The 57,671-nt window shown below is 35.0% G+C and carries 54 protein-coding genes and 1 tRNA gene (1 of these 55 running past the window's edge); 14 read left to right on the top strand and 41 right to left on the bottom strand.

Translation table 11 applies throughout. The features are described from left to right. The 6 genes from EHC72_RS08785 to EHC72_RS08760 form a co-directional block, all read right to left on the bottom strand. Positions 1 to 1,459, bottom strand: the 5' portion of a protein-coding gene (locus EHC72_RS08785; RefSeq protein WP_131537312.1) for a GAF domain-containing protein. 944 nt of this gene lie to the left of the window's left edge; the window shows 1,459 of its 2,403 coding nt (coding positions 1-1,459); the start codon lies at positions 1,457 to 1,459; the stop codon falls past the left edge of the window. Positions 1,460 to 1,611: 152 nt separating this feature from the next. Further along, complete coding sequence (locus EHC72_RS08780) at positions 1,612 to 5,217, bottom strand: BamA/TamA family outer membrane protein (RefSeq protein WP_131537311.1); 3,606 nt, start codon at positions 5,215 to 5,217, stop codon at positions 1,612 to 1,614. A gap of 168 nt (positions 5,218 to 5,385) precedes the next feature. Beyond that, a complete protein-coding gene (locus EHC72_RS23075) occupies positions 5,386 to 5,511 on the bottom strand; it encodes a GIY-YIG nuclease family protein (RefSeq protein ID WP_233167074.1) in 126 nt (41 codons plus the stop codon). Positions 5,512 to 5,687: 176 nt separating this feature from the next. Next, the gene (locus EHC72_RS08770; RefSeq protein WP_165585795.1) at positions 5,688 to 6,548 is read right to left on the bottom strand and encodes an SdiA-regulated domain-containing protein; all 861 of its coding nucleotides are present in this window, start codon (positions 6,546 to 6,548) and stop codon (positions 5,688 to 5,690) included. Positions 6,549 to 6,591: 43 nt separating this feature from the next. Next, a complete protein-coding gene (gene ppk1 / locus EHC72_RS08765; RefSeq protein WP_131537309.1) occupies positions 6,592 to 8,640 on the bottom strand; it encodes a polyphosphate kinase 1 in 2,049 nt (682 codons plus the stop codon). A 5-nt stretch (positions 8,641 to 8,645) separates the two neighbouring features. Then, entirely contained in the window at positions 8,646 to 9,875 is a 1,230-nt protein-coding gene (locus tag EHC72_RS08760) for a Pycsar system effector family protein (protein ID WP_131537308.1), read from the bottom strand. A gap of 413 nt (positions 9,876 to 10,288) precedes the next feature. On the opposite strand from EHC72_RS08760, the gene EHC72_RS08755 reads away from it, so the two are divergent. After that, positions 10,289 to 10,362 (top strand) — tRNA-Ile (locus EHC72_RS08755). Between the two features lie 274 nt (positions 10,363 to 10,636). Here the strand turns inward: EHC72_RS08755 and EHC72_RS08750 are convergent. Both EHC72_RS08750 and EHC72_RS08745 read right to left on the bottom strand, forming a co-directional pair. Continuing rightward, on the bottom strand, positions 10,637 to 11,167 hold the full coding sequence (locus tag EHC72_RS08750) for a hypothetical protein (RefSeq protein WP_131537307.1): 531 nt from the start codon (positions 11,165 to 11,167) through the stop codon (positions 10,637 to 10,639). Between the two features lie 20 nt (positions 11,168 to 11,187). Beyond that, positions 11,188 to 12,645 carry a SprT family zinc-dependent metalloprotease gene (locus EHC72_RS08745; protein WP_131537306.1) on the bottom strand — a complete coding sequence of 486 codons (1,458 nt, stop codon included), beginning with the start codon at positions 12,643 to 12,645 and terminating at the stop codon, positions 11,188 to 11,190. A gap of 446 nt (positions 12,646 to 13,091) precedes the next feature. On the opposite strand from EHC72_RS08745, the gene EHC72_RS08740 reads away from it, so the two are divergent. The 3 genes from EHC72_RS08740 to EHC72_RS08730 all read left to right on the top strand — a co-directional run bounded on the left by EHC72_RS08740 (position 13,092) and on the right by EHC72_RS08730 (position 14,758). Further along, positions 13,092 to 13,565: a DinB family protein gene (locus EHC72_RS08740; RefSeq protein ID WP_131537305.1), complete on the top strand. Its 474-nt coding sequence runs from the start codon at positions 13,092 to 13,094 to the stop codon at positions 13,563 to 13,565. A gap of 229 nt (positions 13,566 to 13,794) precedes the next feature. Beyond that, on the top strand, positions 13,795 to 14,352 hold the full coding sequence (locus EHC72_RS08735) for an RNA polymerase sigma factor (RefSeq protein WP_131537304.1): 558 nt from the start codon (positions 13,795 to 13,797) through the stop codon (positions 14,350 to 14,352). Then, positions 14,345 to 14,758 carry a hypothetical protein gene (locus EHC72_RS08730; RefSeq protein ID WP_131537303.1) on the top strand — a complete coding sequence of 138 codons (414 nt, stop codon included), beginning with the start codon at positions 14,345 to 14,347 and terminating at the stop codon, positions 14,756 to 14,758. The genes EHC72_RS08735 and EHC72_RS08730 overlap by 8 nt, the downstream gene beginning before the upstream one ends. Positions 14,759 to 14,857: 99 nt before the next feature. Here EHC72_RS08730 and EHC72_RS08725 read toward each other — a convergent pair whose 3' ends face one another. After that, positions 14,858 to 15,769, bottom strand: a complete 912-nt coding sequence (locus EHC72_RS08725; protein WP_131537302.1) for an alpha/beta hydrolase family protein — start codon at positions 15,767 to 15,769, stop codon at positions 14,858 to 14,860. Positions 15,770 to 15,920: 151 nt separating this feature from the next. After that, complete coding sequence (locus EHC72_RS08720) at positions 15,921 to 16,280, bottom strand: DUF6249 domain-containing protein (RefSeq protein WP_131537301.1); 360 nt, start codon at positions 16,278 to 16,280, stop codon at positions 15,921 to 15,923. A 190-nt stretch (positions 16,281 to 16,470) separates the two neighbouring features. Here EHC72_RS08720 and EHC72_RS08715 point away from each other — a divergent pair, with 190 nt between their 5' ends. The 5 genes from EHC72_RS08715 to EHC72_RS08695 all read left to right on the top strand — a co-directional run bounded on the left by EHC72_RS08715 (position 16,471) and on the right by EHC72_RS08695 (position 20,098). Next, positions 16,471 to 17,208, top strand: coding sequence for a CPBP family intramembrane glutamic endopeptidase (locus tag EHC72_RS08715; RefSeq protein ID WP_131537300.1), 738 nt, complete (start codon positions 16,471 to 16,473; stop codon positions 17,206 to 17,208). A 56-nt stretch (positions 17,209 to 17,264) separates the two neighbouring features. After that, positions 17,265 to 18,434 carry a sensor histidine kinase gene (locus tag EHC72_RS08710; protein WP_131537299.1) on the top strand — a complete coding sequence of 390 codons (1,170 nt, stop codon included), beginning with the start codon at positions 17,265 to 17,267 and terminating at the stop codon, positions 18,432 to 18,434. Then, the gene (locus EHC72_RS08705) at positions 18,434 to 19,141 is read left to right on the top strand and encodes a LytR/AlgR family response regulator transcription factor (RefSeq protein ID WP_131537298.1); all 708 of its coding nucleotides are present in this window, start codon (positions 18,434 to 18,436) and stop codon (positions 19,139 to 19,141) included. Before EHC72_RS08710 ends, EHC72_RS08705 begins: the two co-directional genes overlap by 1 nt. Positions 19,142 to 19,152: 11 nt before the next feature. Then, positions 19,153 to 19,656, top strand: a complete 504-nt coding sequence (locus EHC72_RS08700) for a hypothetical protein (protein ID WP_131537297.1) — start codon at positions 19,153 to 19,155, stop codon at positions 19,654 to 19,656. A 241-nt stretch (positions 19,657 to 19,897) separates the two neighbouring features. After that, on the top strand, positions 19,898 to 20,098 hold the full coding sequence (locus EHC72_RS08695) for a hypothetical protein (RefSeq protein WP_131537296.1): 201 nt from the start codon (positions 19,898 to 19,900) through the stop codon (positions 20,096 to 20,098). Positions 20,099 to 20,151: 53 nt separating this feature from the next. Here EHC72_RS08695 and EHC72_RS08690 read toward each other — a convergent pair whose 3' ends face one another. From EHC72_RS08690 to EHC72_RS08640, 11 genes are all read right to left on the bottom strand, one after another. After that, positions 20,152 to 20,511, bottom strand: coding sequence for a hypothetical protein (locus tag EHC72_RS08690; protein ID WP_131537295.1), 360 nt, complete (start codon positions 20,509 to 20,511; stop codon positions 20,152 to 20,154). A 191-nt stretch (positions 20,512 to 20,702) separates the two neighbouring features. Continuing rightward, entirely contained in the window at positions 20,703 to 22,139 is a 1,437-nt protein-coding gene (locus tag EHC72_RS08685; RefSeq protein ID WP_131537294.1) for a TolC family protein, read from the bottom strand. After that, positions 22,126 to 25,302 carry an efflux RND transporter permease subunit gene (locus tag EHC72_RS08680; RefSeq protein ID WP_131537293.1) on the bottom strand — a complete coding sequence of 1,059 codons (3,177 nt, stop codon included), beginning with the start codon at positions 25,300 to 25,302 and terminating at the stop codon, positions 22,126 to 22,128. The genes EHC72_RS08685 and EHC72_RS08680 overlap by 14 nt, the downstream gene beginning before the upstream one ends. 21 nt (positions 25,303 to 25,323) lie before the next feature. Beyond that, on the bottom strand, positions 25,324 to 26,406 hold the full coding sequence (locus EHC72_RS08675; protein WP_131537292.1) for an efflux RND transporter periplasmic adaptor subunit: 1,083 nt from the start codon (positions 26,404 to 26,406) through the stop codon (positions 25,324 to 25,326). Positions 26,407 to 26,734: 328 nt separating this feature from the next. Next, on the bottom strand, positions 26,735 to 29,119 hold the full coding sequence (locus tag EHC72_RS08670) for an outer membrane beta-barrel family protein (RefSeq protein WP_131537291.1): 2,385 nt from the start codon (positions 29,117 to 29,119) through the stop codon (positions 26,735 to 26,737). 60 nt (positions 29,120 to 29,179) lie between these two features. Next, complete coding sequence (locus EHC72_RS08665) at positions 29,180 to 29,368, bottom strand: KOW motif-containing protein (RefSeq protein ID WP_246029405.1); 189 nt, start codon at positions 29,366 to 29,368, stop codon at positions 29,180 to 29,182. Positions 29,369 to 29,533: 165 nt separating this feature from the next. Continuing rightward, the gene (locus tag EHC72_RS08660) at positions 29,534 to 30,325 is read right to left on the bottom strand and encodes a DUF4249 domain-containing protein (protein ID WP_165585794.1); all 792 of its coding nucleotides are present in this window, start codon (positions 30,323 to 30,325) and stop codon (positions 29,534 to 29,536) included. A 4-nt stretch (positions 30,326 to 30,329) separates the two neighbouring features. Further along, positions 30,330 to 32,978 carry a TonB-dependent receptor gene (locus EHC72_RS08655; RefSeq protein ID WP_131537288.1) on the bottom strand — a complete coding sequence of 883 codons (2,649 nt, stop codon included), beginning with the start codon at positions 32,976 to 32,978 and terminating at the stop codon, positions 30,330 to 30,332. A 187-nt stretch (positions 32,979 to 33,165) separates the two neighbouring features. Then, complete coding sequence (locus tag EHC72_RS08650; RefSeq protein ID WP_131537287.1) at positions 33,166 to 34,158, bottom strand: FecR family protein; 993 nt, start codon at positions 34,156 to 34,158, stop codon at positions 33,166 to 33,168. A gap of 74 nt (positions 34,159 to 34,232) precedes the next feature. Continuing rightward, the gene (locus EHC72_RS08645) at positions 34,233 to 34,841 is read right to left on the bottom strand and encodes an RNA polymerase sigma factor (RefSeq protein ID WP_131537286.1); all 609 of its coding nucleotides are present in this window, start codon (positions 34,839 to 34,841) and stop codon (positions 34,233 to 34,235) included. 95 nt (positions 34,842 to 34,936) lie between these two features. Further along, complete coding sequence (locus EHC72_RS08640) at positions 34,937 to 35,809, bottom strand: DMT family transporter (RefSeq protein ID WP_131537285.1); 873 nt, start codon at positions 35,807 to 35,809, stop codon at positions 34,937 to 34,939. Between the two features lie 106 nt (positions 35,810 to 35,915). Here EHC72_RS08640 and EHC72_RS08635 point away from each other — a divergent pair, with 106 nt between their 5' ends. Continuing rightward, positions 35,916 to 37,337 carry an aminotransferase-like domain-containing protein gene (locus EHC72_RS08635; RefSeq protein WP_131537284.1) on the top strand — a complete coding sequence of 474 codons (1,422 nt, stop codon included), beginning with the start codon at positions 35,916 to 35,918 and terminating at the stop codon, positions 37,335 to 37,337. A gap of 22 nt (positions 37,338 to 37,359) precedes the next feature. Here the strand turns inward: EHC72_RS08635 and EHC72_RS08630 are convergent, their stop codons facing one another. From EHC72_RS08630 to EHC72_RS08590, 9 genes are read right to left on the bottom strand one after another with little or no spacing between them, the layout of a single operon-like run. Continuing rightward, entirely contained in the window at positions 37,360 to 38,553 is a 1,194-nt protein-coding gene (locus tag EHC72_RS08630) for an ABC transporter permease (protein ID WP_131537283.1), read from the bottom strand. Further along, entirely contained in the window at positions 38,522 to 39,706 is a 1,185-nt protein-coding gene (locus EHC72_RS08625; protein WP_131537282.1) for an ABC transporter permease, read from the bottom strand. The genes EHC72_RS08630 and EHC72_RS08625 overlap by 32 nt, the downstream gene beginning before the upstream one ends. Continuing rightward, positions 39,706 to 40,695 carry an HlyD family secretion protein gene (locus EHC72_RS08620; protein WP_131537281.1) on the bottom strand — a complete coding sequence of 330 codons (990 nt, stop codon included), beginning with the start codon at positions 40,693 to 40,695 and terminating at the stop codon, positions 39,706 to 39,708. Before EHC72_RS08620 ends, EHC72_RS08625 begins: the two co-directional genes overlap by 1 nt. Then, positions 40,696 to 42,156, bottom strand: coding sequence for a TolC family protein (locus EHC72_RS08615; RefSeq protein WP_131537280.1), 1,461 nt, complete (start codon positions 42,154 to 42,156; stop codon positions 40,696 to 40,698). It abuts the gene before it with no gap. A 17-nt stretch (positions 42,157 to 42,173) separates the two neighbouring features. Further along, positions 42,174 to 42,920 (bottom strand): succinate dehydrogenase/fumarate reductase iron-sulfur subunit, encoded by a 747-nt coding sequence (locus EHC72_RS08610; protein ID WP_131537279.1) that lies wholly within the window; start codon positions 42,918 to 42,920, stop codon positions 42,174 to 42,176. An 11-nt stretch (positions 42,921 to 42,931) separates the two neighbouring features. Further along, positions 42,932 to 44,848 carry a fumarate reductase/succinate dehydrogenase flavoprotein subunit gene (locus EHC72_RS08605; RefSeq protein ID WP_131537278.1) on the bottom strand — a complete coding sequence of 639 codons (1,917 nt, stop codon included), beginning with the start codon at positions 44,846 to 44,848 and terminating at the stop codon, positions 42,932 to 42,934. Then, positions 44,839 to 45,519, bottom strand: coding sequence for a succinate dehydrogenase cytochrome b subunit (locus tag EHC72_RS08600; protein WP_131537277.1), 681 nt, complete (start codon positions 45,517 to 45,519; stop codon positions 44,839 to 44,841). Before EHC72_RS08600 ends, EHC72_RS08605 begins: the two co-directional genes overlap by 10 nt. A 10-nt stretch (positions 45,520 to 45,529) precedes the next feature. After that, positions 45,530 to 46,960 (bottom strand): anion permease, encoded by a 1,431-nt coding sequence (locus tag EHC72_RS08595; RefSeq protein ID WP_131537276.1) that lies wholly within the window; start codon positions 46,958 to 46,960, stop codon positions 45,530 to 45,532. A gap of 42 nt (positions 46,961 to 47,002) precedes the next feature. Next, positions 47,003 to 48,112, bottom strand: coding sequence for a porin (locus tag EHC72_RS08590; protein WP_131537275.1), 1,110 nt, complete (start codon positions 48,110 to 48,112; stop codon positions 47,003 to 47,005). A gap of 901 nt (positions 48,113 to 49,013) precedes the next feature. On the opposite strand from EHC72_RS08590, the gene EHC72_RS08585 reads away from it, so the two are divergent. Genes EHC72_RS08585 through EHC72_RS08575 form a run of 3 tightly spaced genes read left to right on the top strand, consistent with a single transcriptional unit; the run spans position 49,014 to position 50,303 of the window. Beyond that, positions 49,014 to 49,343, top strand: a complete 330-nt coding sequence (locus EHC72_RS08585; RefSeq protein WP_131537274.1) for an ArsR/SmtB family transcription factor — start codon at positions 49,014 to 49,016, stop codon at positions 49,341 to 49,343. A gap of 57 nt (positions 49,344 to 49,400) precedes the next feature. Next, positions 49,401 to 49,868, top strand: coding sequence for a DUF6428 family protein (locus EHC72_RS08580; protein ID WP_131537273.1), 468 nt, complete (start codon positions 49,401 to 49,403; stop codon positions 49,866 to 49,868). A gap of 15 nt (positions 49,869 to 49,883) precedes the next feature. Continuing rightward, the gene (locus EHC72_RS08575; RefSeq protein WP_131537272.1) at positions 49,884 to 50,303 is read left to right on the top strand and encodes an arsenate reductase ArsC; all 420 of its coding nucleotides are present in this window, start codon (positions 49,884 to 49,886) and stop codon (positions 50,301 to 50,303) included. 203 nt (positions 50,304 to 50,506) lie between these two features. On the opposite strand, the gene EHC72_RS23195 is transcribed toward EHC72_RS08575, so the two are convergent. The 5 genes from EHC72_RS23195 to EHC72_RS08560 form a co-directional block, all read right to left on the bottom strand. Continuing rightward, positions 50,507 to 50,635, bottom strand: a complete 129-nt coding sequence (locus EHC72_RS23195) for a hypothetical protein (RefSeq protein ID WP_262711063.1) — start codon at positions 50,633 to 50,635, stop codon at positions 50,507 to 50,509. A 6-nt stretch (positions 50,636 to 50,641) separates the two neighbouring features. Beyond that, entirely contained in the window at positions 50,642 to 50,797 is a 156-nt protein-coding gene (locus tag EHC72_RS22660; RefSeq protein ID WP_165585793.1) for a hypothetical protein, read from the bottom strand. 12 nt (positions 50,798 to 50,809) lie between these two features. Beyond that, on the bottom strand, positions 50,810 to 51,070 hold the full coding sequence (locus EHC72_RS08570) for a hypothetical protein (RefSeq protein ID WP_131537271.1): 261 nt from the start codon (positions 51,068 to 51,070) through the stop codon (positions 50,810 to 50,812). 307 nt (positions 51,071 to 51,377) lie between these two features. Further along, positions 51,378 to 51,710, bottom strand: coding sequence for a hypothetical protein (locus tag EHC72_RS08565; RefSeq protein ID WP_131537270.1), 333 nt, complete (start codon positions 51,708 to 51,710; stop codon positions 51,378 to 51,380). A 163-nt stretch (positions 51,711 to 51,873) separates the two neighbouring features. Beyond that, positions 51,874 to 52,146, bottom strand: a complete 273-nt coding sequence (locus EHC72_RS08560) for an NTF2 fold immunity protein (protein WP_165585792.1) — start codon at positions 52,144 to 52,146, stop codon at positions 51,874 to 51,876. Between the two features lie 287 nt (positions 52,147 to 52,433). Between EHC72_RS08560 and EHC72_RS08555 the strand changes: the two genes are divergently transcribed. Next, positions 52,434 to 52,616: a hypothetical protein gene (locus tag EHC72_RS08555; protein WP_131537268.1), complete on the top strand. Its 183-nt coding sequence runs from the start codon at positions 52,434 to 52,436 to the stop codon at positions 52,614 to 52,616. Between the two features lie 118 nt (positions 52,617 to 52,734). On the opposite strand, the gene EHC72_RS08550 is transcribed toward EHC72_RS08555, so the two are convergent. The 6 genes from EHC72_RS08550 to EHC72_RS08525 form a co-directional block, all read right to left on the bottom strand. Beyond that, a complete protein-coding gene (locus tag EHC72_RS08550) occupies positions 52,735 to 53,175 on the bottom strand; it encodes a tetratricopeptide repeat protein (RefSeq protein ID WP_131537267.1) in 441 nt (146 codons plus the stop codon). Between the two features lie 14 nt (positions 53,176 to 53,189). Beyond that, a complete protein-coding gene (locus EHC72_RS08545; RefSeq protein ID WP_131537266.1) occupies positions 53,190 to 53,831 on the bottom strand; it encodes a hypothetical protein in 642 nt (213 codons plus the stop codon). Positions 53,832 to 53,876: 45 nt separating this feature from the next. Then, positions 53,877 to 54,482, bottom strand: a complete 606-nt coding sequence (locus EHC72_RS08540) for a hypothetical protein (RefSeq protein ID WP_131537265.1) — start codon at positions 54,480 to 54,482, stop codon at positions 53,877 to 53,879. Then, entirely contained in the window at positions 54,472 to 55,350 is an 879-nt protein-coding gene (locus tag EHC72_RS08535; protein WP_246029404.1) for an RHS repeat domain-containing protein, read from the bottom strand. The genes EHC72_RS08540 and EHC72_RS08535 overlap by 11 nt, the downstream gene beginning before the upstream one ends. A gap of 488 nt (positions 55,351 to 55,838) precedes the next feature. Next, positions 55,839 to 56,270 (bottom strand): hypothetical protein, encoded by a 432-nt coding sequence (locus tag EHC72_RS08530; RefSeq protein ID WP_131537264.1) that lies wholly within the window; start codon positions 56,268 to 56,270, stop codon positions 55,839 to 55,841. Between the two features lie 6 nt (positions 56,271 to 56,276). Next, positions 56,277 to 57,671 (bottom strand): RHS repeat-associated core domain-containing protein (locus EHC72_RS08525; protein WP_317126344.1); only part of this gene is annotated, 1,395 nt, incomplete at its 5' end.

Genomic DNA, 57,671 nt, shown 5'->3' with positions numbered 1-57,671 from the left:
TTAAGCTGCCAAGCTGCACGTCCATATCATCTTTTAAAGCCTTATTTCTTTCTATTGTAGAGTTACGAATATCAATAGCTCCAAAAAGCGGATACATGTGCTTAAAGGTGACTGTTTCTATCTCTTTTAATTTATGATAGCTTTCTTTTTGTTGCAAAAACTGCCAAACGGCTTCATTAAATTTCCATTGTACTGAAGGTTGCAAAGCTGTAAACTTATCCATCAATACTTCATCCATTTTAGAGTTAAATTCTTCAATACTATATTGAAATAATTGACCAATTAATGGGATTGCCGGACGCAGACGAGATAATAGCTTATCATCGACTACAATTTCCTTTTTAGAATAAATCTCCAACACACCAGCAAGCTGCGTATTATAATAAACTGGTAGAATAGACCAAGAGTTTACTCCGGCTTCTTTTAAAACCCTTAAAAACGGATCTTTTTTAATCTGGTCATCATTAATTGATGTTACAAATATTGATCGTGGATTTTCTTTATACTGATCAACTAGCGAATAAAAAACTTCTTCTTCCAAATTGGCTGCCTTTGCTGAGTTAATCAGCATACTTTGCGAGAAATCTTTATTGTTAAAAACCAGTTTGTCATTTACAGTTAAAAATGGCATTAAACCAAACTCTAATTGGCCATTACCACCCAAAGTTTTTAAAGCATGAATTACGTGAGTATAAGCTTCTTTTTGATAATTATGATTAACTAATGCATCTCTAATACCATCAATTGCATGCTGTAAGGTAACATCTGTAATAGAAATTACGGTGAAACCTTCGAAGCTTACATTTTTTAAAGGAAGTTTTTTAATCAGGTATTCTAATTCATTACCTTCTTGAAAGCTTTGAGAAAGTTCTTCAAAATTAAGTTCTGGTAAATCACCTTTGTAAAAAATATCTACAAATTGCACATCTGTATGAATGTTATAATACTGGGTTAAACCTGTATCGGTATTAACGTGAGCATATATAATTTCATTTTTAAGTACAGAATTAAAGTTGTAGAAACGATCCAGAATTAAGTTATAAATAAATTTTAACTGTTTCTTTTCTACTGGCTCATCGTCTTTTTTAACTTTATTTTTGGGATCGTGGTCTTTAAAAAAATTATAAAAAGCGTTGGTACTAAAAAATATTTCATCGGGCACGGGGGTACTTAATGCCCAAAACATATCATTTTCATTCGCCATTAACGGCGTAAGGATCGTAAAAATTAATTCAAGTGTATCTTTATATTTCGATAACTGTTGCGCATCAATATTACCCATTAATGCATCTTCTTTCTCAATTTTTTCTAGTAAAAATCTATAAAATTCTGATTTTACAGATTTCTCGGTAACTAACCTGCCTTTTAAATAAGCCACAAGAGGACCAAATGACAGGCTTGATTTGACCTGGCAACCAATACATTCATTTTTATGTATTTTAATTACATTGGTATTCATTGTATGTTTTTATTATATATTTTATTTAATTAGCGCTATGTATTTAATAACTAATCAATTGCAAAGATATGAATTGAAAAAGTTACACAAAGTCTTCTTAAGGTAATACTATTTACGAAAAAATCATGTTTAGCGTTTTTTTACAATTGTTGTTAATACCTAAAGTTCATGGATACGTAAGGATACCAGCCATCAACCGAGTGCCCCATTACAAAGCTGAAAACGGCTAATGAAGCGGGTGCAAAATACACTCCCCCTCCTACGCCATGGTGCCAAACTGTTGATGGTTCATCGCGTTTCCAAACTCGCCCTACATCGTAAAAACCAAGTAAACCTACCTGCCCTGGCAATACATAACTAACTAAATCGCCGAGTTTTGCCCTTAACTCCAAATTGTTGTAAAAACTTTGCTCGCCTGCAAATCTATATTGGCGATAACCCAATAAGTTACCTTGCCCACCTAAATATTGTGCTTGATAAAATGCAGGCTTTCCAAGCGTTAGTCCTCCACCAAAACGATCGGCAAGTATAAAATTCTTTCTACCATCCAGGTTTTTATATAGCGCAACGCTAGCCGTGAACTGCCCAAATGAATTTGAGTTTTTATTTACCCCTTTATAACCTACCAACTTAAAATCTACATAGCTTCCTAAAGTTGGCAACAAATCATTATCACGTGTGTTGTTGGTGAAGTTTACAATTGCACCTGCAAACATTTTCTCATTTTTTACCGTTAAGCTGTCGGAAGAATGCAGTTGAGAACCATTTTCTATAAAACGACCATTGTTACCATCTTTATTGTATTTATAGTATTGATATGATGGGCCAATGCTGAATGTTGATTTAGGTCTGCGCCATCTTAAGGCAGCATCAACCTGGTAAAGGTTAAACCTTGCACGATAATAATGCACATCATCAGCCCGTTCGTCGAAATAAGTTTCATTACCAAGTCCGAAAAAGTTTTGGAGGTAATTTGGGGCGTTTGCACTCCCTTTTAAAACAAAATCGGCCTTACCAATTGCTTTTAACCATTCACCTTTGTAATCAAATTTAAAGGCAGCTGTTTGAAAAGAATGCAAAAACGAAATGGTTTGCGAATTTCCATAAGGCATTTTTCTAAAGCCAGGGTTTGTTTGCTTATAAATTAAGCCCAATAATAATCCATCATCACTATTATAACCTGCATTAAGTAATATTGAATTTCTGCGATACATATCTTTAGCAATGTAACTTACGTTTGAGGTATCGTTTGATAACGTTTTGGTGATTTTATTAGCATCCTCTCCTTTAAATTCTGCTTTACCCTTTCTATCGTAAAGATTCACTTTGCTATTGCTATTTTCAAAATCATAAACCTTTTTACCTTTTCCGCCTATAATCCTAATTTTAATATTTGATGTTTTATTATTTAAAATCAAGCTATCATTACCATTATGAAGATAAACGCGAAGTTCTTTAGTAACTTTTGGATCGAAAACACGGTTAAATAGCTCTCTTTTTATATTTCCTTCTTTAGAAATTTTATTGATTTTTACGGCTAAACCTTTATTCTCTGTATCATTTATTTGCACCAGCTCATTCTTATCAGATACTTCAATATCAACAATACGATTAAAGAAATGATAATAATCGTTCATCAATTTTGGCAATGTTGCTCTACGCTCCTTCAATTCGGCTAATATTGCATCGTGGTGCAACGAATAAACTGGATCGGGAAGTTTCCTTAAAGCTTTTTCAAAAATCTCATCTGTATAATAGCTGCAAAATTCTTTTACAATTTTGTTCCATTCATCTTCATCAATATTTGCTGTCCAACGGCTACTTAACTCTCTTCCTTCCCACAAAAACCAATCGATATTTTTAATATTTCTTTCATAGCCCTGCATCATTGGTAATAACGAAGATGTTTGAGCATAACGCTGGAGAAAACCATCTGATCTAAAAAATACCTGATCGCGATCTCTAGGTACGGGAATATAATGTTTACCGCCACTTTTTTGAGTGTCTTTCCAACGCCATTGGTCATCATGCCTATCCCAATCGCCAAGTAAAACATCAAATGCTCTAGCTTTTACCCAAGCAGCTCCATCAAAAGTATTGTCATTATCATCATTCAGCTTTTTATACATTTTTGCCGAATTATCCGAATCACCTAAGGGCTCTCTTTCTTCCAATAGGCAAACGGTATTAGCAAATGCAGGGGCAAATTCGCCCAAATTATCATCAGGAGAAACCATTCCTATTAAGGGTTTGGTGTGAGGAATACCTGCGGCTTTGGCTAAATCGGGCACTACTAAAGCAGAGAATGGGTGTTGTGCCGACATATTATCACGGATAACATCTTTGGCAAAGGTTTCTCTCAATTGTGCTGGCAATAGTACTTCCGGATATTTTTCTACACTTCTTAAAACCCATTCTTTACCATTTTTATCTTCTAAGCGTAAAGAACGAGATTGATTGCCACCACCGCGTTTTGTTGCCTTTAAGCCGCCAGCTATTTCAGAGATTCTAATTACTGGCATTTTGGTTTTTACAGCATATTCTTTACGATAGTTATCACCAAATAGGAAACGATGGAAACGCCCTACGCTGTCATACTCGGGTTTGATGCTTACCAAAACACTATCGGCTGTTATTGGTTTTGCCTTTAATCTTTCTTTTAATGTAATTTTTTCAAAAGGTTTTGTATAGCTATAAACTCTTTGCACACCCGTATCTGCGTAAACATAATATTCGTATCGCATGTCATTATTCATCAGCTGATCTGCAACAACATACCCTTGCTTCATTTCATGAAACAAAGAGTTTTTCCCTTTTTTATTTGGCGAAATTTTGGATCCTGAGCCACTCACAATTTGCAATTGCTTGCTTTTAATTAACTGTAAACCATGCTCATGGCCAGCCACATAGGTTACATTTGGATAATCACCAAAAACATCGGTTACCGATTTAATCATATCTTTATATGCAGGATGATTTAAATCTTCAGGGCTTAACAAAGTGGAACGTAACAATGGATAAACCGACCCAAGCACTGGCATTGGAATATATAAATTCTTATTTAGCGATGTTAACGGAAAAATATGGTTTCTTAAGTTAAAATAACCACCATGTGGGCCGTAACTTTGAAATGGATGGTGGGATGCCAAAAGAATAACTTTTCCTTTATTTTGCTGAAGTAGTTCTTCCATTCTGATAAGCACTTCATCTTTAGTATTACAATCGCACTCTGCAATTGGATTTTTTTTATTGTAAGGAAAAAGCCACCATTCGCTATCATAAGCAATAATGGTTAAATGATCTGTTAAATTTATAGCAACGGGATCTGGGCAGCCATTATCAGGAATCAGCTTTAATAATGGATCATTTTGCAATTGTAAAAATTCACCTTGTGCTTTAATTTTGGCTAAACCTTTTGGTCCAGATTTATCCCAATCGTGATTTCCAGGAATAAAATACACCGCAGCGCCCATTGCCCGCATAGGTTCAAACTGCGATTTTAAAATCTTTTTGGTATCTTCTTCTTCAATGCTGCCAGGCAAACCCATTCCTGTGGGATAAATATTATCACCTAAATATAAAACTGTAGTTTTATTTGGGATAATCTGCTTAGCTGCATTTTTCAAATCCTGTGTTTGTCCAGAGTTCATTTCCCCGGCATCACCAAAAAGGATTACACGGTATTTAACCTCCTTTTGGGCAAAGGCAATTAAATTAAGCAGTAACAATGTTGTAATCAGGGTAAATTTCTTAATCATATTGGGCGTTTAGGGATTCAATTCTTTATCGTTCAAAATTCTGGCTTAAATCTAACCACTGTATATTTAAGTGATTTATTAAGTCTATTTTCATTTGTCTACTTCCACCTTTTATTCGTTTCTCCTCAGCAATGGCTTCTTCAATGCGAAGAAAAAACATAGAATAAACTAATTTATGGCACTTAATTTAGAACTAAAACTTTTAGGATAGTGATTGTTTTTATGCTGCCACATCCTACTCTTTAAATTTGAGGTTACTCCTGTGTATAATACAGAATGGTAAACATTTGTCATGATGTAAACGCAACCCCCTCTTTTTATGGTTTATATTTTATTCTTAATTCGTTTTAAATACCCTAGTCTTTATGGGGCACAAAACAACCTCTTTATTTTTTTACTTTCTATCCTTTTATTGCTTTAAGATTGCTTTGTTCCTCGCAATGACGGTAAAGGTTAGTATTTCTTAAGTTTTATTTTTTGTATTTAAACATTAATATATTTCCAGCCGCCAGTGTTCCGCCTTCATTAGAAATGTACAAATTATTATCCTTATCAAAAGTAATTCCTTCTGGTTGGTTAAATAAATCTCCATCTAAAGGCTGACTAGATTTAACCTTAAAATCTGCATCGGTAATTAAAATCATTTTATTTATTGATGAAAGAATATACCACTCGCCAGTAACAGGATTTTTAGCGAGTGCCGAAGGGCGAAATTTCACTTTAGAATTACCAGAAACCGCAGCAATATCTTTAAAAGACAGAGTAAATTCATCGCTTTTAGTTAAAGATCCATCATCAGCAATTTTAAAAGAGTATACAATCGTTTCTTTATTTTTTAATTGAGCTTTATTTTCTTTGGTTAAAATATAAAGCATACCAGTTTTTTCATCAGCAAATAGGCCTTCATACTCAGCCTTTGGTACAACATCTTTTGTTTTAACTACATTTGCTGCTTCGGGTTTATTAATTTCTGAAATTGGGAAAGTATGCAGTTCTCCGTTACTTTTTAATACAATAATCAGATTTTTATAAATGGTTAAATCTTCATAATCACCTTTAGCACCAAACTTAGTATACTTAGCTTCTTTATCACTCAAACCTAAACGAAATAAATCCCCATCTTCATCCTGAATTGCAAAAACCTCTTTTGGATCGCCATTATGAAATACAATACCGGATATTTCGAAAAGGTTTTGAGGCATATTGTACTTAACAGGATTTTTGAGATCATAGCTGAAATCTGTTTTTACAGAAACTGCTGTTGTATCTTTAGCATTATCTTCTTTATGCTCACCATTTACACAGGAAACCGTTAAAAATCCAAATCCCATGGCTAGGCATGTTAATAATATAATATTTTTGCTATTTTTCATATTAGGTATTCTGTTTTAATCTTAAAAATTGATAGATTTCATACTGAGACTGAATTGGTTTATTTCCTTCTACAATTGGCACATTATTCATCTCTGCATCAATAGTAACCGCCTGAACATTATCTTGTTTTTGGAGATTGATTATTTCTAATAACTCTGCCTTAATATTTTCATCATATATTGGGAAACACACCTCAATTCTTCTATAAATATTGCGGTTCATCCAATCTGCCGAGCCCAAATACATATCTTGCTTGCCCAAATTATTGAATATAAAAACCCGGCCATGTTCCAGGTAACGATCTACAATACGAATTACCTTAATGTTACTGCTTAAACCAGGAACCCCAGGAACGAGGCGGCAAATGCTCCGCACAATCATAGTAATTTTCACGCCTGCTTCTGATGCATCGTAGAGTTTACTAATTAAAGTTTTCTCTTCGAGGTTATTCATCTTTATGGTAATGGCAGCTTCTTTTCCTTCTTTTGCGTGCTTAATTTCACGATCAATTAGTTGCAAAAAAGCACTTTGCAAATTAAATTGCGCAACCAGCAAATGTTCAAAATTAATTAAGTGTGGCGAGCTAGGTTTTTCTCTCTTTGCTAAAAAGATAAACAGAAGTTCAACTTCGCGTAGCATTGCTTTGTTGGCGGTCATTAAAACATGATCGGTGTAAAATGCTGCCGTACTCTCATTAAAATTTCCCGTTGCAAATAAGCCCGTATAATCAGTACGATCACCAATTTTACGTTTAACAAGTGCAACCTTCGCATGTACTTTTAAGGCAGTAACGCTATAAATAATATCTACACCAGCCTCTTTCATTTTTTTTGCCCATTTAATGTTATTGGCTTCATCAAACCTGGCTTTAAGCTCTACTAAAACCGCTACTTTTTTACCATTTTTTGCAGCACTAATTAGAGCATTAACAATTTTAGAATCGCTGGCTACACGGTACAGAGTAATATAAATTTCGCAAACGGTGGGATCAATTGCCGCTTCATTAAAAAACCTTAAAACCGGATCGTAACTTTGATATGGTGTATGAAAAATAAGATCTCTTTTATGGATTTCCTCTGTTAAGGTACCGTTGGTAATTTCATTATAATTTTTTGGCCATAGCGGATTAGATAATGCGCCAGAGCTTATAGGGAAAGCCATGAAATCTTTAAGGTTGTGGTATCGCCCACCCGCTACCATATTGGCTTTTTTCAAATTAAAAAGCTTTTTAATTAGCTCTAATCCTCTTTCGGAAATGCCTGGCTCATGCAAAAAACGAGTAGCTAAACCAGCATCACGCTTTAAAAGCTGGGCTTCTATTTGTTCTGATAATTCACCCGAATATTCATCAGTAAGATCAATCTCAGCATCTCTGGTTATCTTAAAACTAAAACATCCTGTAATTTCGGATAATGGGAAAACCAAATTTAAATGCGTTCTTATAATGTCATCTAAAAAAACAATCGAAGTTTCTTCGCCATGTACCACCTTATAAAAACGCGGCAGCTGGCTGGATGGAATATTTAAAATTACGCCTTTGTCTTTACCATCCTTTTTTAGCGTAACTAAAAAATAAAGTTCGTTGTTGGAAGGGAAAAAATCTGTTTTCTTATTAATGTAAACGGGTTGTAGAAATGCTAAAACCTGACTTTGAAAGTATCTGGTAAGTTCCTTTTTTATCTCCTCTGGTATCACGGAAGCGTAAACGAGGTTAATTTTATTCTCTTTTAATGCTGGAATAATATCTTCTTGCAGGGTTTTACCATAACGTTGTTGCTGCGTTAAAATAAGCGTGTTTGCCGTATTTAATAAGTCTTGCTCAATTTGAATATCGTTATCACTGTTATTACTCAACTTCTCTAAAGCCAGTAAAACGGGCATCCTAACCCGGTAAAATTCATCCAGATTAGAAGAAAATATTGATAAAAACTTAATCCTTTCTAAAAGCGGCACATTTTTACGTTCGGCTTCCATCAAAATCCGTTCGTTAAACTTTAACCAGCTTAAATCTCTGTTAAAAAAAGAAGTGGTATTTTGTATTTCTACCATAGAATTTAGTCTTTACCAAAAAGTAAAAAAGCAACCATAAATGATAATACCGATACAATTAAACCAAACATAAAAATGTTATATGCTAAGCGAATCAGTTTATATTTTCGCCCAAGTACAACCCCTTGAGAGTATACATCGCGGATGAGTGTGCCATATAAAAAATCTTTATCATTCATTACCTTAACCATTCCTTCGGTATAGTTTTGTAAAGACATTTTGTAAAAATTGCCAAAGAATAAAAGATTTACGCTTTTTTTATCCAAATCTTCTGGTGTAAAAACTCCAGCTGGAATAGATGGGCGTGTTGAAAGGATGGAAACAACAACGCAGGATAAACTCACCATTAGCAAAATAAAGGTTGGTATCATTAAAAAATTACTGCTATCGAGTTTCCTTAAGAGTAAACTCACTACTAAAGATAAAATAATGGAATTTACCGTAATTAGGATGTGTGCCTTATTATCGGCCATATCGCTCAACCTTTGATTGTTTGCTGAAGTAATTCTAAACATCGTTTCAATTCCTTTTTCAGGTCGATCTTTCTTATTACTCTTAGTTTCCTTTTCGATAATAGTCATTGGTTTTTCGTCGACATTTGGAACGACTTCTGCTTCCTTTTCATCTTTATCTTCAAGCGCTTCTGCCAATCTTGATTTGAGTTTATCTATATTTTTTAGCTTTTGATCGCCCAGCAATAAATTTGCATAATCTGTATGATAATGATGAGATTCCATAAACTGGATATCTCTTTTTCTCCATTCTAACTTACTTATGTCTGCTTTATGGATCAGCTCGACCTCTTTATGCATCAGTTTAGCTTTTTTCCTAAAATCTTCTAATCCCAAATGAAAAAGATCGGCATCGCATAATATTTTATCAAGTTGATTAACTGGTTTTTGAGGGATTTTTGTACTCAAAATCGCTGCACTCACTAAATCTATAACCTGTTGCTCTACATTATGCATTGTTAGGTAATGTGCTGCAAGCTCTGCCCCTTTCTGTTCATGATGTAAGGCATCCTCAAAGTAACCCGTATCATGAAACCACGCCGCAACTATGACCACAAAATAATCCTGCTCATTTAATTGATAGTGATTAGCAATTTGTTTTGCCGCATGTACAACATCTTCTGTGTGTTGCAAATTGTGGTAAACTAATCTAGGATCGTGATGTGTATTAAAATAATGAGTAACATGTTGTTCTACATCCTCCTGCAGTTTAATATAATTCATTTCTTTGTTTGGGTATATAAATAGGTTCTAGGTAATTAAAAGCTTGTTAGGCTCTTTTAAATGCTATATTTTAAGTATAAGCAAATAATAAATATAAAAATAAGCTAATTTTCAGATTTATTGCACTCCGCTGCATTAACAATAATAATGCCTGTTGAAACAAAATGTTTTATTCATTATTACTATACAAATTTAAAACAATGATTAAAACCCTGCCTTGACCTTTGGTAAGAAATAAATGCATGATTTTGAAATAAAAAAAAGTATAAATAGAGATTGCCGAGTTTTAATTAAAAATTATGTAATTGAAAATGAGTGAATATTATTATTTTTTGAAATTTAAAGACAAAACTTTTTCCAAAATTGAATTCAAATTTGTAACATTGCACTCGCAAAAAACAAATGTTTTTTCCGGGCCTATAGCTCAGCTGGTTAGAGTAGAAGACTCATAATCTTTTGGTCCCTGGTTCGAGCCCAGGTGGGCCCACTGCTTAAAAGGCCGCTTTCTGAAAAGATAAGCGGCTTTTTTCGTTTATAAAAATAAAAGTTGGTTGGAAAAAATCACTTTTTACACTCTCCTCTACAACAGCGGCGGCGATTAAAAAAAATCAGTTTGCAGAATAAATGATAAGGTGTTTATAGTTTATAAATGCTAGCGAGCGCAAATAATAAAGCCACATGAAAATTTTCGTGTGGCTTTGTTTTAAATAATCTTTAACTCTTTTATAATTTCTTAATGAGATTAATAAGTTATGTAGTCTTTACTTTAAATTAAGTATTTTAATTACAACTGGATTTAAAAGTAATATTTCATTAGATTTTTTATTTTTTGGAATCATAGAAGTTAATGAACTTTGAGCAATATCTAAGGCTGATTCAATACTCATAAGAGGTTCACCTCGTGTTTCGTATCTTCTTTTTGCACTTGGTGAAGTATTTGAAATTAAAATTGGAATAATAATATTTAATTTTTTACGCGTTTTTAGTAAAGAACTATAGTCAATACTATAAAGATCTTTATAACTTGGGAATAGCTTGTACATTAAACTATCACTTACTATTAATTGATCAACCTTTATTTTATTTTCTTTTGATTTAATAATTTTTAACTTAAAAGTAAAAGAATATAGTGCAACACTATCTTCTAAGACCTCTCTAGACTTATCTCTCATCAGTATTTTGTACACTTTCTTTTGCCAATCTGGGATTGTTTCTGATTGTTGGGTTTGCGCAATTGAAATAATTGGGAAAAGCCCTAATAAAAATACAAACAGAATATTAAATGTTTTCATAAGTATTATTGATTATGGTTTTATTCAAGACATTTTGTACCTGTTGCTCCTGGATTATTAGGATCATATGGATTTCTTTCCTGACTATTAATTTTGCTCTCAGCCGGAAGTGCCTGGACAATCCCTGATTTTGCTATAATTTCAGCCCTATTAGGATCAAAGCCTGGATTGAATGCTAATATTGTATTTTTTATTCCTGTCACAAATCTCTGATACCCCATACTTATATGTGCTTCGTCCTGTACTAATAATCGACCACCATTTACCTCTACCCCAAGAAATTGCCTATCAAACTCCGCCTTCCCTAAATCGCTCAATTTTTGAGCAAAATATGCATGCAAAGCTTCGTGATATAAAGTTGCGAGTATAAACTCTTGCGTTGAATTATTTAATACATCAGGATTAATACCAATTTCATGAAAACCTACTCCTGATTCAGGAGTCGTATTTCCTCTCATGTAATGTCCATCTATGTTGGTTCCAGCCAACGCAGGATCTGCTACAAAATTAAGGTTTTTTAAATCATTAGTATTAAAAGCATTTTTTATCAAATTGGCAATATCACTATTCAATGTTTTCATCTTTTGCACAAGTGCCTTTGCGCAAGGGTAATTTTCGAACTCGTCAGTTATTTCAGGAACAGTTGTAGTCACGGGTGTCTGGCCTATTGGTCGAATGGGATCAGGTATAACACCGCCACTACCATCTGGCGAAATTTGTACCCCAGGGCAAAACTGTCCATAGACATACCCTTTAATGTAAATTGAACATATTGGTGGTGAATCCTCAACTGAGATGCAACTTGTGGCATAAACAGGGATTGTCATAGTGTAACAGCTGTTCCCAGGCGCTTCCACTTGAATTCTGCCGTTACCAAAATTACTCATGTTAATTTTTTCTCTCAGACTAGGATTCATTGTTTCTTTATATCCAGCGTATGTTCCAGACCTAATACCTTGTACAGCTTTCCCAGCATCAAATGACCATCCATTTATGAAATTACCTTTTGTGTTATAAAAATAAATATAACCAGTAAATTGATCTGTTTGGGTGTAATGTACAGGTTCATTTGAAATACTAGACATATAATAACCATCAGTTATTTTATCCGTTTTAGCATCTTTCAATATTAACAACTTAAACCTACTCGTCGATTGATAGTTGTTTTTATCGCCCTTATTTAAAAAGCCGTTCGTCATAAAGGCATTATCAGTAGGGGTTAACTCAACCTCATACACGATTTTATCTTTTAATTGATTTACATAAATATTACTCCAATTTGGAACCATACCGGAAAACAAAATGCTGTTTTGATCAAAGTGTTTACTTTGCCAGTCTTTTAAAGTTTGAAGGTCGGTTTCTGATAGTTTTCCATCACCAGTCTTATCTTTTTTACAAGACGTTATGGCTAAAAGGCAGACTATAAAACATAGCCCGATTGCCCGAAAAGGCAAAGAGAGTGCATTAATTTTTTTCATCAGTTTAATAATTGTGTTAATAAATTAATTGTTAAATTTTAAGGATGATGATTCCCCTAAGATAATTTCATAATTTGAATGATTAGCCGTTATAGATTGAATTTACACCAAATGGAATTAGGCGTTATCTGAATAGCCTAAAAAGGCAATCGGATCAAATAAATTTACATGAAATTAATTTTTCACGTACACCAAAAATAAAATTTAAAGTCAGTAATCGTAGTTATAAACTTACGAATTACATTATCATTATTTGAATTTTAAAGCGATATAATTAAGCATATAAATGATGTTGATAAATAATGTTGTTTTCGACTTCACTCACTATTTAATTTACTAAAAATATCAGTAAATTAAATATAGTCAAATTTGAACTTTAATGCGAAAAGCTTACTTTAGAGAATATTACGGCTTTCTTCCATTATAAAGAACTTAGACTAACTTAAATGATTAATGAACGTTTCGAATGTGAAATTTTAAGAGCTAGCAGAAATAGGCTTTTTCAATTAATTGAAGCGAATAATCATGAAATATTATTTAAAATTCCAAAAGGTTTCAACAATAATATAATTTGGCAAATTGGTCATTGTATTACTTCTCAACAAAGGCATATGTACATGCGTAGTGGATTACCAATGTATATATCCAAAGAATTTATGGATTGTTTCAAAATCGGATCTTCTCCAGGTTCTTGGAAAATTACTCCAGATGTTGATGAGGTAAAACATTTATTGATTGATACAGTTAACCTCCTTGAATCCGATCTGGAATCCAAGCTATTTGTCAATTATACCCCCTTTGAATTGCCTATAGGGTTTCAAGTGAAAAATCATGTTCAAGCACTACAAGCTGCTAACTATCACGAAGCGGAGCACAGCGGGAAGATTTTTACGTATTTGAAGCTATTAATCAATGAATGAATTACATCTGTGAAATTTAATTATTTCATAATATCGGAAATTGCCCGTAGCAATAGCATAAATATCTTTTCTAAATGGGCAATTACGCTTAAACCAGATAGGAAATGATTTGAGAAGCACACAGGTATGACAATTTTTAGTTTCCAAATAAACATAAACTAATTAAGTTGATTATTTTCGCCCAAAACTGCAACCTTATTTACTTTGGTATTGTCTACTTAATATGTCTATGGGCGAAGAGCAAAAAATTATAGTACGTATAATCAAAGGAGATACCAAGGCATTTTCACTTTTGGTGGATAAATATCAGAATTTGATTTTTCATATTGCCAAAGGAATCGTTCCAGAACAAATGGATGCAGAAGATGTGTGCCAAGAGGTATTTGTAAAAATTCATAAAAACATAGGAACATTTAAATATCAATCAAAACTATCTACCTGGATTGCTCGCATAGCTTATTTTACGGCTCTTAATCATCTAAAAAAAAGCAAAAAAAACTTTACTGAAGATTATCCTGATGATTTATTGAATATTGAAATGGATCAGGATGACCCTGAAGAAATCCTAATTAAAAAAAATACTTCAGCATATATAAATAAACTCATTAATCAGTTACCAGAAAATTATCGGGTGGTATTAACGCTTTACCATTTAGAAGAATTTTCAATCGAAGAGATAAATGAAACTACGGGAATGCCTGAGGGTACAATAAAAAATTATCTATTTCGAGCTCGAAAAATGCTTAAAAATAAAATTACACCTCATTTAAAAGCAGATTATGAATAAGGATGAAGACTTAAGAATTCAAGAAATTCTTGACCAAAAAATAAAAGGAATAAAAGGGGTTTCTTCTGATATGATGGATACAGAGGATTTAAAAGCCTATGAATTAATTTATGAGCAATTGGGGAAAGAACCTATTGAGCATCTTTCTCTTTCCTTTAAAGCTAACGTATTAAGACGAATTAAACTCGAAAAGAAAAGGACAAGCGATACCCTTTTTTACTGGGGATTAGCCATAATTTCTTTGATTGGAATTATTGTAATTGCTATCATTTTCTTCGCCTTTAAAGATGCCTTTGCTCCTATTTTGGTGGTTATAGATAAGGCGAAAGGCTTTATTGGCATTGGAATCGTTGCTATACTTGTATTCACCATCGTGGAAAAAAGATTAATTAAGAGCAATATTTAAGGTCTTATTTGCGCCATACTTTCTTTTGCCTTTTTTATAGGTATAACAAAAACGCAAACTCATATTATTTGCGTTTTTGTTATTAATAGAATCTACCAATTACTTTTTATTACTATTTCCTAATGTTTTAATCCATTGTATAGCAGCAACAGTTGGTTCGGGGGTTTTAGAAGATGATGTATTATGCCCCAATTCAGGAAACAATCGATATTCGTACAATTTACCCTTTGCTTTAAGTTCATTTAAATGCTCTATTGATACATTAACTGGGACTTGAATATCCTTCTCTCCAAAAAGCCACAATCCTTTAATTGATAGTTTAGCAAGAGATTTTTGTGGATCAGTGGCTGTAAATTGATACCGATCAGCATCATTACGGATATGTTCGCGTGCTTCGCTTTCTGTATGGGTATCCCAAAATTTAGTATTTCCTTGTGTAAAAAACTGAAATCGCAACTGCTCCAACGTGTTAATAACCGGTCCGCTAAACAATACCATAAAGTTTACATTATTATTTTTTTCCGCCGCCAGAGGAATTACCCAACCAGCCTGACTAAAACCCATTAAACCCAACGGCCCATGGTTACGCGGTAAATTTAACAATAGTGCATTAGCTGCAGCACTAGCATCAACTGCTAATAAATCAAGATTGGTAGAATCAATATTGTTTGTTCCAACTTCTGGTCCAACATAAACCCCACCAGATTGCCCCACCCCACGTTTATCGTAAGTTAATACAGCAATTCCATTTTTGGCCAGAAGCATTGCCATTTTTACCATCCTTTTTTCCTGACCAGAACCATGGATTAAAACTATTGCCGCATATGGCTTTCTGGGTATATAGATTGTACCTGCTAATGAATCGGCACCACTTTTAAATTTTATATTTTCTTCTATAAAGCTAGAATCAGCCACAGTCTGGCTAAGTGCAGTAAAACTCAAAAAGCATAATAGCAGAAGCAAATATGGCTTAATTGTTTTTAAAATGTGGAGGTATTTAATTGTTTTCATAATAAATTTTTGACATTAGTGTTCTACCCCAAGCATTTTACCTAGGTTAAAAGTTATTAATAATTAGTTATAATATGTGGTTTGTGCTTTTACAAATTTGTTAAGAGCTTGATGATCTTAAATGAAGCTTCTTGAAAGTAAATTTTAGATTTTATTGTGATTTTTTCGACAGATAATTTGTTGCCAGATAATAAAGCAAAAGGCCAATAGACAAAAATACAATGATTACACCATATGGCAGCAGTGATTCATCCATATTATAAGGCAAAAATTCTTGAACAATTAACCCCAGACCACCAAAACCCATTACAAAAACCCATTTTAATACATTCTGCTGCTTTTCTTCAGGGCTTTTATTATCTTCTAAAATGGCTTTAACAAGATTTTCATCAACCATGCCAGCTTCAATTATCTTTCTTTTTATTCTATATCTTAATAATTGAATAACAGCCAACGCACTTATCCAAGTGGTCATTATAATCATTATAAAGGGTGCAATTTTATATAACATAATATGATTTTTTCTAAGTAGACAATCGCTTTTGGGTTTAGGTTGCAGTTATGGTGAATTTAAATTTTACTTTTTGCAATAATTTCAAATCGTTTAATAATAATCTTCCATCGGTAAAAACCTCAATTTCATCGGTAGCTTTTCTATTTCATTTCAGTGGCTTATAGTTTTGATAAAAATTATAAAAGATATGTCACTACTAACACCACTTATTTGGATTCTCATTATCCTGCCAATTATCATCATTGCATTCATCAAATCAGAAAAAGGCAAGCTTAAATACCTAGCGTTTTTTGTTATTTACTTCTTAACAGATTGTTACATTCAACAATTATCAATGGCACATTTTAGTCTGAATTTTTTAGGGCTTAAATTTACGTGGCTTGGGAAGATTTTAAGCTTGGCTTTATCATTAATAATAATTTATTCTGTTTCAAAATCCGATCGTCAGGAAATTGGCTTCACCACAAAAACAAATTCCAAAAGGCAAATAAAAATTGGTTTATTGATTTTCTTCGGATTTTTACTTTTCGATTTAGTTTTCAAAATGGTGTTATTCCCTAAAGGAGGTCGTTTTGATATAGAAACCTTTGCTTTTCAGGCAACCATGCCAGGTTTAACAGAGGAAATTGCCTTTAGAGGAATAAGTTTATGGCTGCTCGACAAAGTTTTTATTCCGAACTGGACATTTAAAGGCGTAAAATTTGGCTGGGGATTTATTATTGTAACAGTTCTTTTTGGAGTGGTTCACGGCGCAGCACTTACAGAAAATCATGCTTTTAAATTCGATTTAATGACCATACTTTATCTAACCTTAATTTCATCTTTAAGTGTTGGTATTCTCAGAAAACTATCTGGCAATCTTATTTACTCTATGCTTGGGCACAACACCATTAATATTATGAATGCCATCATCAGAATTTTATAATTAAATATTATACGCGAGCCAAAAAAGTTAATTTTGGTTCGCTTTAAAAACAAGAAATGCAGAATACACAGGTTTTTTCCGGCTATTTCACTAATAAGATTGAAGAATTCGATTTTGAAAAATTTTATACCAAAGGGAGAAGAATTTTTCTTCATAGCATCATGTGGCTTGGCTTCGCTATGCTTTTATTTTTAAGTTATACAATTGCCTATCAACTCAATTATTTCAACAGCTTTATATTCACATTACGGATGGTGGTTGTTAATATGGTTGTTTTTTATTCGTTTTTCTACATCGCTCTACCCTTAATTTTTAAAGGAAATGTAGGCACGGCCATACTCTATACAATTATTGCTTTTCCGCTATTTGTTATCATTTGGTTGCTGGTTACCTACCTGTTTTCTATTGCCTATTATTCGCTTGGCTTTGAAATTTTAAGTGGCGAATTAAAAGGCGCAATTAAAGGCAGCGCAAGCCAAACCCTTTTAGAAGCCATATCAATAAAAAGAATTATATCTCAAGCCATCATTATTATTTCCATATTATCTCCCTTCTTCTTTGTTAAAATCCTTTTCGAAATATCCAGACTTTATAATAGAACTTTAAATATCCAGAAGCAAAAAGCAACCCTGGAAATTCAGAATATTAATATCGAAAAAGACTTTCTGAAAGCTCAACTCAACCCCCATTTCCTTTTTAATACTTTAAATAATCTTTATAGCTTAAGCCTTAAAAAAGACGATTTGGCACCCGAAGTAATTCTTAACCTTTCGGATACGATGAGTTATACACTTTATGAATCAAATACCGAAAAAGTATTGCTAAGCAAGGAAATGGATTTTATTAAAAACTACGTAGAACTTGAAAAGATGCGGTATTCCGGAGATAAAAACATTCAATTTGAGTTTTCTTCAGAATCTGAATATTCAGGATTTCATATCGCCCCCCTTTTAACCTTTACCTTTATTGAAAACGCTTTTAAATATGGCTTAAAGTCAAAAGATGATTCATTACTTATCTTAAACATAAAAATCAGTAAAGGATGCTTTTATTTCTATATCGAAAATGATATAGATGAAACTATAAAAAAAGCTGTTTTTGGAGGCATAGGTTTAGAAAACTCAAAAAAACGACTACAATTATTGTATCCAGATAAACACGAATTGCAAATTGAAAATGATGGAAATCGTTTTAAGGTATCATTAAAAATAGAATTGGAAAATTAATGAAAAAATTAAATTGCATCATTATTGATGACGAACCTTTGGCTAGAGATGTTGTAGAATCATTGGCTAAATCTGTTCCATTTTTAAATATTGTGGCAACCTTTGAAGATCCTGTTGAAGCACTTTTGTTTATTAAAGATAACCATGTGGATATTGTTTTTAGCGATATAGAAATGCCAAAACTGAATGGTTTGGAGTTTGTGCGTGCTTTAGGAAATACTGTTGTTACTATTTTTATTACTGCTTACAGAGATTTTGCATTGGATGGTTTTGATGCCGGAGCAACAGATTATTTGGTAAAACCAGTAAGGTTTGATCGCTTTTTGAAAGCGGTTAATAAAGCTAAAGATTATTTAGAGTTGAAAAAATCGTCATCCATTCAACAAGTAAATAATGATCGGATTTTTATAAAATCAGAAGGAAAACTGATTAAAATTTTACTCAATGAAATTTTATATATTGAAGCGCAAGGCGATTATCTAAAAATTGTTATTCCATCAGCAACTTATACCACGCAAACCACACTTAAATCTATGGAAGAGATGCTATCACTCCCTATTTTTTTCAGAATTCAGCGTTCATTTATTTTAAACCTCGAAGCCGTAAGAAGTGTTAATGGTAATATGGTTGAACTTGTTAATGGAAAATCAATTTCAATTGCTTTAAATAAAAAAGAAGAACTTTTTAATCTTTTAGGTATTAATTAAATCCACCAAAAATGAAAGTTATATTGCTTTTATCTATTATATTTTTAGGTGCTCAAGCCCAAGAAAAGCAACCTGATAATTTTTCCTTAGATAATGAGGAATGGGTTTGGACAGCTGGAAATAAAGCTGCTGGTAGTGGTACAGTGTGGCATTTTTTTAAGGATAATACTTTTACAGCCACTCATTGGTATTCTGGGGGAGCATATTGGACACATAAATACCAGGGCACTTACCATTACGATGAGTCCAAAAAGACAGTTTATTTGCAGTATAAAAAAGATAAGTTGTTACCTGTTGTTACAACAAACTTATGTATTCAATTGGTTGATGATTTAACTGGAGGCTACTATCCTATTTTTTATAATAGCTGGAAAAAACAGAACAATAAATATATAGCATTTGGTGTACCTCAGGTTAAAAAGCCTAAGGCAGTAATAAAAAACGATAATATTATTGATACCAACTTTACAGAAAGTTTTACAAGAAAAAAAATACCTGTTGACAAGCTAAAATAAAAAATACTTCTTCTACTTCTGATTATAAATTCTTTCTTAAAGCTATTTTAGATTAAATGGTAATGATTTGTTTCATTCACTTATTTAAGTTAACTTACATATTAGTAACCGATTAAAGCAAATTATTTAGAGATATGATTACATTATATCACACTAAAAACAAGCCATAACATATCGGTACCGCTATACACAGACCGGCGTGGAAGGCCTGTAAGATCTAACCAAATCTAAACTTAACATCATGAAAAAAGGGAATTTACTTAGTAGAACTGAAATGAAAAAAATCAGTGGAGGAGTAGCAGCTTACAATTGTGAAAGCTGGAGAAACCAAGAATTTTTAACTTGTTTTAACTGCTGCATTACTGTTTACTCGGCAGATGACTGCCTTACTCCAAAAAATTGTGGGGAAACTCCAATAGTTGTTCATCCTACAAATGATTAACAAATTTGTAAGCACCTGTAAATGCAGGTGCTTATTTAAAAGTTAACTTAGGTTTAATAACGTACATCGAAACTACCCTTTGCATGTAGAGCCGTAAATGTAAACGAGTATTTTTTGCCTTCGGCATAATCAACCTTAACTTCATCTGAAACTGTATCTTTTATATCTTTTTCATAAATGGTTTTTGAACCGGATTTGATTGCAAGATGAAGCGTTCCCTTTTTTATAATGGCTGAATATTTAAAAGTAAAACTTTCCTTTTTATTTAGCTTGATTTTAAAATCTTGCTTTCCATTAAATTCTTCAAAAGTGGCATAAGAATGTCCAGGAGTATCGCTTCCATCCCAACTTCTGGTAATGTTCTGCGTTTGAAATAAAATTGATGATAGAACAAAGAGTATTTTGATATACATAATAATTAGTTTTTAACTTCAAATACAGAATAACCGTGCCAATAGTAAATAATGCTAATGGTGCCAATAAAGGTTATTTTACAAACAACCACTGTTCATTTCCGTACATACCTGTACGCGAACGAACAATAAAAAACATAAAAAAAGCCTGTCTGTTAGACAAGCCTTTAGATAAACAAGGATTATTGTATTTATTGATTCCATCCTCCACCCAAAGCGTGATAAATATTTACCACGGCATTTAGCTGTTGTTTTTTAGTTTCAATCAGTTCTAATTTAGATTGTAAAGCATCTCTTTGGGTCATTAAAACCTCAAAATAATCTGCTCTAGCTGATTTAAATAAAGCATTTGAAATTTCTATTGATTCTGTAAGTGCTTTTACTTGCTTGGCTTTTAAATCATAGCTTTTTTGAAGGTTAGAAATATTCGACATTTGATTTGCCACTTCTATATAGCCGTTCAGAATAGTTTTTTCATAATTATAAACAGCTTGTAATTGTTTGGCGTTAGCAGTTAAATATTCTGCTTTAATGGCGTTTCTATTAATCAATGGTCCTGCTAAATCACCTGCCAATGAATACACTAAAGATTCTGGCGTTCTAAGTAAATAGGAAGGGTTAAATGCCTGATAACCTACGGTTGCCGAAATTCCTAAAGAAGGATAAAACTGCGCTTTTGCTACTTTCACATCCAATTTTGAAGCCGCTAAATCAAGTTCAGCTTGTTTAATATCAGGTCGATTAGCCAATAATTGTGACGGGATGCCGGTGGCCACTGCTGGCGGAACGAGATCAGTAAAACTGCCTTTATTTCTAATAATTGGCTGAGGGAAACGTGCAAGCAAAAAGTTAATCTTATTTTCAGTTTCTGTAATATTTTGCTGAATATCATATTCCAAACTCTTTGAGCTTAATACCTCGGCTTCAAACTTACGCACAGCCAGTTCTGTAACTCTTGTAGCTTCTTTTTGAATTTTCATTAATTCCAAAGCGTTGTTTTGTAAATCGATGTTCTTTTTAACAATCTCCAACTGATTATCTTGCGCCAATAATTCATAATATGAATTTGCAATTTCTGCTACGAGGTTGGTTACAACAAAGTTTTTCCCTTCAACAGTTGATAAATAACGGGTTACTGCAGCTTTTTTCGCATTGCGTAATTTATGCCAAATATCAGCTTCCCAATTGGCTTGCAAACCAAAATTATAATCTGGCAACACTTCAGGCACCTCTTTTCCTGGTGTGATCTCTGTTGAAGCATCCCCAGCTCCTGAACTGGTATAACGACCAACTTTTTCAAAACCTGCTCCTACTTTATAACCTACACTTGGCAAAAGATCACCTTTTTTTGCTCTAATATCATTTTTAGCAATTTCAATATCCTGCAAGGCGATGTTTAATTCCTGATTATTTTTCAGTGCGGTATCAATTAGGTTAATCAAATTAGGATCAGTAAAAAACTGACGCCACTTAACGCTGGCACTGTTTAATGTATCCTGCGAGGAACTAAAACTCGCAGGTACACTTTTATTTTCGTTACGTTGTGCAACCTCAGGCAATTTACAAGCGGTATATGCAGCGCATATAAGCACTAAACCAAGGCTTTTATAAATGCTATTTTTTAACATTGTTTTCAATTTCTTCAGTTAATGGATGTTCTTCTTCAATCTTAACTAATTTGTGTTTTTCGGCTATTTTACCAAATATGAAATATAATCCGGGGATAATTACTACACCGAATAGTGTACCGAAAAGCATACCTCCGGCGGCTGCAGTTCCAATAGTACGGTTACCAATTTTACCTGGTCCTGATGCGATCATTAACGGTATTAAACCTGCAATAAAAGCAAAGGATGTCATTAAAATTGGACGGAAACGCACACTTGCACCCTCCATTGCCGCTTTAAGTACCGATGCACCCTGACTGTGTCGCTGCGTGGCAAACTCAACAATTAGTACGGCATTTTTACCGAGCAAACCAATTAGCATAACCATAGCTACCTGTGCATAAATGTTATTTTCTAAACCAAATACTTTAAGGAATAAAAATGCTCCAAAAATACCTGCAGGTAAGGAAAGGATAACTGATAGTGGCAAAATAAAGCTTTCATATTGGGCTGCAAGCACAAGATATACGAAACCTAAGCAGATTAAAAAGATATAAATGGCTTCATTACCTCTTGATACCTCATCTTTAGAAATACCTGCCCAATCTATACCGAAACCACGTGGTAACGTTTTCTTTGCAACTTCTGTAATGGCTTTAATGGCTTCGCCAGAGCTATAACCTGGTGCTGCCTGACCACTAATTTCTGCAGCGTTATACATATTGTGCCTAGTAATTTCTGATAAGCCATATACTTTTTCCATACGCATAAAGGCTGAGAATGGCACCATTTCATCACGACTGTTTTTAACTGAAAGTTTCAATATATCTTCTGGTAAAGCTCTATATTGTGGTAAAGCTTGAACCATCACTTTGTACTGACGATCGTATTTAATAAAACTGGTTTCGTAATCACTACCCACAAATGTAGAAAGTGTGCTCATGGCATTATCAATTGTTACACCCTTTTGTTGCGCAATATCATTATCTATATGCAACATATATTGTGGGAAACTGGCACTATAAAAAGTAAATACAGATGATAATTCTTTACGCTTATTCAACTCCTTTACAAAATCTTTACTTACTGTTTCCATTTTTGAATAGTCGCCACTTCCAGCTTTATCAAGCAAACGCAATTCAAATCCTCCGGCGGCACCATAACCAGGTACTGCTGGCGGTTGGAAAAATTCTATGGAAGCGCCAGGAATAGTTTTGGCTTTTTCTTCTAGTTCCTTGATAATTTCAAGTGATGAATTTTTACGTTCGGTCCAGTCTTTAAGGTTAATTAAACACGTTCCTGAGTTTGCGCCTGTACCTTCAGTTAATATTTCATATCCAGCTAAAGAAGATACAGATTGAATACCTTCAATGCCTTCAGAAATTTTTTGAAGTTTTTCTGCAGCTTGGTTTGTACGCTCTAAAGTGGAGCCTGGAGGTGTTTGAATAATAGCATAAACCATTCCCTGATCTTCGTTAGGGATAAAACCAGAAGCTACGCTTCCATTTAAAATCCAAATGCCTGCACAAAATGCTAAAAGCACGCCGAAAGTAAAGAAACGACGGCTAACTACTTTATTTAAAACATTTTCATATTTGCCGGTAAGTCTTCCAAACCAATTGTTAAAGCCATCTAAAATGCGATCAATAGCTGTTTTTCTTTTAGGCTTACCATGATTATTTTTAAGCATAATAGCACATAAAGCTGGTGTTAAAGTAAGTGCAACAATACCCGATAAAATAATGGCTGTAGCCATGGTTATAGAGAATTGCCTGTAAAAAATACCTACTGGACCAGACATAAAAGCTACGGGAATAAATACCGACGCCATTAAAAAGGTAATTGCAATAATAGCACCGCTAATTTCTTTCATGGCAAGTTGCGTAGCTTTTAGTACCGAGAGCTTAGGATTATGCTCCATTTTGGCGTGTACAGCTTCAATTACCACAATGGCATCATCTACCACAATACCAATGGCTAGCACCAACGCAAACAAGGTAATCAGGTTTAAACTGATTCCGAAGAATTGCATAAACATAAACGTACCAATTAGAGATACAGGAACTGCAATGGCTGGAATAAGTGTTGAGCGCCAATCACCAAGAAATAAGAACACAACTAAACCCACCAATATAAAGGCTTCTACAAGCGTGTGAATTACTTTTTCTATGGATGCATCAAGAAATCTAGAAACATCGTAACTGATTTCGTAATCCAAACCTTTTGGAAATGAACTGCCTTTAATTTCAGCCATTTTCGCTTTTACATCCTTAATTACCTGACTTGCGTTACTACCATATGATTGCTTTAATACAATTGCTGCTGATGGTTTTCCGTTTAGGTTAGAGTAAATATCATACATCGAACTGCTAAAGTCTACGTCGGCTACATCTTTTAACCGAAGCATTTCTCCATTTGCATTTGCGCGAAGCACAACATTTTCGTAATCTGCTTTGGTATTAAATCTTCCCGAATACTTTAAAACATATTCAAAAGCTTGAGAACGGCGGCCTGAACTTTCTCCTGTTTTACCTGGAGAAGCTTCTAAACTTTGCTCATCAAGGGCTTTCATCACTTCATCAACAGAAATTTTATACGCCTGCATACGGTCTGGTTTAAGCCAAATTCGCATTGCATAATCGCGATTACCCAAAATATCTGCAAAGCCTACCCCATCAATCCTTTTCAGCTCAGAAAGCAAATTGATATCGGCAAAGTTATACAGGAAATTTTCGTTCATTTTAGGATCCTTACTGTACAAATTGATGTACATTAACATATTGGATTCCTCGCGAGTAATTTTTACGCCTTCACGCACCACAAGCGGCGGAAGTTTGTTGGTAACGGCTGCCACCCTATTTTGCACATTAAGCGATGCCTGATTAGGATCGGTACCTAAATTAAATACCACCTGCACGCTGGCTTCGCCATCATTACCGGCATCTGATGCAATATATTTCATTCCTGGTACACCATTAAGTGCACGCTCTAGTGGAATAATAACCGATTTAATTAATAATTCATTGTTCGCTCCAGGGTATTCTGCCGTGATGTTTACTTTCGGCGGCGAAATGGATGGAAATTGTGTTACAGGAAGGGATGTGATAGCCAAAGCCCCCAAAAACACAATTACTAGCGATATAACTATAGAAAGGACGGGCCTTTGTATGAATTTGCCAAACATAAAATAAGTGTAAGAGTTAGATTATTCTGTTTTTAATCGTAATTGCTGAATGACTTCTTTCGGTTGCTGAAACTTGAAAGTAATCTTATCATCGTCTTTTACGTTTTGAACACCTTCTAATAATATTTTATCGCCAGCTTTTAACCCACTTGCAACTACATAAAGATCAGGCAATTCATCTGCTATGGTAATTACTCTTGAGTGTACCACATTTCGGTTATCAACAACAAACACATAAGTTTTATCTTGAATATCGTAAGTTGCTTTTTGCGGAATAACCAATGCATTTTTTAAAGGTACTTCCATTTGTATTTTTCCGGTTTGACCGTTTCTCAGCAAGTTATCTCCATTAGAAAATCTTGCTCTGAATGCAATGTTTCCTGTTTCGTTGTTAAACTCACTTTCTATAACTTCTACCTGTCCTTTAGATTTCAGCAATTCATTATTAGCAAGCAACAAGCTCACTTCTTGTTTTCCTTTCGCTTTTACAGCATTTTGATAACTAAGATATTCGGGCTCTGAAACGTTGAAATATGCAAATACCTGGCTATTATCCGATAAAGTGGTTAGCAATGCGCCTTCATCTACCAAACTACCTAGTTTTAAAGGAATGCGATCAATTGTACCATCAAATGGCGCTCTGATTTCAGTAAATGCCAAATGAAGTTTAGCAAGCGTAGTTTCGGCATTAGCAGATTGCAATTTTGCCTTTGCCATAGCTAACTCGTTTTTAGAAACTACATTTTTATCGGTAAGTAATTTTGTATTTTGAAGTTCGATTTCTGCAGCTTTAGTTTCTGCCTGCGCTTTAAGTACTTCGGCCTCGAACAGTTTTGGCATAATCTTAAATAGAACCTGACCTGCATGTACTCGCTGCCCTTCATCTACATAAATCTTTTGCAAATAACCCTTTTCCTGCGCTCTAATTTCAATGTTACGGACAGATTTAATCTGCGAAACATATTCTTTAGTAAACGAAGTATCCATTTGTAATGGCGAGGTTACTGCATAAGTTACAACTTCTGCTTTCTCTTCTTTTTTTGATGTACAACCTGTTACGTAAATCAAAGCGCTCAAACCGAGGCATATGACGTTTCTTTTCATCGTTGAATAGTTTATCTGATTTGTTTTCTTTTCTAATTTATAGGAGAATGCACATGAAGACTGTATCCTGCGGAGCGGTGTTACAATTAGATTTCAATAAATTACAGTACCCTATTTGATTATTACTGGTACGAAATAACTACAGATTTATGAAGTTATAATGAAGTTAAAATTCAGGTGGGAAGAGAATTATGAGGATAGGAGATGAAACATGCCGAAATGGTTTCGGCACAATAGCTTAAAGCATGGTTTGCCACGGAAGCACAGTATACTCAAAATTAAAATTTCGGTAAATTCTGTATTTCCGCGGCTAAAAAAATGGGGAGAACTACATTAACCGGCCTTTAACATCTTGCACTCCGGTATCGCGATCGCGTTTATCTTTAACACTCTGTTTCCCAAAAGAATAACTAAGCACCAAATAAACACTTCGGGTATCATTATAGTAATTATCATGTATTTGTAAATCGCCCAATTGAATTTCGTAACGATCTTTATTACTTTTAAATAGATCTTGTGCTGCAAGTGTAATACTAAATGGACCTGCAGATTTTCTGAGTCTAACTTCGGTATCAAGTCTGTTTCCAATACGGGTATTTACAATTGTTGCAGGGAAGGTATTATTGGCTACTAGTGTACCATAAAGACCAAATTTCTTCGAAAAAGTAAATGTTTGGTTGGTTGATAAACTTAATAATCCAGTACGATTATCAATAGCTATATCGTTACCATATTCGCCTTTTGAAATTACATAGCCAGTTAAAACTGTACCCGAAAATCTCCACCACGGATTAAACTGATTAGAATAACTTAAACTGCCAGAATAGCTATATTTATTACCATAATTTGTTTTCTTATTGATAATTGTATCACCAACATTGTAAGGAAGTGCATAAATTTCGCCAATGGTTTGGCTGGCGGCAAGCTGAATAGTTAATGATCCCAATTTGCCATTAAGGCTATGACTTAACTCTTCTCTATAATATTTAACAGGAGATAACAATGGATTGCCAGAAAAATATGTTTGATTGGTGGTGTATGTTCTAAAAGGATTTAAATCCCAATAGCCTGGGCGTGTTATTCTGCTGGTAAGCGCAAGTACATAACTTTGCTTTTTCTTATTTGTATACTTTAAAAATGCTGTTGGAAATAGGTTGACGTAATTATTATCTACCACTCTTTTATCGTCTAACCAACCCTTTGCAATTGTATTTTCCAACCTTAATCCCAATTGATAAGTCCATTTTAAGCTTGCCTTATAATTAAGCATCCCATAAACAGAATTGATATTTTCGTTATATCTAAAACCATTGCTTTGGTTCGGATCAGCTATCCAATTATCCCCACTAGCATTATTTTCGAATAAAAAGTTGTTATTAATTTTAGAGAAAGATGATTTTAATCCAAAACTAAGCGAAGTAGTTTTATTTACAGGCCAATCGAAATCAGCTTTAACAGACTGGTTATTAATATCTTGAGGCGATGACGTTCTAAAGTTATCCGTAATTACGCCTGAAGCAGTTGTATTACTCTTAGAATAATAACCTGATTGATATTTCAAGGCATCAAAATCAATAGTTAAAGTTTTACCTAACGAATCTAACTTGCCTTCATAATTTAGGTTTAAAGAATAGGTTTGCGAATTTATATCATCCTTATTATCAGTTTGAGAAGATAATTCTTTATCTAGATAAAAATCCTTACTAATGGCATTTCGGGTTTCTTTATGCCAATTACCAGAATAATCAAATAAAACACCAACAACATTCTTGGCATTAACCTGATAATCGGCCCCAAGATTAACGCCTGGATAAAGATCTCTAAAATGGTTAGATGAGTTAATTGTTCGTTGAATTAAGCCACTGCTCACTCCCGCTGGATAAAAAATATCCTTACTGCTTTCAGGTTTTCTGTTTCTATTTCCCATGTACAAAGAAGAATACACATTCCAATTACCTTGCCTATTGTTTAGGTTAAGGCTAGCCGCCTGAGAATTAACCGCCGTTTGCCTAGCACTTAATACGGTATTTCCCATAAAGCCTTCTTCTTTAGTTTTTTTGGTAACAATGTTAATAATGCCGGCGCCACCCTCAGCCTCGTATTTGCTTGGCGGAGTTGTAATTACTTCAACAGCATCCAAATTATCTGCCGGAAGGCTACTTAAATATGCTTTAAGTGCAGTACCCGAAAGAATTTTCTTCTTATTATTGATGTAAACCACAGCACCTGTTGTACCACTTATTTGAATTGCACCATCATCTGAAGCGGTAACTAATGGCGTTTTTTCTAAAACATTCCATACATTATTACCAATGCCTAAATCTGTTTCGGCAACGTTAAATCTAAATCGATCAATCTCTCTTTGAAAAATGGGCTTTTTGGCTCTTATTACCACATCAGATAGCATTTGAACGTTCTTCAGCTGCATATTAATTAAAGTATCAGCATTTATTGAAATATTTAACGTAGTATCTTTGTAAGAAATAAATTTGAAAGATAAATTGTAAGTTCCCTTTTTAACACCATTAAGCACATAATTTCCTGCTGTATCTGTAATTGTATTTAATGGATTTCCGCTATTCTGCTTTAAACTGACAAGGGCCAATTCAATTGGCTTTTTATTTTCATCGGTAATGCGGCCTTTAATTTTAATTTGTGCAATTGCAAAATGAGAAATTAGAAGAAAGAATATAACGGAGCTGAATTTAAACATGGGATGAGGAGCTATTAGAATAAGAGTATTTTAATTGGTTTTGCTATAATGGATGCTACTTTAGTGTGTATCACTTGCTAAAATAACGTTTTTACTAAGTGTTTTAAAACGAACAGAATCTTTTTGTACAACGGTAATGGTAATGTGACCGGTTTTACTCAAATTAATATCTCTAACTATACCGGATTTACCTTTGTGCGTACCGCTAATAACGGTACAATAATCACCATCTTTTAAATTTTGAGGCATATTTTTCATAAAAACTATTTGGTAAAACTAAGATAGTACAATAAAATAAATTAACGTTTTTTAGGTTTTAGTGTACATATTAAATTTCTTTATATGCGTAAAAAAGAAAACGTTCAGGAACTAAAGTAGCTCCTGAACGTTTAAACACATATTGCTTTTTTTCTTCTAAGGGATTGTAATCGTTTTACGTTCAGTAGTATGAGCACTAAAAAAACCTAATGCACCGCCACTAATATTGCTTACCGGGTTGGCAGGTGCGGCACCATCTGCAGAACCATTTGCATTAAAAAGTGTAAATAAATAGGTGTAAACTGGTGCATCAATACTATGCATTTCTACGGTAAGTCTATCGCCTTTTACAATATCCTTACTTTTATCATTCGTATTATTTTCATAAACTAAATATTCGTTTACTTCTTGACCAGAAGTAAATTCATCGCTTGAAACTTTGTATCTCAACTGGATTTTATCATTAATATATTGTTGAAACCAATAGTAGTTTTTAATTGCGGCTACATCTTTATATTTTATTTTTGGTGTTACTCTTGTTGGCTCGTAATCGCTTGCCTTAAGTGTAAAATCTAAAAGAGGAACAGGTTGTGGCATTGTGCTACTGGCAGTAAAAACCTCATTTTTAACGTTTACCGTTAATTTATAGGTTTTACCGGGTGTACCATTAATTTTATCGGTTTGATAAACGCCATTACTTCCTTCTTGCAACGTGGTTGTTATTCCATCGCTCTCTATCTTTACCACAGCACCACTTACACCATTAAAATCATTGTTATCCTTAAAATCCTTTGTCTGACTGATCAATACTTTACAAACACCAGGCTCATTGGTAATTACGCCTTCAACAACATATTTAAGTTGCAGGTCTTTCAAATTTAAATCTATCGTATCTTCACAGGATGACAGAAACAATAGCATAATTATAATATAGAATATAGATTTCATTAGGTTAAAATTTAAAATTATAAGATACTGACGGTACAAACTGAAATAATGTTGTTCTAACCGCTTCAGTTTTACTTGCATCCAATTCATTATCGCGGAAGGTAATACGGAATGGATTTTTACGCCCATAGGCATTATACAAGCTAAAATTAAGTTCGGAAGAGTATCGTTTTGTTTGCGATAGCAATCGTGTTGCGCCCAAATCCAACCTGTGGTAGGCAGGCATACGATCGGCATTACGATCTGAAAAGTAAAAATAACTTTTCCCCAACATAGTGTATTTACCTCTAGGATAAGTAATTGCATTACCTGTAGAATATACCCAATTTGCAGAAACTGTCCATTTCGGACTAACTTTATACATGGCTACAAAAGTAATATCATGTGTTTTATCCTGGCGGGCGTTATACCATTCATCGTTATTAATGCCATCAATTTTTCTTTCTGTTTTAGATAAAGTATAACCCAACCATCCGGTTAAACGACCGCTTTTCTTTTTAATTAATAATTCGAGACCATAAGCACGTCCTTCGCCAAAAAGCAATTGCGTTTCTATAGGTTTGCTTGTAAATATATCGGCACCGTTGCGGTAATCAATCTGATTTTTAAGGCTTTTATAGTACGTTTCTGCTGAAAATTCGTAAATATTATCGTTAAAATTTCTATAATAACCTAATGAAACCTGATCGCTTAATTCGGGTTTTATAATATTTGTAGAAGCCACCCACCTATCTGTTGGCGATGCTGCATTTGAATTGGAAATAAGGTGCAGGTTTTGAGCATTTCTAACATAGGATGCCTTAAGCGATGATAGTTCGTTAAGTTGTAATGCAACTGCTAGGCGTGGTTCTAAATTAACATAGGTTTTTACAATTTCGCCGCTTTTGTAAGTGGTTGTTCCAATGATATTTCCATTGTTATCTAAGTTATAAAAATCACCTTTTCCAAATATGCTAAACGCCGATAATCTTAATCCATAAGTAATATTTAAGGCATCGCTAGCTTTCCAAGTGTTACTAGCGTACACTGCATTATCCAATGAATATCTGTTTTGAAATTCTTGAGAAATAAAGCCTGAATTACCCGAAGCCAATACTTCGCCAGGTTTTATAGTATGGTAAGTGGCACTTAAACCAAAGCTAAGTGTGTTTTTTTCATTAACATACCATTGCATATTTTCCTTAAAACTCCAATCTCTTATCTGCGAGAAAAGTGTTAAGGAGCTTTCATCATCATTTGCTTTTACCTTGTAATTGTAGTTGCTAAATATTAATGAGGTATTGGAAAACAGTTTATTATTAAAAACATGGTTCCAGCGCAAGGTTGATGTTGCATTACCCCAATTTATACCTGATAAATTTTCAGAAGCGAGCACATCTTTTCCGAAATAACCTGAAACATACAAACGATCTTTTTGACCTAAAATGTAATTTGCCTTTACATTAATATCATAAAAATACAGTTGTGCATTTTTAATGGATGTATCGCTTGATAGCTTTAAAAACATATCTGCATAAGTTCTGCGGGCCGAAATTAGAAAGGAAGATTTATCTTTTTGTATCGGTCCTTCAACATTAACGCGTGCGGCAATTACACCAACGCCACCGCTTACGCCAAATTTTTGATTGTTTCCATCGTTCATTTTAACATCCAATACGGATGATAATCCACCACCATATTGTGCAGGCATTCCACTTTTATAAAGGGTAACATTTTTTATGGCATCAGAGTTAAAAGTAGAAAAGAAACCCAGTAAATGACTTGCATTATACACAGGTGCTTCATCCAAAAGGATAATATTCTGATCTGAAGTACCGCCACGCACAAACATACCTCCATTGCCGTCACCGGCTGTTTTAACACCTGGCAGCAATTGCAAAGTTTTTATAATATCGGCTTCGCCAAGTAAAACGGGCACTTCTTTTGTTTCCTTAATACTAAAACGTTCCATTCCCATTTGTGTACTTTTAAGGTTTTGGTTGTTGTTTGCATTAGCACTTACTGTAACGGTTTCCAACTGGTTATCGTCCTCATCCACTGCTATATCAAGTTTAATATCTTGGTTTAATTCTACAGAAGTTTTGTAAGTTTTAAAACCTACGGCCTTAATTTCAATTGGATAATTTCCTTTGTTTAAAGTGATTGAATAAAAGCCATATTCGTTGCTCATTGTAGCTTGGTTAGTGCCGGCAACCTTAATGGAAGCTGCTATCAATGTTTCTCCCGAAGCCTTGGATTTAATAATTCCGCTGAGGGTAAATTTTTCTTTGCTTGAATTTGGATTTGCCGCCGGACCGGCCTCCTGCTTTTTTGGTGTATCGGTATTAATACGAATAAAAATTTCTTTATCTAAAGCGCTAAATTGTACCGGTTTATTTAAAAACGCGGTAGATAAAACTTCTTTTAAACTTTTGTTGGTTGCACTAACGCTTACCTTTATTGGGCTATTTGCAATTTGCTCATTGTAGGTAAATTTAACCCCCGATACCTGTGTTATTTTATCCAGTGCACTTTTAAGCGGCTCATTATCTAAATTTATACTTATTTTTTTATCAAACGGATTTTGAGCGTGTGCTTGTGATTGTATTAAGGCAACAAAAAGCAAGATTAAAGCTATGGCCGTTAGGATCTTTACAGGTCCAATTTTTTTCATTGTTTTTCTTTTAGCGTTACAATACCATGAGTTAATCCTCATAATTATTTTCAATTATGGCAATAACCTCAAACAGGTTTCATAACTTTATGATTAATATTAATTTATAATGTCTGATAGTTCTCAAGGCTAAGACATTTAAGTTGATTGGATATTTGCCTGGATTCTGTTTTACAGAAACAGGCATTTATTTTATAATTTCATATTGTTCCCCTTTCTTTTCCCATGTTATTTCCATTACGGTACACAACTTATTTAAAGTTTGAGTAATGGAATCGTTCATGTTTAAATTGCCGTAAAATGTTTTTTCTAATAAATTATTATTCAGGTTGATGTGTAAATTATACTGCATCTCTATATCCTGGAGCACTTGTTTTAAGGCAATGCCCTTATATTCGTAAATACCTAGCCTTTTATTTAAGAAAGAAGCAGCATCAGGGTAATTTATTTTACTTAGCTTTTCATTATTTCTATCAACAATAACTTGCTGATTGGGCAATATAATTTCTGTGTACGTTTTGTTTTTAGTTGCCAGCGCTACAGCCACCTTACCACTAACCAACGTAACATTTACCGTATTTTCTTTTGAGTATGCCGAAATGTTAAAGCTTGTTCCAAGTACGGCTGTATTAACCTTGCCTGTTTTAATAATAAAGGGGTGTTTTTCATCGTGCGCAACTTCAAAAAAGGCTTCCCCATCAAGGCTAACAATCCTTTGTTTATCATTAAACTGATCAGGATAATTCAACTTACTATTTGGACTAAGCCAAATTTTAGAACCATCTGCCAGCTGTATTTTCTTCCTTTCTCCTGCCTTACTCCAAATTTCTTGTTGGTGCACTGGATTAATAAAACTGCTTAAGTTTGACCTAAAAAAGTATATGCCAATTGCTACAACTAATATTGCCGCTGCAGAACCGATAAACCTGCGCAGATTTATCCCTATAAGTGGTGCAGTTTGTAATTTAATTTGCTTTGCTTCAACCGGAAGGAAATCCGGAATAAGATCAATATCTGGTAACGTATGTGTGTTATCCCAGGTGGCAGCCATTAATTCTAAAATTTCATTATCATCATCTTGATGCTCAAGAAGCTCAAAAAAACGTTCTAGTTCTTCTTCGCTACATTGATTACTTAAATATAATTTATAGAGTTTTTCTAATTGCTGCTGTTCGTTCACCGCGTTTAAATAAGCAAAACGAGCTGCGCTGCCCGCCTTGTTTATACCTAATACAACTGCGAAAGACTATAGGACTAGTTGGAATGAAAATAATTTGAGGCTACAATGAGAAAGCAAATCACACTATCATTTTTACTTACATAATTACGGATAAAGCGAGTTGCTTCTACCATGTGATTTTTGACTGTATTTTTGGATATACTGAGTTTTTGGGCTATTTCATCATGGCTCAAATCTTCCGTTCGGCTCATATAATAGATGAGTTTCTTTTGGGGCGGTAAATTATTTATAGCCTCATCATACGTTTTAAGGAGCTCTTTTTCGAATAAATTTTCTTCGGTACTATTTCTTAAAACTTCTATGTAACTAAATAATTCTTTTTGCAGTAATTTCTCTCTCGAAATTTTTTTTAAATGGTTAAGAACGTGATTAAGGGTTATTTTTTTGATGTAGGCACCAAAATGCATATCCGGGTTTATTTGCATTCTCTTTTGCCAAATTTTTATAAAAACTTCTTGTACAATCTCTTCCGCAAGATCTGCTGATTTGCATAAAGCGGTTGCATAAACTAATATTTTGCTTCTATACTGATTATAAATTTCGGCAAATGCTGATGGATTTCCATCTTTTAGTTTAAGCAATAGCTCAATATCTTGAAGCGGTACTGATTGTTTTACGTGCATGAAAAGCTATTGTGCCCAATGTTAGAGATTTTTTTCTATTAAAAAAAATATGAACAGGGTTTTAACAATCCCACCCGCAGCACCATCTGCACAACTTATCTTGCAAATCTTTTAGTACCTGCTACACATATAATTACACCTGCCATTATGCCTAACATGCCTATGCTAACTGCTTCATGGAGTAAAGTAGCGGCAAGCGCTAACCCAAATAAGGGTTGCAACAACTGTAATTGTCCAACGGTTGCAATACCGCCTTGTGCCAAACCACGATACCAAAATATAAAACCAATAAACATACTGAACAGACCAATATATCCTAAACCAAACCATGCGCCTGTACCAATACCTTCAAATGTTGCAGGCCGTAAGAAGAATAACAAAGGAAGTACAACGGGTAATGCCAATACCAATGCCCATGAAATAACCTGCCAACCGCCTAAAGTTTTAGATAGTTTAGCACCCTCTGCATACCCTAGTCCACATAACACAACGGCTAATAGCATTAATATATCCCCAATGGGCGATGCATTGATGCCTTGAGCAATAGCATAACCTGCCACTAAACAACTACCGATTATAGAGAAAAGCCAAAATACGGGCTTCGGGCGCTCTCCACCTCGCAATACTCCAAATATGGCAGTAACCATTGGTAGTAATCCTAAAAATACTAGCGAATGCGCAGAAGTTATATATTGTAAAGCTAAAGAGGAAAGCAGTGGAAAACCTAATACAGCGCCCGAAGCAACAATTAATAAAGAGGATAACTGCTTACTTGTAGGGCGCTTTTCTTTAAAAATAAGCAAAGCACAAAGTGCAGGCAAACCAGCGATAGCTGCACGAGCTACCGTTAAAAAAAATGGATTAAAATCTAAAACCGCTAATCGTGTGGCGGGCATGGAGCCACTAAAAATAAGTACTCCGATAAAACCGTTTATCCACCCTGCGGAAGTATTTTCTATAGATTTCATGATATATTTCTTTTATAAATGTAATTGTTGTACAAAAATGCAAAGGAGTTTAAAGCAAATACAGTATCAGTTTTATATATTTGAATGGACACAGTTATAAAGTAAAATGACTAAAGTTTTTATATACAATGAAATTGCAAATGGAATTGCCGCTCAAATTAGAAACGGTGTATTAAAAGCAGGAGATAAATTGCCTTCTGTAAGAATGCTTTGTCAAGAACATGGCATTGGTATGAATACGGCAAAACGTGTTTTTTTAGAACTGGAGGCTCAATCTTTAGTTGAATCGAAACCACAATCGGGCTTTTTCGTAAGTAAACTATTGTTCTTAAAACTTCCGTTACCGGCGGTAAGTAAACCATTATTAATGACAAAAGACCATGAACCAAACGAACTCATAACTAAGGTTTATTCCAATATTGGGCGAAACGACCTTACTCTTTTTTCTATCGGTGTGCCATCAGGAAATTTGTTGCCGCTGGCGAAACTAAAGAAGGAAATTGTATTGGCTACAAGAACGCTTGAAGAAGGTGGAACGGAGTACGAACCTTTGCAAGGCAATGTAAAATTGAGGAGAATGATTGCTGTAAGATCTTTGGCGTGGGGTGGCAATTTGACCGAAGACGATATAATTACCACAAGCGGTGGCGTAAACTCACTATCTCTTGCGCTTATGGCTTTAGGTAAGCCTGGCGATACAATTGCAATTGAAAGCCCATGTTATCCTGGTATTTTTCAACTGGCTTTAAGCTTGGGTTTAAAAGTACTAGAATTGCCTACACACCCCATTACAGGCATAGAAATAGATGCTTTAAAGAAAGTGATTTCTACAATCAACCTTTGTTTATTAATACCAAATTTTAATGCGCCAATTGGCAGTTGCATGCCCGACGAAAATAAAAGAGAAGTAGTAGAACTTTTATCAAAACATGATATTCCGCTGATTGAAGATGATGTATATGGCGATTTGTATTTTGGTACACATCGTCCAAAATGCTGTAAATATTTTGATTTAGATGGAAATGTTTTGTGGTGTAGCTCTGTTTCTAAAACGTTAGCGCCAGGCTATCGGGCAGGTTGGATTGCACCTGGAAAATACAAAGAAAAAGTTTTAAAGTTAAAGTTGGTGCACTCTATATCCTCACCTTCTATTGTGCATGAGGCCGTTGGAAACTTTTTTAAAACTGGTGGCTACGAAACTCATATCCGTGGTTTACGACGGATTTTGCAAAGCAATTATCAAAATTATGTGCAAGCCATTGCAGAGTACTTTCCCAAAGGAACAAAAACCAGCAGACCGCAAGGTGGATTATCACTTTGGGTTGAATTTGATAAAGGAATTGATACAACAGAATTATATGATTTGGCGATGAAAAAGCAGATTAGTATTTCTCCAGGGCGTATGTTTACCGTACAAAATCAATTTCAAAATTGTATGAGGCTTTGCATTGGATTGCCATGGTCTGACGATATTAAATTTAAACTAAGGCAACTTGGAAACCTGGCAAAAATGCTTGCAAAAGACTAGTTACCCTAACAATTCTTTTTATTTAGCTTTTCACAATCAGATTTTCTGATTGTGAATTTTTAATTCTATTAACCAAATACCACATCCTTAAATGGCAAATAAAACTGTAAAAGGCCCACAGTAAAACGAGGTGTAAAATTGCCCCTGGATTAGCCCAAATACTGGCTCCAGATTGCACCACGCTGGTATATATTTTAAGAAACGGTGTGGTGGGCAACAATTGTGAAAGCCATTGTAATATTGTTGGTAAAGATTCAAAAGGCCAAGAATAACCTGTAATTAAAAAAATTGGGTAGGTAGAAAACGCCATCATTTGCAGGCAAAGTAGTTGCGATTTAAACAATGAACCAATAAATTGTGCCATCGGAATTAAGGTTAAAATAAACAGCACAAGCAAAATACTTAACTGAAAGCCGTTACCTCGCATCGGCAAATTAAGTAGGCTATAGTTTACATTTAAAAAGAAAAATGCATAGGCTGAAAATAAAATCAGGTAAAACAAACCCTTGCCCCAAATTCCGTTTGATATTCGGCCTCCTAGCCATGCTGGTAACCTTAAATGTTGTCTTTCTCCGGCAACGCTCTCAGATAAACCAATTAACAGGGTTTGTTGCAGAATTAAAGCCAGTAAACCCGGTAATAAAAAAGCTCCATAGCTAGATCGTTCATTAAAAAGTGGTCTGTAATCTAAATTAATAGGCATTACATTTTCCATTGATGCTGTGGTACTCATTCCCTCACTTTTCTGAAAATATTGAAGTCGCACACCAGCGCCAATGGTTAGACAAATTTGCTGTACATTGAGTAATAAATCACTTGAAGGTAAAAAACGGGCAGCATTTACTGCCAATATCACATTACTTTGCTTTATAGATAGTAAGTTGTTTTCTGTTCCCTTTGGAATATAAAAATAGCCTTGACAGTTCCCCTGATACATTTGTTCTTCTGCTTCTTGCAGATTAGGAAAATGAATTAACTCCACAATGGGAGAATTATCAATATTTTGCTGCAACAATCTTGATAACCTCGAATGGTCATCATCAACTACGGCTAGTTTTACATTTTGTTCTTCTTTGTTGATGTAAATACTTCCATAAAAAAAAGCATAAAGCAACGGAGCAATTAATAAAGTAAGCAGCAAACTATGATCTTTTGCGACTAATGATGCTTCCCTAAAAAATAACTTAATCAGCGATGGCTGCAACTTTTTTTTCATCTGTGCTGGGATTAAATTTAGGTTGAAACAATAAAATCGCTGTTGGAAACATTACGACACAAAAAAGCAATAGTTTATTTATATCTGCCTGTGCATAGTGTAAAGGCAGGTTCATGTAGTAAACTTTAAAAAACGAATCCAAAAAAGGCGTATAGGGCATTATGGTTGCATAATACTGATCGTACCATGGCATAGCCCAGCGTGGAAAAGTAAAACCACTAAATACAAAGGCTGGCGAAGTATAAAAGAGTGCGGTATCGCCCGCTAGCATAACATCTTTAAACAAAGCAGAAATAAACATGCCTATACCAATACATGCCAGAGAGAGTAAAGTATAAACTACAAAAAACTTTCCTGTAGCAGATGAGACTCCAATATCAAAAAAAGGAAAAATTATAAAGGCGATGATTACAAAATTTAACCAGCTAACCACTAAATGTGCAATTGTTTTACCCGCAACAACCCGCCAAGCAGAACCACGGGCAAGATTATACAAATCTTGCATGGTTTCGGTTTTCCACTCGTAGTTTAAAGCGAGCATGCTGCTAATAATTAAAATCATTTGCATGCCTACAGTAATTAAACCAGGAACCAAATATTCTTGATAATTATAAGTAGCGTTATAAAGTTGGTAGGAATTTAATTTGATAGGATTTGCAAGTGCCATAGCCCGATCTTCTTTCATTCCTGTTTTAACTAACTTTTGTAGAATTACACCAGAACTCCCCGTTATAACAACTTCTGCAACAGCTTTATAAACCATTTTTGCTGGCACAAGTGATGCCGCATTAGTGTAAAGTGTAACGGTGGAAGGATGCCTGCTATAAATGTTTTTCTGCAAGTTTAGAGGGAAGTGAATTGCACCCAATATTTCTCCTTTTTGAATCAGTTGTTGTATTTCTGCTTCGCTATTTACTCTTTTTGTAATATTTAAAGCTTCCTTTTGTTCTAATAAAAATATGAGCTGCCTGCTTACAGGACTTTGATCTTCATCCCAAATGGCAAAAGCCATGTGTTTAGCTTCATGTTTTTGATAAATTAAGGCATAAAATGAAAAAAGCAATATAGGTACAATCAGCATCACCAGGTAAAACACCTTTAAGCTGAGAATCCTTTTCCATTCTCTAAAGATAATTTGACCTATTCTACTCATTAAGGAAGGATTAAAGAAGCTGTCATGCCCGAACGTAGCCCTTTAACATTTGAGCCATCCTCCGGTTTAAACTCTATAGTAAAAGTTCTCAATTCCATTTCACCTTTATCTTTTGATGGCACCCAATTGGCAAATTCCAACGTTGGTGAAATGGCAGAAACCTTAACCTTAAATGTTTCTGGCTCGCAACCTGGCACCCGTACAGATGCTATCGTTCCAACCTTTAATGCATTGGCTTTATCCTGTCGGATATTAAAACGAAGTAAGGTAGAATTCTTTTTTTCTATAGTCATCATTGGGTAACCGATAGATACGATTTCGCCCTGATGGGTTACCAAGCTAGAAATTACACCATCTGCCGGTGCATAAACTTTAGTATTATCACCAAGTGCCTTTGTTAATTCATATGCCTGCTCAGCCTGTTTTACAATGGCATTTGCCGTTTTAAGCAACTCGGGGCGAGCTCCATTTTTAAGCATTTGCAAATTTAGCTTTGCGGTTTCCATTTCCTTTTTAGCAGCCTGATATTTGAAATAAAATACATCTTTTTCCTGTCCAGAAATTACATCAGCATTGTACAATCTTTCCATCCTATCATAAGTAGTACTAAAAAGTTTATACTGCTCTTCACTAATCTGGTAAAGCTTGGACGTTGCTTCAATAAGCTCGGGCCTTGCACCTTGAGTTAGTAATTCTTGCTGCCCCTTAGCCGCATCAATTGCAGCTAAAGCTTGTGCCTTTACGGCATTAATTTCGTTGGATCTTAATATGGCAACCAACTGTCCGGCTTTAACGGTATCTCCTTGATGCACCAATAAAGAATCTAATCTGCCAGGAAATTCTGCGGCAACATCCACACTGGAAGCATCAACCATACCAATATAATTGTTTTCATTTTCTTTATTTCCCGATAGGAAAAAGAACAATGCAATAACCACAACCAATACAGGAATGAGCACTGCCCAATAATTTTTTATAATCTCTTTCATCTATTTGATATATTGAGTGATTTGTGTTGGCTTGCCCAAACTATTAAGATAAGCCGCTAAAGCCATATAATAACCAAAAACTGCTGTATGATACCCCTTTTCTATTTCGGTTTCAATAACGAGCGCATCATTTACATCTTTAGGAGAGGATAACTGATTTTTCATCCTTTCGGTAATTAACCTACTTGTGGTATGTGCTTCTTTTCTGGCACTATCCAACGATGAAACGTCATTTTGCAGTGCAACCATTTTATTTCGGGCTACCTTAGTTTGAACTTGTAAAGTTAAACTTGCATTTTCTTCTGCCAAGTTGGTTTCTTCTACTAATTGGCGTGCTGCTAGTGTTCTTTTACGCGTTTGCCCATTAAAAATTGTCCATTGAAGTTCTACCCCAACAAACCAATCCGGCATTAAAACGGGTAAATCTTTTTGGTAGAGATTATAATTTCCTACAGCAAAAATATTGGGTAATGAAAAAGATTTACTGATTTTTTCAGCAGTTTTAGCATAAGCACGCTTGCTGCCTGCCATTTTATAAATTGGATTATCAGACCAGTAATCGCCTTGCGGAGATACCGGATTAACCACTGCATATTTTAGAGTATCTGTTACAACAATATTTGAATCCAGCGGTACGCCCATTAATTTGTTAAGCTCTACCAGTGCATTTTGCTTTTCGAGCTTTATGTTGCTATATTGATTTTGCGCTTGAATTAAAACCACGTTAGTCCAGCTTTTTTGATAAGGAGCTAAAATTTGATTCTTAACCAACTCATTTGCATAGGTTTTATTTTTATCCAATGCAGCAACCATCGCCTGTTGTTTATTTAACATTGTATTGAGGTACAATATTTTAAGATATTGCAAAGCGATTAAAAATTCAACCTCTTTGCCTACTAAATCCACATTGATATTGGCAGATGTAACAATAGATTGAGCGAGATTGCCCGCTGCATCCAATTTATTACCTAAAAATATAGGCTGCCTAAAACCCACACCTGCAACAAAATAAGATTGCTTGCTTAACGGTGGATTATAATCAGGATAAATTGCACCAATAACATTTTTAGATGTATTGTAAATCCTGTCCTGTACGGTTTGAGAAAGATTATTACCTGTTATTTCCTTAAAAACCTCATTCGCTGCATTTACACTTTGCCTAGATGATCCATCTACAATACCATCCTTTACGGTTTGCAAATTTACCGTTAAAGGGCTACTTAAATAGGTATAGCTGGATAAAAGATCAACCTTTGGCAAATAGCTTTTCTTTTCGGCTTGTAAATTATATTGCCCTGATAGCAATGCCGATTTAGCCTGTTTAACCAGCATATTATTTTGGCGGGCAAGGTTAAAGCAATCCTGAAGCGAAGTAGTATTTTGTGCATTAACCTTAAAACAAGTTAAAATAAGCGCTGATAAGAGCAAATAGCCTCTAAGTTTCTTAATTTCTATCCTCATTTGTGCTATTAATTTACTTATTTCTTTAAAATTTTGCTCAATGAAAATTCCCAATTCATACGGGCAATATTTAATACTGAAATATTTTGTGGGCACTCCACTTCACAGGCTTCGGTGTTGCTACAATGACCAAATAATTCGTTATCCATTTGTTGTACCATGGTTAAAGCTCTTTTTCGCGATTCCATTTTACCCTGGGGCAATTTAGCCAGGTGAGAAATTTTTGCTGAAGTAAATAAAGCAGCACTGGAATTTTTACAAGTTGCAACACAAGCACCGCAACCTATACAAGCGGCAGAATCAAAAGCAGATTCTGCGTTTTCATGTGTAATTGGAATACCATTAGCCTCTGGTGCTTGCCCTGTATTGACAGAAACAAATCCTCCGGCCATCACAATTCGGTCAAAAGCAGATCGATCTATTCTTAAATCTCTTTTTACAGGGAATGCCGTTGCTCTAAAAGGCTCAATATAAATGGTATCACCATCCTTAAACTCCCGCATGTGCAACTGGCAGGTAGTTAAATGCGCTATTGGGCCATGCGCCCTTCCATTTATCATCATCCCACATTGCCCGCAAATGCCTTCCCTACAATCGTGATCGAACTCTACAGGCCTATCTCCCTTGAGAATTAATTGCTCATTAAGGGTATCCATCATCTCCAAAAAAGACATATGAGAAACGACATTATCAAGTTCATAATCAACCATTTTGCCGGCACTCGAAGCATCACTTTGTCTCCATATTTTTAGATAAATCTTCATAGCTGATCGTTTTATTTGTAACTTCTTACCGTTAATTCAACATTTTCAAAGTGTAAAGGCTCCGGAATTAAAACTTCTTCTTTGTTTTCTCCCTGCCATTGCCACGCCGATACGAAACAAAATTTCACATCATTTCTTATCGCTTCGCCTTCTGGTGTTTGATATTCTTCTCTAAAATGTGCTCCGCAAGATTCTTCACGCGTTAATGCATCCATACACATCAACTCTGCAACTTCAAGATAATCAGCAATTCGACCTGCTTTTTCTAATTCACCATTCATTTCATTTTCGGTACCAGAAACTTTTAAGTTTTGATAAAAATCTGCTCTTAAAGCTTTAATCTCTTCAATGGCCTTTATTAAACCACTCTTACTTCTTGATAATCCACAATGATCGTACAACAGTTTACCCAAAGTTTTGTGATAAAAATCTGAAGTTTTATTTCCATTGATAGTGAGTAATCTAGTTAATTGCGCTTTTACATTTTTTTCGGCTTCTTCGAAAACGGCGCTATCTGTTGAAAGTTTTTCTGTTTTTATTTCTGCCGAAAGGTAGTTTGAAATGGTGTATGGCGCTATAAAATAACCATCTACACAGGCTTGCAATAAAGAATTTGCGCCTAATCTGTTTGCTCCATGATCTGAAAAATTCGCTTCACCTAAGGCAAATAAACCTGGAATGGTAGTCATTAATTCGTAATCTACCCACAAGCCACCCATAGAAAAGTGTGCCGCTGGCGAAATCATCATTGGCTCTGTATAGGCATCCGTAGTGGTAATTTTTCTATACATTTCAAATAAATTGCCATACTTTTCCTGAATACGGGCTTTCCCCTGTTCTCTTATTGCTTTTGAAAAATCGAGGTAAACAGCATTTCTCTGTGGTCCAACACCAAAACCAGCATCAATACGCTCTTTTGCAGCTCTGGAAGAAATATCACGAGGTGCAAGATTACCGAACGCAGGATAACGGCGCTCTAAATAATAATCTCTTTCATTGTCGGGAATATCGTTTGGCTTTCTATTTTCACCTTCTTTTAATGGCACCCAAATGCGACCATCATTTCGCAAAGATTCGGACATTAAGGTTAGCTTGGATTGGTAATCTCCCGATTGTGGCAAAGAAGTTGGATGAACCTGAGTCCAGCTGGGACATGCCATTAAAGCTCCTTTCTTATGTGCACGCCAAATAGCTGATGCATTACAACCCATTGCGAGCGTTGATAAATAATAAATTTTGCCAAAACCGCCCGTTGCTAAAATTACAGTATGTGCGCTGTGTCTTTCTATCTCTCCGGTATCTAAATTACGCACAATAACGCCTCTTGCTTTACCATCCGAAACCACTACATCGAGCATTTCATGCCGAGTATAAAGTTGTACCGTTTTTGCGGCAACCTGCCGCATTAAAGCCTGATAGGCACCAAGCAAAAGTTGTTGCCCGGTTTGTCCGCGTGCATAAAAAGTACGACTAACCTGTACGCCACCAAAAGATCGATTATTTAAATAACCGCCGTATTCGCGTCCAAAGGGTACACCTTGTGCTACCGCTTGATCGATCAGCTGCGCTGAACATTCTGCTAGGCGATAAACATTGGCTTCTCTTGAACGAAAATCACCTCCTTTAATGGTATCATAAAACATGCGATAAACGCTATCACCATCATTTTTATAATTTTTAGCCGCATTTACCCCACCTTGTGCGGCTACGGAATGTGCCCTTCTGGCAGAATCCTGGAAGCAGAAAGATTTCACGTTGTAACCCATTTCTGCCATTGAAGCAGCAACAGAACTGCCTGCCAAACCTGTGCCTACCACTATAATATCCATCTTTTTCCGGTTGGCGGGATTCACCAATTTTGCATGGTCTTTGTAATGGCTCCACTTATCCTTCAAAGGACCAGGAGGTATTTTTGCGTTTAACTCCATAAGAATCTTGTTAAATAAATGTAAATGGGAATAATGGCAAAGCCGATGGTAATAGTGTAGCTATAGCCACGACCAAAAGCCCTGATCCAGTTTACATACTTTGGATGATAAATACCCAAAGATCGTGCTGCGCTGAAAAAGCCGTGTAACAAATGATAGCCCAAAGCAAACATAGAAAGGACATAAAACATTACATACCACCAATTTTGGTATGCAGCTATCACAATAGTATACAAATCCTTATTTCCTTCTTCATCTAAAGGCAATTGTTTAAATTTATATTGATACCAAAAATCCTTAAAGTGGAAAACCAGAAAAATTAAAATTAGGGTACCTAAAATCCCCATGTTTCTGGAATACCATTTACTGGTTGCCCCTCTTTTATCCAGCACATATTTACCTGCAGTTTTTTTATTGTAAATGGTAATCAACAAGGCATCTAAACAGTGAATTATAATGGATAAATAAAGAACATAAGATATAATTTTAATGAAAATGTTGCCGGATAGCAGATGCGAATAACTGTTAAAACTTACTTTTGCTTGCATTGCAGGCATTAATAACTGTAAATTACCAAGTAAATGTATCACCAGAAAAAAACAGAGAAATAATCCGGTAAGTGCCATCAGCGTTTTGCGCATCAAGGTTGCTATTTTATTATTTTGCCTCATGATTTTGAAATTAATATATGCCAATAACTTTCCACCAAAGGCCGCCAATTCCCATCCAAATAACTAAAAATACAATACTGAGAATAAAGCCCCTAGACCACCAATCTCGAACTTCGACAAATGTGCTACCAAAAAATACTGGTGCCGGACCATGCCCGTAATGAGTTAATGTACCAAAAATGCCACCGCAATAACCTAAAGAAAGTGCAAGTAACATTGGCGGAATGCCAATACTTACACCTACGCCAAGAAGTGCTGCGTACATAGAAGCTACATGTGCTGTTGCGCTGGCGAACATATAATGGCTATAAAAATAAACGAGAATGATAATTGGAAAAGCCATTGTCCAGCTCATTTCACCAATTTTATTTTTAACCAAACCGCTAAACCACGGAATTAATCCTAATTGGTTTAAAGCACTTCCCATCATAACCAAAGCGGAAAACCAAACGATAGTATCCCAGGCTCCTTTTTCGCTTTTTACATCATCCCAGGTTAAAACTTGTGATAGAAGTAAAAATACCAAACCAATAAATGCGGTTGTTGTGGCATCAATTTTAAAAATATCTCCGGTAACCCACAGCACAAGCAAAACTACAAAGGCGGTAAGCATAAGCCATTCGTTTTTGGTTACAGCACCCATTTCCTTTAGTTTTTCTGCCGCCATTTTTGTTGCGCCATCTGTTTTCTTTAATTCCGGTGGATAAATTTTATAAAGAATGTAAGGAACTGCAATTAGCGAAATTATTCCTGGGATTAATGCCGCCCACATCCACGACATCCAGGTGATGTGAATGCCTAAATCGGCTGCAAATTTTTGACACATTGGGTTACTTGCCGTTCCAGTTAAAAACATAGCTGAAGTAATTAAATTGATGTTATAGCAATTTAAAGATAGGTAAGCACCTAATTTTCTATGTGTTTCGGCTTTTTCTGGAATAGAGCCAAAATTAAGTGCCATTGATTTCATAATGGGGTAAATAATACCGCCACCTCTTGCTGTATTACTTGGTATAGCTGGCGCTAAAACTAAATCTGCAAGTCCAAGCCCATAACCTAAACCTAAGGAGCTCCGCCCAAAAACCCTGATAAACAAATAAGCAATCCGGCTTCCTAAGCCTGTTTTTATAAATCCACGGGCTATAAAGAAGGAAATTCCTATTAACCAAATTACTTTATCACCAAAACTGCTTAGTGCTAATGTGATGGATTTACCAGGATTACCAGGTGCTAAAACACCTGTTATGGCAACCATTGCAATGGCAATCATAGACATGGTGCCCATGGAAGCCGCTTTTAAAATGATACCAAGAATTGTTGCCAAAAATATAGCCAGCAAATGCCAGGCTTCGGGTTTAACACCATCAGGAATTGGCAGAAACCAAATCAGCAGCCCGAAAGCGAGCGTAACCAGCAACATTTTGTAATTAATTTCTTTCATGGTTTTGAGATTAAAACAGGTTTAATAGTGGTAAATAAAGCCTTAAAAACGAGCTTGTACCTGACAAATAATTCTATTGGTATTGTACTCTGTAGTATTTGGAATATTTCTTTCGTAGCGATCCATTAGCAAACCCACTTGAATCCTAATGGCATAAGCTTCGGCAAAAGAAGCGCTAACCATGGGTATATAACTTTGTCTTGCATTTCCCGACCGCTTAAAATCGGCATCCAGGTATTCATAACGCATGGCGAGCTCAAGGTTTTTCAATCTCGAATTTTTAATGTTATAGCAAACATTTGGCTGTGCATAAATACCACGCATAGCATATTCGCTAATGGGTACAATGGCGTCGGTTTGCTTAAAAAAGGCAACACTATTAATTCCCTGCTTATATTCAGAAACAAACTCTACTCCCCAACGCTCATTCAAAGCTTTTTTATAATCTACATCTGCACCATAAGCCCAAATTTTTTGTCCAAGATTTTTACCTGCACCTCCGCTTATCCCTAACAACATACTTTTTGATAGACCTAAAACAACACGTGCAGGAAAAATTTTTCCATCATCATTATCACTCACCTGATTGCGATTATTACCGTTGTAAACACCAACATAATATTTTATTGGAATAGCAGAATGTTTAATTTCACCAAAATAGCTAACCCCTATTTGAAAACTTTGCCAACTATTGGCACCAAACAAATAATATTGATTTGAATAATCAACCGAGCGTACAAAATCAACGGGATAGTTATCTTCCTGACCAAACTGCGGTCTGAATTGTCCAAATTGAAAATTAATATAATCGTTTACGCTATATTTAATATATGCGTTTTCTAAAACCTTATTTTGTGGATTACCCGTAAAATCGCCAAAATTGACCAATACAACCGCATTGATACGGTCGTTTATTACCGCATTTACCTGAAAACGAGCTCTTTTAACTGAAAAGGAATTATGAGAAAACTGCTCATCGCCAGAATGATGCAAACCATTAATATCAATATCCTTATCCAAAGAATAATTGAACTGTGTTTGAATCATACCTGAAAAATTGATTTTTGCTTTTTCAGAAACAGCTACATCAATGCCTTGACTAAATACGAGATAAGGAAAAAATAGAAAAATAAAAAAGTAGAGTATTTTCATAGATAAGCGTTTAGAATTTGAAATTTTAAAACAGCAAACTGTTTGATTTATTTTTTATAAAATTTAATTATAAATCATAAAATCCATCGTATTCGAAATCGAAAATGAATAAAATATAGGCATGAAAAGTTCGCACGAATAAATTCGATAATTAAAGCCCGAAAGAAATTTCCTTAAGCTTTGAACATTCTGATCCATATTCTATTATTTATCACCAACTGTTGGGGGTGTTTTGAATAAATGGACAACGCTCTTTTTTGAACGGCTGCAATAAATGTTGATCGGTAATTTTTAGGTAGATTATGATTTTCATTTTGCCAGGTTTGATTGATAGCAATTTAATAAAAAAAAATTAAGCTACAATGAGACTCTATTCTTTTGTAGTTTTTTTCTATTATTTATGTCTCTAATTACGATCAAAGGTATAGCAAAGTAATGGCAATAAATTGACAGGCATCAGTTTAAAAAGTGATGAGGATTTTTAATTAGGTTTAAAAGAAAGTATCATAAATTTTATGCAATGGCGTTCCTATTATAAACTATCCAAATCATAAGTGGAATAAAAATAGCCAATGCAATTAGAAGAGGAATCCAAATTGGTTTAGCCCTATATTTTGTTTCTCTACCGATGGTTTTATTCTAGAACAACTCATACATAATTACTACACCTAAGGCGTTAACAATAAATGTATAAGGTAATCCTCTTGGTAGAATAGCCTCCTACACCGCCCAATCCAATTATAGTAAGTTCTTTCATTTTCATTTTTAAGAAATTCTTTTCAATTATCACAACGAATGTAGAAATAATAATGGATTTGCGTCTTACCCCTTATCCGTTCCGAAAAAGAAATTAAATATTTTTTGGAAACAAAACAATTAATCGTAATATTGCGATACAATTATGGGGCTAAGCAAAACAGAAATATTTACAGAAGAGCAAAATAAGCTGGCGCAATTTTTAAAGGCAATGGCACATCCTGCTCGTATTGCTATTTTGCAACGTATTTTAGTGTCTAATACTTGTATTTGTGGTGATTTAGTAGAAGAACTTGGTCTTGCCCAAGCAACTATATCACAACATTTAAAAGAGTTGAAAAATGCTGGCATTATCCAAGGCACCATTGAGGGCGTAAGTATTTGTTATTGCATTAACCCCGTAACCTGGAAATTAATTCAAAATCAATTAGGCAATTTCTTTTCTTCTTACAAAGGCGAAGTTAATTGCTGTTAAAATTTTTTACCCGATTCAATCGTAAAATTACGATTGAATCTTAATTAAAAATACAAAATGAAACTATCAGAAATTAAAAACCACTTAAGCCAAGCTCAGGGCGTAAATTTTCAACTGGAAAACGGAACAATGGTGCCAGAGAACTTCCATGTAACTGAGGTTGGTATTATCACTAAAGATTTTATTGATTGCGGAGGAATAGTACGCCATGAAAAAGTAGCCAATTTTCAGTTATGGGATGCAAATGACTACGAACATCGCTTAAAACCTAGTAAATTACTTAGTATTATCTCTCTTTCAGAAAAAATTTTGGGTATGGAAGATCTTGAAATTGAAGTTGAATATCAGGCAGAAACCATTGGCAAATACGACCTGGATTACAATGGTCAAAACTTCATTCTGTTATCAAAGAAAACTGCTTGCCTGGCTATGGATAAATGCGGTGTACCAGTTGCAAAGCAAAAAGTTAATCTGATTAATCTTTCGTCGGGTTCAAATTGTGCGCCAGGTGGTGGATGTTGCTAATTTAAGAAATTTCAAATGAAAAAGATCCTCGTGCTTTGTACAGGCAATAGTTGCCGCAGTCAGATTGCTGAAGGTTATTTAAGGTATTTTGCAGGAAACTTAGCCGCAGTTTATAGCGCTGGAATAGAAACTCATGGTGTAAACCCAAAAGCAATTGAGGTTATGAAAGCTGATGGAATAGATATTTCTGCACATACATCCAATAATATCAGTGAATATTTGGATCTAGATTTTGATTATTTAATTACCGTATGCGACCATGCTAAAGAAAGTTGCCCCTACTTTCCTACCAAAGCCATAAAATTTCATTATAATTTTCCTGATCCGGCAAAAGCTATAGGAACGAAAGAAGAAATCAATCTTCAATTTATAGAAGTAAGAAATCTGATTAAAAATTATACTGAGAATTTTATAAACACATTCATAAAAGCATAATATGAACCAAATAAAGGTTTCCAGTAATAAAAAGCGTAGATCAAATTATTGATGATATTCTATTTTGATTGTTTTGAAATAAATCAAAACAATCAAAATAGAATATATACTTTAAACAACAAACCCAACAATTTTAACCTTTTGCTGTATTTTTTGAGAACAGATTTAATCAATGACATAGTTTATTGAACAGAGCCTAAGACTTAATACACACTGTAGATTTGCAAGTTATTTGCGATCGTTACCAAGTCATTCCAGACCGTTACCAAGTCATTCCAGACCATTACCAAGTCATTCCAGACCGTTACCATGTAATTCCAGACCGTTACCAAGTCATGTCAGACCGTTACCAAGCCATTCCAGACCGTTACCAAGCCATTCCAGACCGTTACCAAGCCATTCCAGACCGTTACCATGTCATTCCAGACCGTTACCAAGTCATTCCAGACCATTACCAAGCCATTCCAGACCGTTACCAAGCCATTCCAGACCATTACCAAGTCATGTCAGACCGTTACCAAGCCATTCCAGACCGTTACCAAGCCATTCCAGACCGTTACCAAGCCATTCCAGACCGTTACCAAGCCATTCCAGACCGTTACCATGTCATTCCAGACCGTTACCATGTCATCCCAGACCGTTACCATGTCATTCTGGAACGTCACCAAGTCATTCCAGACCGTTACCAAGTCAATTGCGACTGTTACCAAGTCATTCCAGACCGTTACCAAGCCATTCCAGTCAGTTACCAAGTCATTCCAGACCATTACCAAGCTACTTAAGACCAGGCTATTGTGCTAATTATCCGATAGGAGCTACTCGAAATACACGCTAAATAAAACAAAGCCAACTATACTTTTACATGGCTGTCTTTATACTTTCGGATTTCAAATCCGTCTTTATCTTTAATTCGAGATGACCTGTGAAACATCTCGAATAGCGGGTATTTCTGCTTCCCTCTGCTGTTTTGTCCCTCGGTAGTACCTGAATGCCTAACCTCACTTGTACCAGCAAAAGTAGCGGGGGTTTCATTTATTATTTCGGGACAAGCGGGACGCTTGCGCCAGCGAGGTACTACCCCAGTAGTGGTGGCAAATACTCATAATAATCTTTGTTATATTTATGTGCTTCAACACTAGTAAGGCCTACACTATAAACAAATAGATCAAAGTCAAAAGTGAAAGGGATATTTTTATCCAAATATTCTTTATGTTCGAGATATAATTTTTCTTCTATAAAATAACCTATCGAATCATCAAATAAAAATCTTTCTTCTATAACTTGATCTCTAAAAAGCTCTTCAAGCTTGCTATAAGGAATATTTGAGATATTTATAAATCCAAATACAAAATCTGCTCCTTTAAGCACAACTTCTAAATATACCTTGTAATAATAGTTTTTCTCCATTTTATAATTATTAACCACCTACAAACGTTAAGCTATTATAATTTATAAGGGCACCAACAGCGATTCCCCCAAATCCTCCAATTACATATGAAACACCTCCAATCCCTACATTTTTAACAGCTTCACCTGGTTTGCCATAATTCTATTACCAAATGAAGGGTATTTATTTGTAATGGTAAAGTTTAACTATCTTACCATCGGACTTCTGAATTTCAATATGGGGAACACCTCCATCCACACCTTCATCTACACTTCCTTCTACTACCCATATATCTCCATTTTTCAAAGTTGCAATAAAAGGTTTTTTCTTAAGTACCTTCTCTCCATAAACACGAACAAATAATACTTGTGCAATTTGTACCGCAGTTGTGCTATCCGGAACATACCCTTCACTAATATCCCACTCGGCTTGACTTATACCAGGACGGCATTTCACTAAAAGCGGAACCGTTATTAATATAACAAACCACAATCTAATATTCCTATGAAATAATCTCATTGTTTCTGTTTTAATTAATGATAAAATGCAATCCCTGATCTTACAGAATTTATAAAACCGTTAAAACCTGTTCGTAAATTATTAACACCATTTGGTTAAAGAACTAAATTGATCGAATAAGGATAAAAAATATAAATCATTTGGTATATCAGGAATAGGTTCCCATTTATTAAACATTTTTACTTCCATTTTCTATTTATATCTAAATTTTATATCTGCTTTTTTTGTTTGAGGTAAAAATATCAAAGCAATTGTACCAGCAACCGCTTGCTGTACCGGTCTCGACTATTTCTATACCTTCTGCAACAGCAGCAAGTGTCCTTCAAATAGCTGCTCCAACTGTGGTTGCTCCTGCTGCTGATACAGCTGCTTTAGGCTTAGGCCCGGGTTCTTCAACAATTCGTTAAATAAAAACAAGGTCAACTATGTTTTTGCATCATTGTCTATTCTTTCGGATTACAAATCCGACTTATCTTTAATTCGAGATGACCTGCGGAACATCTCGAATAGCTGGATTCTCAACTATTATTCATTAATACCATAAAACTCAGCTAAATCAAGCCATACTTTAGCCAATTGCCTATCTTTTTTCACACCAATACCATAATAATATAGTCTTCCAACTTCATAAATAGATTGTTTATGCCCTAACAAAGCTGCTTTTACATAATTAACAAATGCTTCATTTACATCTTTTTGCGTTCCAACCCCCTCTTCGTACGAATTTGCAACATCAAAACAAGCCTCTGGAACATTATTTTTTGCTGCTTTTAAAAATAATTCAAAAGCCTTAAAAACATCCTTCCTAACATGGGTGCCAAATAAATACCATGTTCCCAATGCATATATCGCTTTATAATTGTCAACCTTTGCTGCCTTGACAAGTAAAACAAAAATCTCATTTAGATCAGCATCCTCCATCAATGCTTTCTTTAAGGCCAATTGATATAACCTATCTCCTTTCATATTATTATATATTATTATTTTGGTGGCCAGCTTCCAGTCCAACCCTTTGGACGCTTTCTTGGTGGTAAATTTTCCCCCTTTTCACCTCCACGAGCTTTTATCTTTGTTGCTTGTCCTTTTTGATGTTTGCCTTTTTTACTTGCTCTTGCTCCTTTTGTATGTTCAGCACCACCAGACAAAAGCCCTTCCCACTCTTCAGCTTTCTTCGCTTCGTAGTAATGTTTTGTAGCTTCATCTGCTACAACAAGTACTGAATAAGCCGTCAAAGCGATTGCACCTATTGTTTTTGAAACAGGCTCAGGGTTTGCACCCTCTGCTAACCAACCACTTCCCGTGCGAAGTGTTAAACCAAACCCAATTGCAACCCATGCCGAAGACGGCTTTTTAGCCGTTATCGATACTGTACTTAGTTGTGGGATTGGATCATACTGAAGTGCGCCTAACTGCTGGCCTACAAATAGATTATAATCTACTCCGGCTTTCTCTGTACCTATCTTAATTTCTCTACCATTAATGATCTGATATATAGAATTATCCTTATCATTTATATGATTTATTACCTTTCCTGTTGCATCTATTCGAGTCGAAGCTATGTATTTTGGGGCATCATCAACCCAAGTTCCATCAGGGTCAGTGAAATTTATCGGATTATTCAATACATAATTATATGGCGAAACATCATCATAGTCCTCCGCCAGCGGTTAATCTCTCAATTTAAGTAAATGATTCTTCAAAACCTGAATGATTGATCCTTTTCCTTTATACTCCTCTTCAAAATCATTTACTACATCTATATCAGCAATGCTTAGCATCCTTAATTCCTCGCCCAACACTCCATCCAAAAGAATTTCACTGACACTTAGCTGTTCATCAAAATTTAAATTTGTAATATTAGGTGCTTTGATAATTATTTCAAACATACCATCCTGATACTTTAATAATACGTATTGCCAAGAAGAACAATCTATCTCTATTGTTTGATTATTATCTTTCTGAAAAATAAATTTTTCTTCCCATTGTTTTGGCTGTTTTGCATAATAAAATTCCCAGCCATCACAAGGTATAGCGTAAGAAACTATTTCCTTTGTTTGACTTAATAAATCCAAGTCGCCACCAGGAGATATAACTAACATGTTATCTTTTTTAATTCCAGGTCCAACTTCCCATACAAAATCCCCCAAAGAAAGTATTTTTTCATCTAACTTATTTAGTAAAACTTCATTTTCAAAGTTTTCACCAAAATCATTATAAATTTCAGTAAACCAAGTCCAAAGTTTCGTTGTGCTGCTTTTAGTGTCATTGCTCATTTTTTCGTTTTTTTTCAATTTCTTTCATTCTCTCCTCACTAACTTCTCTTCTTTTATTATCCAAATTTTGTACTCCTCCATTTTCATCTATTGCTTTTTGTTCTTTGTATTGACCTTCTTCCTTATTATTGGGATCATAGTGGTCGATAACTTCAGCTTTGGTCCTATCTCTTCCATCTTTAGATTTTCTAGTTTTTTGAGGGGTAGATTTATTGTGTCTCCCAACATAAGCTTTTCCACTTTTTGTAGCGCCACCAGGTACTTTATAGATGGTACCTTTTTTTTCATTACTTTTTAGCATGGAAGGTACGATGGGTGGTGGAAGATAGGGTTTTGACGGTTTCCAACCATTCATTCCCATGTCTTGCGGTAAAAATACCAAAGCAATTGTACCAGCAACCGCTGTCGCTGCACCGGTCCCGACTATTTCTATACCTTCTGCAACAGCAGCAAGTGTCCTCCAAATAGCTCCGCCAACTGTGGCTGCTCCCGCTGCAGCAACAGCCGCTTTAGGCTTGGGCTTAGGGCCTTCCTCCTGATCAAAATCATCATTTACATCTTCTCCAAACATTCCATCTGGATCGGTATGCCGAATAGGATCATCAAATGCATAAGCATAAGGAGTTGTCTTTCTGTCAAGTTCAGATGCAGGATCCACCACATTCCATCTTCCAATCACCGGGTCATAGAACCTTGCTCCGTAATCGTATTGCCCTAACTCTTCCTGCAACTCCTTGCCATTATAAAGGTACTTGTTTACATTTGAATTTGGAGTACCCATTTTCCTTAATCCAAAAGCAAAATAATCATCCCTTTGGATTACCTCTGCTAGTTGCCCGTTTGGATTCTTGTAAAAAGTAGCCCTCACATTACCTAAATGATCGGTCAGGTTATATTCGTAACTGTAATCTGTTCCGTTTCTTCTTGCAATACCTTCCTCTGTCTGGATAAAATCTATCGCACCATTGGTGTATGCATACCAGCTATATGATTGGTGGTATTTGTTCCACTAACCTCCTTAGTTTTTGCCCTATTGTGTCTAAGTATAGGTGATGTCCTCATCGCATTGTAATACCTCCAATATCAGACTGCTTGGAAATTTCCAAACAAGAGCAAAAAGCAGATAATTAAAAGGAGCAATGAAAATTTGCTCCTTTTTTTGTTTAGGGTTAATTTTAATTCAGGGCTACTTGAAATGTACGCTAAATAAAACAAAGTCTAATATGCTTTTGCCTCGCTAAGCTTTATTCTTTCGGATTTCAAATCCGTCTTTATCTTTAGTTCGAGATGACCGCCGGAACATCTCGAATAGCTGGGCTTGGTTTATTGGTACACAAAAAGGTGCATTATGGATAGCTAGCTTAAATCCTCTATTACAAAATTAATGCAACCATCATGCCTTATTGATAATATCCAATTCAAACTTTCATCGAATATATCAATATCATCAGAACTAGGAAACCAAATATCAAAGAAGTATTTATTTAAATCATCTAAATTAAATACGTCGATACTTTTAAAATCATCCCAGTTAACAAACACATTTTTTAATGGCTTTATTTGAAGTTTAGCTAATGCGTCTATTAAACTAAAATTATCTAAAGCATTTGAAGTTTCGTAAAAATGTTGTTTTAGCATTAGCTCCTTTTCAATATTTTCAATAGGAATCGTATACTTGTTCGAAATAATTTTCAATAAATTTTGACATTCAACATCACTTAAGCTTTTATAACAAGGAAAGCTTACTTTATACTCATCTTCAAATAAGGAAATTTTAAATTCATCCATAGTTTTCTATTTAAGTATTGGAATAGCGGTACCTCTACCCCCTTTATCTCTTTTCCCATTTGTGTAATCCCACCAATTTACATGAGGATACTCTTCCCCTGAACCTGGCTTAGCATTAGGGTGTGCTGGATCCAATCTATATCCTTTTTTTGAATCCCCTCTTTGAGGACTTCCATATTTACCCTGTTTTCCTTTTGGCAAACTAGTTCCAGGCTCAAGTCCGAGTTCTTTTTTAGCCTCCGAAACAGCCTTTTTTGTCTCGCTTAAAGAGCCTTTCGCTGCGCCTTTTGTACTTTTTTCTTCAGTTGCCTGAACACTATTGTTAGCTCTTTGTTGAAAATCGCCCTTAACCTTATTTGTATATTCAATACTTTCTTTAAACGTAAGCGCTCCAGCGGGGACTAAAAGCCCATTTGGATTAGGTGATGGCTTCCAGCCATTCATTCCTCCATTATTTGGCACTGGTGTCAATACTAAAGCAGCCGTACCAGCGATAGCAGTTGCTGTACCAATGCCTACAATTTCTACCCCTTTAACTAAAGATTTAAGTCCTTCCCAAGCAGTTCTACCCACGGTAGCAGTACCAGTTCCAATCGCTACTGCAGATTCTCCTGGGCCAGGTCCTACTTGATCAAAATCATCATTTACATCTTCTCCAAACATTCCATCTGGATCGGTATGCCGAATAGGATCATCAAATGCATAAGCATAAGGAGTTGTCTTTCTGTCAAGTTCAGATGCAGGATCCACCACATTCCATCTTCCAATCACCGGGTCATAGAACCTTGCTCCGTAATCGTATTGCCCTAACTCTTCCTGCAACTCCTTGCCATTATAAAGGTACTTGTTTACATTTGAATTTGGAGTACCCATTTTCCTTAATCCAAAAGCAAAATAATCATCCCTTTGAATTACTTCTGCCAGTTGCCCAACTGGGTTCTTGTAAAAAGTAGCCCTCACATTACCCAAATGATCGGTTAGGTTATATTCGTAACTGTAGTCTGTTCCGTTTCTTCTCGCTACACCTTCCTCAGTCTGGATAAATTCTATCGCACCATTGGTGTATTGGATCCCAGCAATATAGTCGGTGGTGTTTATGCCACTAACCTTTTTTAGTTTTTGTCCTGCGGTATTGTAAGTATAGGTGATGTTCTGGTTCCCGCTTACCTGTGTTGGCAGGTTCAGGTAGTTATAGCTCAGGTTAATCCCTTTTTGGCTATCGCTCTTTAAATTCCCGTTTTCATCATATACATAACTACTATTGGTAAAACCAATAATCTGTGTCAGTTGGTTACCTGTGTAACCTGTATAATTGTTGGTCCCAGCGTTATCTCGCGTCAGGCTGGTGATGTTACCCATCACATCATAACTAATTGCCTCACCCAGGTTAGGGGAACTGGC

This window comes from Pedobacter nototheniae (genome assembly GCF_004335085.1).
GTDB classification, from domain to species: domain Bacteria; phylum Bacteroidota; class Bacteroidia; order Sphingobacteriales; family Sphingobacteriaceae; genus Pedobacter; species Pedobacter nototheniae.
Note: the sequence above shows the minus strand (reverse complement) of the source record. Positions and strands in the feature narration are given on the sequence as shown.

Excerpts from the sequence above, each read along its gene's own strand:
- EHC72_RS08675 (WP_131537292.1), bottom strand. The coding sequence starts at position 26,406 with ATGAAAAGAAACGTCATATGCCTCGGTTTGAGCGCTTTGATTTACGTA.
- EHC72_RS08615 (WP_131537280.1), bottom strand. The coding sequence starts at position 42,156 with ATGAGGATAGAAATTAAGAAACTTAGAGGCTATTTGCTCTTATCAGCG.
- EHC72_RS08595 (WP_131537276.1), bottom strand. The coding sequence starts at position 46,960 with ATGAAAGAAATTAATTACAAAATGTTGCTGGTTACGCTCGCTTTCGGG.
- EHC72_RS08625 (WP_131537282.1), bottom strand. The coding sequence starts at position 39,706 with ATGAGTAGAATAGGTCAAATTATCTTTAGAGAATGGAAAAGGATTCTC.
- EHC72_RS08585 (WP_131537274.1), top strand. The coding sequence starts at position 49,014 with ATGGGGCTAAGCAAAACAGAAATATTTACAGAAGAGCAAAATAAGCTG.
- EHC72_RS08530 (WP_131537264.1), bottom strand. The coding sequence starts at position 56,270 with ATGGATGAATTTAAAATTTCCTTATTTGAAGATGAGTATAAAGTAAGC.
- EHC72_RS08745 (WP_131537306.1), bottom strand. The coding sequence starts at position 12,645 with ATGAAAAAAATTAATGCACTCTCTTTGCCTTTTCGGGCAATCGGGCTA.
- EHC72_RS08690 (WP_131537295.1), bottom strand. The coding sequence starts at position 20,511 with ATGTATATCAAAATACTCTTTGTTCTATCATCAATTTTATTTCAAACG.
- EHC72_RS08570 (WP_131537271.1), bottom strand. The coding sequence starts at position 51,070 with ATGGTCTGGAATGACTTGGTAACTGACTGGAATGGCTTGGTAACGGTC.
- EHC72_RS08715 (WP_131537300.1), top strand. The coding sequence starts at position 16,471 with ATGTCACTACTAACACCACTTATTTGGATTCTCATTATCCTGCCAATT.
- EHC72_RS08580 (WP_131537273.1), top strand. The coding sequence starts at position 49,401 with ATGAAACTATCAGAAATTAAAAACCACTTAAGCCAAGCTCAGGGCGTA.
- EHC72_RS08620 (WP_131537281.1), bottom strand. The coding sequence starts at position 40,695 with ATGAAAGAGATTATAAAAAATTATTGGGCAGTGCTCATTCCTGTATTG.
- EHC72_RS23075 (WP_233167074.1), bottom strand. The coding sequence starts at position 5,511 with ATGACAAATGTTTACCATTCTGTATTATACACAGGAGTAACCTCAAAT.
- EHC72_RS22660 (WP_165585793.1), bottom strand. The coding sequence starts at position 50,797 with ATGGTCTGGAATGGCTTGGTAACGGTCTGGAATGGCTTGGTAATGGTC.
- EHC72_RS08705 (WP_131537298.1), top strand. The coding sequence starts at position 18,434 with ATGAAAAAATTAAATTGCATCATTATTGATGACGAACCTTTGGCTAGA.
- EHC72_RS08685 (WP_131537294.1), bottom strand. The coding sequence starts at position 22,139 with ATGTTAAAAAATAGCATTTATAAAAGCCTTGGTTTAGTGCTTATATGC.
- EHC72_RS08600 (WP_131537277.1), bottom strand. The coding sequence starts at position 45,519 with ATGAGGCAAAATAATAAAATAGCAACCTTGATGCGCAAAACGCTGATG.
- EHC72_RS08725 (WP_131537302.1), bottom strand. The coding sequence starts at position 15,769 with ATGAAAACAATTAAATACCTCCACATTTTAAAAACAATTAAGCCATAT.
- EHC72_RS08575 (WP_131537272.1), top strand. The coding sequence starts at position 49,884 with ATGAAAAAGATCCTCGTGCTTTGTACAGGCAATAGTTGCCGCAGTCAG.
- EHC72_RS08670 (WP_131537291.1), bottom strand. The coding sequence starts at position 29,119 with ATGTTTAAATTCAGCTCCGTTATATTCTTTCTTCTAATTTCTCATTTT.
- EHC72_RS08645 (WP_131537286.1), bottom strand. The coding sequence starts at position 34,841 with ATGCACGTAAAACAATCAGTACCGCTTCAAGATATTGAGCTATTGCTT.
- EHC72_RS08770 (WP_165585795.1), bottom strand. The coding sequence starts at position 6,548 with ATGGGATTTGGATTTTTAACGGTTTCCTGTGTAAATGGTGAGCATAAA.
- EHC72_RS08660 (WP_165585794.1), bottom strand. The coding sequence starts at position 30,325 with ATGAAATCTATATTCTATATTATAATTATGCTATTGTTTCTGTCATCC.
- EHC72_RS08590 (WP_131537275.1), bottom strand. The coding sequence starts at position 48,112 with ATGAAAATACTCTACTTTTTTATTTTTCTATTTTTTCCTTATCTCGTA.
- EHC72_RS08550 (WP_131537267.1), bottom strand. The coding sequence starts at position 53,175 with ATGAAAGGAGATAGGTTATATCAATTGGCCTTAAAGAAAGCATTGATG.
- EHC72_RS08780 (WP_131537311.1), bottom strand. The coding sequence starts at position 5,217 with ATGATTAAGAAATTTACCCTGATTACAACATTGTTACTGCTTAATTTA.
- EHC72_RS08635 (WP_131537284.1), top strand. The coding sequence starts at position 35,916 with ATGACTAAAGTTTTTATATACAATGAAATTGCAAATGGAATTGCCGCT.
- EHC72_RS08605 (WP_131537278.1), bottom strand. The coding sequence starts at position 44,848 with ATGGAGTTAAACGCAAAAATACCTCCTGGTCCTTTGAAGGATAAGTGG.
- EHC72_RS08610 (WP_131537279.1), bottom strand. The coding sequence starts at position 42,920 with ATGAAGATTTATCTAAAAATATGGAGACAAAGTGATGCTTCGAGTGCC.
- EHC72_RS08680 (WP_131537293.1), bottom strand. The coding sequence starts at position 25,302 with ATGTTTGGCAAATTCATACAAAGGCCCGTCCTTTCTATAGTTATATCG.
- EHC72_RS08540 (WP_131537265.1), bottom strand. The coding sequence starts at position 54,482 with ATGAGCAATGACACTAAAAGCAGCACAACGAAACTTTGGACTTGGTTT.
- EHC72_RS08730 (WP_131537303.1), top strand. The coding sequence starts at position 14,345 with ATGAATAAGGATGAAGACTTAAGAATTCAAGAAATTCTTGACCAAAAA.
- EHC72_RS08565 (WP_131537270.1), bottom strand. The coding sequence starts at position 51,710 with ATGGAGAAAAACTATTATTACAAGGTATATTTAGAAGTTGTGCTTAAA.
- EHC72_RS08695 (WP_131537296.1), top strand. The coding sequence starts at position 19,898 with ATGAAAAAAGGGAATTTACTTAGTAGAACTGAAATGAAAAAAATCAGT.
- EHC72_RS08740 (WP_131537305.1), top strand. The coding sequence starts at position 13,092 with ATGATTAATGAACGTTTCGAATGTGAAATTTTAAGAGCTAGCAGAAAT.
- EHC72_RS08760 (WP_131537308.1), bottom strand. The coding sequence starts at position 9,875 with ATGAATTATATTAAACTGCAGGAGGATGTAGAACAACATGTTACTCAT.
- ppk1 (WP_131537309.1), bottom strand. The coding sequence starts at position 8,640 with ATGGTAGAAATACAAAATACCACTTCTTTTTTTAACAGAGATTTAAGC.
- EHC72_RS08750 (WP_131537307.1), bottom strand. The coding sequence starts at position 11,167 with ATGAAAACATTTAATATTCTGTTTGTATTTTTATTAGGGCTTTTCCCA.
- EHC72_RS08655 (WP_131537288.1), bottom strand. The coding sequence starts at position 32,978 with ATGAAAAAAATTGGACCTGTAAAGATCCTAACGGCCATAGCTTTAATC.
- EHC72_RS08720 (WP_131537301.1), bottom strand. The coding sequence starts at position 16,280 with ATGTTATATAAAATTGCACCCTTTATAATGATTATAATGACCACTTGG.
- EHC72_RS08700 (WP_131537297.1), top strand. The coding sequence starts at position 19,153 with ATGAAAGTTATATTGCTTTTATCTATTATATTTTTAGGTGCTCAAGCC.
- EHC72_RS08630 (WP_131537283.1), bottom strand. The coding sequence starts at position 38,553 with ATGAAAAAAAAGTTGCAGCCATCGCTGATTAAGTTATTTTTTAGGGAA.
- EHC72_RS08735 (WP_131537304.1), top strand. The coding sequence starts at position 13,795 with ATGGGCGAAGAGCAAAAAATTATAGTACGTATAATCAAAGGAGATACC.
- EHC72_RS08665 (WP_246029405.1), bottom strand. The coding sequence starts at position 29,368 with ATGCCTCAAAATTTAAAAGATGGTGATTATTGTACCGTTATTAGCGGT.
- EHC72_RS08640 (WP_131537285.1), bottom strand. The coding sequence starts at position 35,809 with ATGAAATCTATAGAAAATACTTCCGCAGGGTGGATAAACGGTTTTATC.
- EHC72_RS08710 (WP_131537299.1), top strand. The coding sequence starts at position 17,265 with ATGCAGAATACACAGGTTTTTTCCGGCTATTTCACTAATAAGATTGAA.